This is a genomic window from Desulfitibacter sp. BRH_c19, from assembly GCA_001515945.1.
In the GTDB taxonomy this organism is placed as follows: Bacteria; Bacillota; DSM-16504; order Desulfitibacterales; family Desulfitibacteraceae; genus Desulfitibacter.
Genome location: LOER01000014.1, coordinates 1 through 53722, shown reverse-complemented (window position 1 = coordinate 53722; position 53722 = coordinate 1). Strand labels below are relative to the sequence as shown.

The following is a 53722-nucleotide window of genomic DNA, read 5'->3' as shown; positions in this document are numbered from 1 at the left end:
GTTCTTGTTCTCCACCAACAAAGGCTTGTGCCATTTCAATGAGGTATTTAACATTTTCACCTTCATATGGCTGTACCCAAATATGCTTTTTAGAGTTTTCTAAAACTACTCTTAATGTATGGATGTCTACTGTTTCTCCAGGTACTTCTTTTGGTGTTGTGGATGGTAGACATACAAAATCTATATTATCCATGCAGTTTGTAAGTCTCACCCATTCTTTTACATCTTCAAGTGTGATATTACGATAATCATGGTCTGCTGATAGGTATGTCATTCCTCCAGTATTTGTTCTTGTATAAAAACTTCCTGTTGGATGTGGATATTCCATGTCATATTTTGGGTCTATCCCTGCTAACTTAAATTCCTTAGGAACGCTTTTTAGGGCTTCATCAATTATATGCTTTGGGAAACGTACATTGGTACCATTTACTTCCGCACCTGCTTCTTTTAATAGTCCTAATACTTCCTGGTGGCTAATAATTACCCCTTTCTTTGATAATAATTCTTCAATTCTTTCCTTCATAAACTCTACTTCATTATTGCTTAGAATCTTTGTGCTTAGTTTAGTCATTTTTACCTCCTAGTTTTTTGCGAAGTGTTATGTCTGTGCACTTGAGTGCCTCTATACTTAACGATGCAAATACCATGCCATATTTATCGGTTGCAAGCATCATCGCTTCAACTGTCAGGTACTAGAAAGTCACAAAAAAGACCACCGATTAACGGGGCCTTAAAAAAAGTATCTATGTATTTCACCTATGAAATGTTTTAGTCTCTAATTTAACTAAAAGTTATAAAATGCTTACTATTCTAAAGATTTTAAAAACATTGCAAATGCGAAACCTTTCGTTTCACGCTTGCAAGTTATGTTGAGAGATCTTTCTCCATAATGTAGTAGTACTTATTCCTAATATTTTAGCAGCTTCTTTCTTTTTATATTTAACCTGTTCTAAAACAGCTTTTATGGTGTTTCTTTCTGTTTCTGTCAAAATCTCCTCTAATGTTTGACCATACATGGCTCTTTTATTAATCTGAGGCTCAATACCTTTATCACTACGACTAATGTATGGCGGCAAATGTTGAACCCTTATACGTGATTCATTAATTTTCACGATATTAATAGCATGCTCAATACAATTTTGCAATTCCCTTACATTACCGGGCCAATTATATATCTGTAGTATATCTAATACTTCTTTGTCAGCTTCTAATATATATTTTCCCAGTAATGAATTATATTTCTTAATGAAGTGATTAACTAAAAAAGGTACATCAGTAGACCTCATCCTAAGAGCAGGGACATTTAACTGTAAAACATTTAACCGAAAGTAGAGATCACTACGAAATTTTTCCTTGTCAACCATATCAGCTAAATCTTTATTGGTAGAAGCAATTACTCTCACATTTACCCGTATGGGCTTTTTTCCCCCAATTCTAGTTACTTCCCTTTCTTGTAAAACTCGTAAAAGCTTAGTTTGTAAGTTCTGCTCCATTTCACTAATTTCATCAAGAAAAATCGTACCTCCATCTGCCTGTTCAAAAGCACCTGGGGTTCCACCCTTTTTAGCACCTGTAAAAGCCCCTTCAACATAACCAAACAAGTTACTTTCTATTAAGGATGAGGGTAAAGCCCCACAATTTAGAGCTATAAAAGGATTATTCCTTCTTACACTATCATTATGAATAGACTGAGCAAATAATTCTTTTCCCGTACCTGTTTCCCCATAAATCAAAATTGTTGACGTACTATCAACTACATTCTTTGCTAGGGAGATAGCTTGTTGAATTTGAGGTGATTGCCCAATAATATCCGAAAAATTATAGCGTGCGTATTGAAATTTCTTTACTTCATCATATAACTTTTGGTTTTTTCTAACAGCAAGTTCATTATTAAATCCTATTCCATATTCTCTGGTAATAGGAATTCTTACAGCCATGGCACCTTCGTAAGAAAAAGATTCACCTATTACAGGCTCTTGCAGTTCCATAGCTTGTTTAGCGGCATTGCTGACTTTATTTAAATAATCTTTATTTATAGTGCCATCTGGATTGAAACTTGCTAATCTCTTTCCAGTTTTATCAAAAAGAACAGCTTCTCCTCCAGCAACTCTAGCAATTAATGGAAGGGATTTGTCTATTGCTTCTTTTAAAGTGTTTTCACGATAAATATTTTGACTGTTGCTTGCACAAACAACATAAGGTCCCACAGGAAGAACCCATGCCTTAGCACCTTCTTCTATTTGTGATGGACCAATAAGTGCATTTTGTTTCTCATATCCTTGTTGGGCTAAAGAATACACAGTTCCAGCAAAGTCTTTTACCTCTTTGCCTTTAGAGTTAATAGTTATCAGTCTAATCCCACTACTATTAGTAACAGTAGCATATCCACCAGTAATAGATGCAATTAGTGGCAATGCGTCTATTATTGTTGATAATAGTTTTTTCTCATCCATGTAATCTCCCCATTTCCTTATCTATCTCACAATTATTTTGCCACTCCTACCTATATAATTTACATTATCCTTCATATTTCCGTCAGAAACAACATAAAAAATCAGACTAACAACTTAAGCCTGATTTTATATATACAACTATCCTACTCCCAACCCTCCGCCGACTCTTATAGGAACGGTTGGGTTTTGATTAGATAGATATGCTGCCTGTTCAAGAATCTGCTCGCGGGACGGCGGTATCAGATCCTTTAATGTATAATCCATTTCAAGATGCCTGTAAGTCTCTATACCTAGGCGGTGATAAGCTAACAACTCTATTTCTTTAAGTTTTTTAATAGATCTACTAAATTCCACAGTTTCGGACATGTTTGAATCTGAGTCATTTACACCTGGAATCATGGGAATGCGTACGATTATTTCTAGTTGATATTTAGACTGATCTACTTTTTTAATATTATCTAGGATAAGTGAGTTATCGTACCCGATCAACTGTTTATGAAAATCCTTATCCATATGTTTAATATCAACATATAGGATATTGAGCCAGGGCAGAATTTTTTCGATATTTTCATATGGTACATGAAAGCTGGTCTCAATGGCAGTATGAATTCCAAGTTTCCTGCATTCCTGCAGGACTTTTGAGGCAAACTCGGGTTGAATTAAGGGTTCGCCTCCACTTAAAGTGACCCCACCACCTGAGTGAAAAAAGAAAATTTCATCCTTGGCGATTTCTCGTACTGCCTCCTCCACAGACATTAGGCTGCCATATTGTTTGAAGGCCCTACGAGGACATTTTGCTACACATATAAAACATTTCTTACATTTTGATGGATCAGTAATTACTTTTAGACCACCCTCCAATAATGAAAGGGCCCCCTCGGGGCACGAACGCACACATATTCCACATTCTACGCATAAATCGAAGGCATACCCTTTCTCAAGTTCGAATCGTTGGGACTCAGGAGTCGAACACCAGCGACATCTAAGGGGACACCCCTTGAGGAAGAGTACTGTTCGAAGCCCTTCCCCATCGTGAATGGATGTCCTTTCGATTCTAAGAACAGAACCCATAACCGTTGCATTATCATTCATTAAGATCACCCCACAGAAATACCATGCTGTACTGTGCGCCCGATTATTTCGTCCTGCACATCTTTCCCAAGTTCTACAAAGTAAGCTGTATATCCAGCTACTCTAACTAAAAGTCCTTTATACTCTTCAGGATTTTTTTGGGCACGAATTAATTTCTCCTGATCTATTACATTGAACTGAACATGATAAACTCCTAGGCTGCACATACCCTTTAGCAAGGCCATCATCTGAGTTATTCCGTTTTCTGTTGTCAACATGCTAGGCTCAACTTTCATATTCAAAAGGGTTCCCTGGACGAATCTAGCATGAGGTATATTTGCTACTGACTTCAATACTGAACTAGGACCGTTGAAATCAGTTCCTCCACTAGGGCTTACTCCGTCAGCTAGCGGTTTCCATGCATTACGCCCGGAAGGAAGAGCCCCAACCTCAAGACCAAATGGAGTGTTACCTGACACAGGGAGGATCCCTGGAGTCATAGTACCAAATTTACTATTATACTTTTCAATTTCATCTGCGATAAAGGTAAACATATCTCCAGCGATATCATCCACCATGTGATTGTCATTGCCGTACTTTGGTGCATCAAGACATAGTTTGTGGAGCTCTTCATATCCTTTGAAATCGTTATCTAGTGCTTCTATAAGCTGAGCCATAGTCGCCTGTTTAGTCACATAGACAATATGTCTTACTGCAGCAATACTATTTATAAGATCAGCTACACCTATTAAAATAATTCCATTTCCTGCGTTATATTTGGCACCACCCCAAGCATAGTCCTTTGCCTTTTTAATACACTCTTTAAAGGTTAATGAAAGTGCTGGAGCTGGACGTTTCAGGCCAATTTCATCAATCACATGACTTCCCTTTACAACAGCTCTGGTGGCATAAGCAATGTGCTTCTTAACTGCTGACAGAAAATCTTCATATCTTTTGAAATCAACGGGATTGCCAGTTCTTTCTGAAATATATTTTCCGCTCTTCCTATTTTTACCGTCTAAAAGGGCAAACTCAACCATACTCCCAAGATTAATATCTGCAAGGGCTGTATACTGACGTAGCCTCCCTTCCAGATTGGTTTCCACACATCCACATGGATTCCAGTTGAAGGCTTCCTTCAAAGGAATTCCTTTGTTCATAAGCATCATCATTCCCAAATCGTCATTATGAAAAGCGGGAAATCCCGTTCCGAGACTGATTAATTCTACAACTTTTCTTAAAAAAGAGTTGGGGTTTTTTGCCATGCTATATCGAACTGACAGGGAAGGTTGATATAGCTGCACATCCATTGTAGCCTGAAGGATCATATAGGATAGGTCATTAACAGCGTCTCTCCCAGTATCATCTACTCCTCCAACACAAACATTCTGAAACATAGGATAGCCTGCAGCAAATTCCGCAGTAACAGCATCCTGAAAAAGACATGGTTCGCTGAATTTCACCCAAAGACAGTTAAGAAGCTCTTGTGCTTCTTCAGGAGTGATGCGTCCTGCTTCTATGTCAGCTTTGTAATAAGGCCATAAATACTGGTCCATGCGTCCGGGATTATAACTTGCAGCATTTTGTTCCATAAAGATGCAAATCTGATAAAAATAGAAAGACTGTAAAGCTTCCCGAAAATTTCGCGCTGGATTTGCAGGAACATGACGACAAATCTCTGCTATCTCTAAAAGTTCCTTTTTCCTTTGGCTATCTGTTTCTATCCCAGCCAAACGGTCAGCTTCGGTAGCATAGCGTTCAGCCAACTTTATCATACCATCAGCTACAATCAAAAGAGCATTTAGATAGTAATCCTTTTCGTAATCTCCAGGTTTAGTAATATCAAGTTCAGCTTTTCTTTTCTCAACTACCTTTACAATTCCCGAAACTCCTTCACGAATCAGCCACTCATATCCGGCTGTAGTCTCCCCCCAACCACGAACTGCTTTACGGTCTATGTAGATGACTCCATTATCACGAAGTTCGCGGGTGTCATCAGGAATCTGGGCAAGCCACTCTTCATAGTTGGATTTGCCTTTCCAGTAAGGGCGAATCTCCTCTTCAAAAATCTTTCGGTCTTCAGGTTTCAAATAAAATGGATCGTAATGGCGTTTACTGATAGTCTCTACTTCATCATTCAGAACGGACCAACAAGAATCAGCACATAAAATACCAGCCCGAATCTTACTTCCCGAACAGCCTATGATTAGCTCATCGTCCCCTATGGTAACAGTCTTTTCTAGACACTGCTTACGAAAAGCCTTAGCTTTTCGAACTACAAGTGGCTCCCCCTCAGCTTCACGAAAACCCCCAGTAAGTAATCTTGCATTCTCAAGATCCATCTCCGGACGCGTTTCAAGCACTCTAGTTTTTAGTCTATTTACACGTTCCATGTATTTAGGTTTCTGTGCTGTTTGGGACATATTATCTACACCTCCGTTCAAATCATATAAAAAACTTCCATTGTCCTTTGTTTTTGGAAGCCAATATCTATTATGAAACACAACAACTATATAACACTCCAGCATATACTTGTCAAGTAGAATCTGTGACAGTATGATTTGTAGAATCTGTGACAGTATGATTTGTATAAATTGCAACTTTAATCGCCTAACATATTTTGCCATACCCTGATTTAAAGTTAAGCGACCATACCAATAGTATTGCACCTAAAAATTTAAATAGGATACAAATATGTTGAGTAATTATATATTTGTCTCAATAAATTTATCTATCTCATCACGATATGGCATTGCCGGTGCCGTACCAATCCTAGTTACAGAAAGTGCTGCTAGTGCATTTGCAAATTTTGCAGCCTGAATGATTGATTTTTCTTCTGACAGAGCTGTTACTAGCCCTCCATTAAAAGCATCTCCAGCACCGGTAGTATCCATTACATCCACTTTGTAAGATTCTATTATTTCCTCCATGTCGCCTTCCCTTACCAAGGCACCTTTGGACCCCATAGTTATTACCACATTTTTTACTCCCTTGTTTTGAAGAATTACTGCTGCTCTTTTAGCATCTTCAACAGAGTTTATATCTACTCCCGTCAATATGGATGCTTCTACTTCGTTTGGAGTTAATATATCAATCATTTCAAGAATAGTGTTACTAATCTCTTGAATCGGGGCAGGATTTAGGACAATCTGTACGCCACTTTCATGTGCCCATTTTACACATTGTTCTATAGCATTTACATTAGTTTCCAGTTGAGTAACAAATATATCTGCTTCTTTTATCATTTGTTTAGTCTTACCAAGATCTTCATTGGTAATATTACTGCATGCACCCAGCGTGACCAGTATCGCATTCTCACCAGTTGTATTATCGACCAGTATTAACGCTGCTCCTGTCTGATTGGAGTTGTCCACAAATATATAGTCTGTATTAAACCCTTCCTGCTTGAAGTTGTTTATTGCAGTTTCTCCAAAAGCATCTTTCCCGACCTTTGTTATGATATCTATTTCTGCACCCGCCCTTTTGGCAGCAATTGCCTGGTTTGAACCTTTCCCTCCCGGACCTATTCTAAATGTACTACCTTTTACAGTCTCCCCAGGCTCTGGCAGATGTGGTGCTCTTCCCATAAGATCTATTACAAAACTTCCCATAATAACTATCTTTTTTTTCATTCAGTCACCTCGCAGATTGTCATACTTACTCCTTAAATTGATCCTTTTCTATTCTATCTTGCAAATAAAGCTTAGCTACATATATAATACTTTTAAACCACTATCCACCATGAGCAATTCCCTCACCTAACTGTATTTTTAACTGTATACATATTGGATGAAGTACTATCTCCAGCAGGGTATCCATGTTGTTAATATCCTGCCACTTCTTCCTTGTTAATAAGCTTTATTATGGAACTTGTGCCCAGTCTTACCACTCCTGCGTCAACATAAGTAAAAGCGTCTTCCAATGTTTTGATTCCTCCGGCTGCTTTTATTTTTACATTCTTTCCTATATGTTCCTTGAAAAGAAGGACATCTTTCATTGTTGCACCGTGAGTACCAAAGCCTGTGGAAGTTTTAATAAAATCAGCTCCTGCTTTTGTTACTATACCGCACACCACTTTTTTCTCTTCATCATCAAGGAAGCATGTTTCTACGATTACTTTTAACACCTTGTTTCCTATAGCTTCTTTTATCTCGCTGATCTCCTGGTATATAAGGTCGTACTTCTTATCCTTTAAATGCCCAATATTAATTACCATGTCTATCTCTTGGGCACCATTCAATACAGCATCTTTAGTTTCATATACTTTTACTGCTTTTGTATGATAACCGCATGGAAATCCTATAACCGTACAAACCGGCACCTTATTGCCAAGGTAGTCACTAGCTTGTTTTACGAATGAAGGTGGTAGACATACCGAAGCCACCCCCAAGTCCGCTGCCTCGTCACAGACAGTTTTAATTTCCTCCCATGTGGCTGTAGGTTTTAAACATGTATGGTCAATTGATTTTATAATCTTAGTTTTATCCATTGTTGCCTCCTGATTATAGTTTAACATTAGATTTCTTATAGATTTATATAACTTCTACTCATCTGAAGAAATTGATTTATTGAGCTATATATTATCTTCAACTTTATTTTTCCGTTTGTTTACATAACTAAATACCGTGAACATGATTACTATAAATACATATGGAAATGCCTGAATAAACTGTAATGGTACTGCTGTATTTTGCAGGTAATTTGCCAGAGAGTCACTAAATCCATATATCAACGAACTAAGCAAACCACCTATAGGGTTACTGCCAGACATTGCATCAGTAGCTAATGCTACAAATCCTCTGCCCGAGGTCATGCCTGCTGTGAACATAGATAAATAACCCATTGACAGGAACATACCGCCTAATGCTGAGAGCATGCCACTTAATACCAAGGCAATTGTTTTTGTCTTGTTTATATTTATACCGACTGATTCAGCAGCAGCTTCTGATTCTCCAACCGCCCGTATCCTAGTTCCTAATGGTGTCTTGTATAACAATATGTAAATTACTGCAACCGATATTAGTGCTACATATGTCAAGAGGTTATGCCCTGAAAGTGTACTGCCGATAAAGGGTATATCGCGGATTATAGGAATATTAACAGTAGGGAAAACTGCACTTTTCAAAACCGCACTAACCGATTTATCCCCTGTAATAGTATAGAGGGCAAAAACTGTTCCTCCTGTGGCCGCCAGATTTATTGCTATTGCCGTAATTATTATGTTGGATTTCAATTTTAATGAAAAATAGCTTAGCGCCAGCGTAACCAACACGCCTGACAATAATCCAAAAAACAACCCTAAAAGTAAACTATTCGTAAACGCACTAGCTATAACTCCTACCAGAGCCGCTATTAACATTGTACCTTCAATAGCTATGTTAATTACCCCTGATTTTGAGGCAAGATTAGCTGCTAATGTTGCAAATAAAACAGGTGTTGTACTTCTTATTACCGCAAACCAAAATTCACTTTTTAATAAGATATCCACTTTATCACTCCCTTGCTATTAAAAGATACTGCCTAATTAGCTGTCATTTCTATGCTTTGTTGTGCCAATAATGCCTGTTTTTCTTCCTTTTTCTTTTTTAAGTTATACATAAATCTTTCAGCTGATACTAAGAGTATTATCACGGCTTGTATGATAGCAACTATACTGTTATCAACATGTGTCGCTCTCGACATTATATCTGCACCAACTCTTATATAGGATATAAAGAATGCCGCAAGAGGAATAAATATTGGTTTGGATGAGGCCAGTAAATAGATTAATATACCATCCCATACATATGTCACAGGACTGTTCCAGGTAAACCTTTTGTACATGCCAATCATTTCCACTGCTCCGCCTATCCCGGCTACAATACCACCAATTAGCTGTGAAACTATAATAGTACGTCCAATTTTAATGCCCGAATACCTTGCAAAATTTTTGTTGGACCCTACAAGTTTTATTTCATACCCAAGCTTCGTTTTTTCAATTACTACATAGATAACTATTAGAACTATTATCATTATCAAAAATCCATAATGAATTTGAGTGCCATTTATCATATTACCCAGAGACGCAGTTTCATTGAACCTTACAGAGGCGTATCCTGCTGTTTTATCAAGCAAATATGTGTTAACCACATATATACCCATAAAAAAGAATACAGCGTTTAACATCATTGATGTAACAAATTCATGAGCTCCTGTCTTTTCCCTGATGATCGCAGGTATACTTGTGATAAGTCCACCTATTAGAGCTGCGACGAAAATTATCACAATCTGATGAATAATGTTGGGGAGTTGAATTTTAATACCAATGAATGCAGCTATCACAGCACCGATATAGAATGAGCCATCTGCAGCTATGTTAAACAGCCCGCTTTTAAACATAATATTAATGGCAAGGCCTGTGAATATTAGAGGAATCATTGTCTGTATCACAACAAAGAAATTTCTCTTGGATTGCAATGGCCCTAAAAGCAGTTTTGAGATAGCAGCAACTGGTGTATTACTAAAGATAAAGATAATACAAGATGCTAGCGCAAATGCACATAATACTGCAACTGTTACCCTGACTAAACTATAGTAATCCAGTTTATTCCAAGCACTCTTTAACATTTATCTTAAGCCTCCTTCAACTGATCTTCTATATCCCTTTTAATTCCTAACATATAAAGACCCAGCTCCTCTTCAGTTACTTTTTTAATGTCTTTTATATGGCCAACAACTTTACCTTTATTAAGAACTATTATCCTGTCACTTAAACCTATTAATTCTGTAAGATTAGCAGATACCAGCAGGATAGATCTACCTAGACGCCGCATATTTAATATCTTATCATTTATAAATTCCATTGCTCCAACATCTACACCCCTTGTAGGCTGATTTATAATTATTACTTCCGTATCAACAGAAAACTCTCTGGCAACTACAGCTTTTTGTATGTTTCCTCCTGATAACCCTTTAATAGTTTGTTTAGGACTTGAACATCTAATATCATACTTTTTAACCAACTTCAGACAGTAATCATTTATCCTGTTAAAATCAAGTAATTTCACTTTATTCGTAAACTGTTTATAGACATTGGATATCAGGTTGTCACTTACAGTTAAACCTTCAGCACAGCCGTGCATCATCCTATCTTCCGGGACATGAGAAATACCTAGTTTTCTGCGTTTATCTATACTAATTTTAGATATGTCTTGATTCTTAAACAAAACTTCACCGAATTCTGCATTTATAAGTCCTGTTATAATAGATACAACCTCACTTTGACCATTACCCTCTATCCCTGCTATTCCCAGAACTTCACCATTTTTAAGATTAAATGATAGATTGTCAAGTTTCTTGATATTGAACTTATCTGTATAGGTCAAGTTTTTAATCTCTAATATATTTTTAGTCGGCTTTACATCTTCTTTATCAAATTTAAGTTTTACATCCCTACCTATCATAAGCTTTGATATTTCTTCCCGGCTTAATTCATCAACATTGTAACTTCCCATGCATTTGCCTGATTTCAATACTGTTAATCTGTCACATAGATGTTTGACTTCATCCAGTTTATGCGAAATGAATATGATGGTATGTCCCAACTTTTTAAGGCTTAAAAGTTGTTCAAATAATTCTTCAGTCTCCTGGGGAGTTAGTACCGCTGTTGGTTCATCAAGTATTAATAACTCTGCTCCCCTATATAATGCTTTTAAGATTTCCAGCTTTTGTTTCATACTTACGCTAACATCTCTTACTCTTTTATGTGAATCTATTTTAAGATTATATTTATTGGATATATCCTCTGCAGCCTTTATACAACCCTTTATATCTGTAAAAATTCCCTTTTTCTTTTCTATGCCTAGAGTAAGATTTTCAGCCACCGTCAAAGATGGAACCAGCATAAAGTGCTGATGTACCATACCGATGCCCAGTTTTATTGCATCCTTTGATGATTTAAACGCTGTTTTTTCTCCTTTATAATAAATCTCACCGCTTGTTATCTCCTCAATTCCAAATAACATCTTCATGAGAGTGGTTTTGCCTGATCCATTCTCTCCTACTAATGCATGAATTTCGCCTTTTTTAATACTACAATTAATGTTATAATTGGCCAGTATCCCTCCAGGGTATATTTTTGTTAAGTCCTTGACCTCCAAAATATTTGCCATTATTTCACCTCTTACGCTACATTATCGCTTACTGGTTTAACCATATGAAAAAGCTTGTACACTTCATGATATCAATACAAGCTTTTTACATAGTTACCAGTCAATAATTTTTCAATATACTGGTTATAATTTTCCCATTTCAATCTGAAAATAAATTACTGAACAGAATCAACCATCTTTTTGACTTGTTCTTGGTCTATGTCAAACGCTGATGTAATATTTATTTGACCATCCATTAATTGCTTTTCTGACTCCTCAATTTTCGATATGAAATCAGCATCTACATAGCTTTTGAAGATATCGTTTTTGACTATTCCTATAGCCTCTTCGTTTATGCCTAAAACTTCATATTTTCCAAATGCAAGAGTATCATTTAGATATTTGTTTATGCTATTAATAATTGAATTATCCACTCTTTTTAACGCTGAAGTAACTATGGCACTTTGTTCTTTTCTACCCTCATATAAAGCACTTTGATCAGAATCAACGCCAATTACATATTTACCAATTTCACTTGCTGCTTCAATAGTACCAGTCCCTGAAGCACCTGCTACGCTAAATATTATATCAACATTCATGGAATTAAACTGTGCCAATGCCAATTCTTTTGCCTTGGCAGGATCTGTGAAGCTGCCTACATAAGATACTGCTACTTTGATATCCGGTACTACTGACTGGGCTCCCTCAATATATCCAACCAAAAAATCATTGATTATCGGTGTATTGTCCATTCCACCTACAAAACCTATAGTCTTTGCTTCATTGATACCATTGTTTTTTGATGTTGTCATATAAGCTGCAACCATACCTGCCAGGTAACCTGACTCATTTGCTTTATATCCCATTGAATAAACATTTTCGCAACCATATTTTGCATAATCAACAGGTGAATCAAATAATATGTATTTCTTATCAGGATATATTGGAGCAAGTTCTTCAAGATTTTCTTCCTGATCCCAGGTTCCTGTAATTATCAAATCACTATCACCTTCAGATGCTTCTATCAAAGCATCTTTCCATTTGGTCCTATCCGGTGACATATCAACAACATTAATTTCTATTTTATCTTTAAATTTTTCACCTGCTATTTCTATACCTGTTTTAGAAGAGTCCCAGTAAGACTTATCACCAAATTGAGCACCTAATAAAGTTACTTTTATTTTTTTATCAGGATTATTACCTACAGCCTCATTATTTGACTTTCCACACCCCACAACAAAAGACAAAGTAATAACGATCACTAGCGTCAATATCAATAATCTTTTTTTCACTAATATACCCCCCTTGGATTTCTACGCCAATTCTAATGCTACTTCTATCATTTTAGTAAACGCAACCTGTCTCTCCTCTGCAGAACATGCTTGTCCACTAAACAAGCAGTCAGAGATAGTTACAAGGCACAGTGCGTTTACACCTGCCCTTGCAGCATTCATATATAGTGCTGCTGCCTCCATTTCTCCTGCTAACACCCCCATCTTTCTCCATTTTTCTAAGCTCTCTTCGTCTTCACTATAGAAAACATCTCCAGAAACTATATTACCCACTTTCACATCTATTCCCTTTTCTCTAGCTGTATTTACTGCTTTTTCCAGTAAGCTAAAGCTGGCTATAGGAGCAAATGTTCCTGGAAGTTTATATTGTGATGCATAATTAGAATCTGTACATGCCCCCATTCCGATTACTATATCATGTAGTTTTAAATCCGGCTGGAACGCACCTGCAGAACCTACTCTTATAATATTTTTAACACCATAGAAATGTATGAGCTCATATGAATAAATACCAATAGACGGCATGCCCATACCTGACCCCTGGGCTGATACTCTTTTCCCTTTATAGTATCCTGTATATCCATACATACCTCTTACTGTGTTATATAAAACGGCATCCTTCAAAAATGTTTCTGCTATAAACTTGGCCCTTAGAGGATCTCCAGGCATTAATACTGTCTCTGCTACGTCACCTAGATTAGCATTGTTATGCGGTGTAGGAGTCCTAAAATCCATATTATTTCCTCCTCTTTCCATCTTTTTAATTGCCTCATCATTCTTCCTTTTTCTTAGAATGAGTCTATGCCCTGTTACATAGCTACCGACTTTATGCACCAAGAGGAAAGTAATTTCCAATTGGCTATTAATATTTAATTGCTGCTGAACTATAATAACATTTGTGAAAAATATGTTTTTATATAATTGAATAGCGTGTAAACAAAAAATGAACCAAAATATTTTACTACATGAAAAATAATGTCATAGTTGTTAGCAGGATTTATTCGAACTTATGCTTGCCATGTATTATAAGAAAACGGAGGAACATTTCGCTCTTCAGTATTTACTTTGTTGTCTTCTTTGAGGATCTTAATTAAACGATGTTTATATTCACTATTTGTTTCTTCTTTTTCAGGACTAACTTTGCTTGCCTCCTCTAGAAAGTGTATAAAGTCTCTACCTAGTTCTCTTCCTCTCCTTGTGTGCATATCTAGTGCATAATCAGGTATTACAGGTTTTTTCCCTTGTTCGAACTCCTTTATTATTACGTTTTTTAAACAATCCCCTGAACGTTCTTTCTCACATTGACACAAGTAACGGATAGCATGTACAAAAAAAATAGGTCTATCCCCGTCATTATATGGGAAACTTTTTCGCATCTGATTTAAAGAATTTATAAGCACAGGGGCATTTATATCTCCAAATCCAATATCCTCTACAGAAATGGCCAGAAGCCTTCTCCATAGTTTTTCTTCGAATTCTGGACTTGTAATATACATCTCGTATGCAACTACGACAGCATCCTCTTCTAGGCCTCTTCTTATCGATTTTTGTAATGCTGATATAATTTCATCTCCGGGGATACCATTTCTTGTTATAATATTTCTCCACGGGTCATAGCTCATGAATTTATCCATAATCTCCCTCCATCGTATAAGCTTGTTAAAAACTTTGAATTTTTCAATTATCTCAATGCTTGTATCTAATATCTAGATTTTTGTTTTCTTACTCTAACAATGTCTATTTCTTGATATATTTTTCTGAGCCTCTTAGAATCAAGCATGGTGGCAAAATTACCTTTTTAATTGTTTTATTATCACCCCCCTTTTTATTGAGTCTTTCCATTAAAATATTCATAGCCTCTTCTCCCATTAAGGAAGTAGGCCTTGATACCGTGCTTATATTGAGATTTATTACATTAAATATATATATATCATCAAATCCAACTATAGCCATATCTTGTGGTATTCTTACATTCATTTCGAATAAAGCCTTTATACACCCTATAGTCATCATATTATTCGAAACAAAGATTGCAGAAGGTGGTTCATTCATATTCAGTATTTCTTTCGTCAGATTATATCCGCTTTCAAGCCTGAAATCTCCATAGAACATATATTTTTCATCTTCATGTATGCCATTCATCCCTAATGCCTTTTGATATCCGCTTACCCTATCTCGTCCAGGCTTAGAAGTTATTGGGCCTGCAATAATTGCTATTTTTTCATGCCCTTCTTCTATTAAGGCTTCAACTGCTTGATAAGCACCCTTAATGTTATCCAAAAAAACTGTATCAAAATGTGAGTATTTTATATCCCTATCCAACAGAACTATAGGCACACCCATATTATCCAACTGTACAAGATAATTTCGGTTAAATTCATTCTGATCTGTTGCAGGTGTTATTATAAGCCCCTTTATATTATGTTCCTTAAGCATCTCAAGATATCTTATTTCTTTATCTACATTTTCATTAGTATCACATAGTATGAAATTTAACTCTTCGTTGTCGGCAACTTTATTTATCCCCTTGATAACTTCTCCAAAAAACGGATTTGTAATATCAGGTATAACTACACCAATTATTTTATTTTTATGTTGTTTCTTTGTCTTTTTAGATACAAAATCATGCGAAAAACCTAATTCTTGTACTGCTTTGAGAACCAATTCCTTTGTTTCTGTTTTGACATATCCGGAATTATTCAATACTCTAGATACAGTTGATAGTGAAACACCAGATTTTTGTGCAATATCTCTAATTCTCAATTGTATGTCGCCCTTTCAGTTAAATATTTTCATCTTGTTCTTTACATAGTTTTTATTGAAAATATTTAAACATGTTATTTCATAATTTTCACACTTTATACATAGATAGTATATTTTTTTTTTCAGTCTGTCAATATTTTATTAAAATATTTTCTGAAAATATTTTAATAAAATACACCTGTTTTCATAATTTATTTACCAGTTTATACATCATATATTTCTAAATGGATATCGCGCACCCTTTTGTCAATAATCTTGCACTGCATCTTCCTTTATAGTATTATCAACTTCAAATGCTAAATTTCCTTTAAACTCTTCTATCGAATTCCAATCATAGTATATTTATACTAATTTTATAAATCATAATAAACAGGCAATATTTTCGAAAATATGTATGAAAATTTTCATATATTATAACATTATTTTCATACATATTTTCATATTTTAGCAAGTGGGTTCGATTGATAACAGTACTCAACTGTTTAAAATTACATAACCTGTTTTTGACTGTAGTGAAAAGAAAAAGCTTGAAGTCCCATGTAAATAAGGGGTTTCAAGCTTTTGTGAGTTTTGAAAAAGTGCGTACTTTTTATTTTTTTGTTGCTTTCAAAATTTTTTTCATTTGACGAGTATTTACAATCTGATAGTCTGTGCGAAAACCAAAAGCATCGTGCAAATCATCTGTAAAATCAGTTCTAGTGTAGGTCGGTATATACCCATCACCTTTTATTTCATAAAAATTCATATCCCTTAATTCACCCCATAATTTCATGACATGTATATTTGTTATCAAGCTTCTTTTCTAGCAACCTGTAGATCATTAAAAAAATGAAGCAGGTGGTAAAATGTGCTTTTATTCTATCGTCACGACTTAAATAGACAGGCCTTGCCTTGAACTCGCTTTTCATAATTCTAAAACATTCTTCTATTTCCCAACGCTGTTGATTGACTTTTATTATTTCCCTAGCATGATCCTCAAGGTTGGTACATCCCGCATAAAAGCCATCAAAAGCTTCTTCTTTTGAGATGAGTTCTGCATTTAATACTGTAGATCTCTTTTTCGGCGATTTCTCCATCAGAAGTACAGTTAGTTTTATCAATAAACCGTTTGTAATCATTCTGATTACATTTTTTATTTTGGTAGATTGGTATCTATTGTTTTTTGAGCACGCTCTATTCGAGTAGCGCGAATTTTACGTTGGTAATTTATGTATTTAATGGAATAGGTAACAATTAAATTTTGTTCAAGTCCATTTTCTTTAATCCAACGTTCTTAATAAAATATTTTGTCTATAGCTGTTTTTTCATCGAGTTTAGAAAGATCGTAAGTTTTTGTATCTTAGAAAGATGCCATCCACTTGGGTCAAGAGCCCATGTTTTTAAGTGCGCTTTTAATTTCTTAATGGATTGGGTTGTAATAAATGTTCGGTCACCTTTATTGTTAAATTTTCTATCTTTTTCAGAAGCCAGACCTGCATCTGTACAAACAACAAACTTTGAAAGGTCAAAATCAGATAAGATTTTTTCTTCTAATGGTTTTAAGGTCAGTTGCTCATTCATATTTCCTCTGTTGATATTAAAAGCAAGGGGAATACCATCTCCATCCATAAATAAGCCCATCTGAACAATAGGATTGGGGCGATGTTCTTTAGATGGTCCGTATTGCTTAATGCCATCTTCCTGTTCGATTTCAAAGAAATAATTGGTACAGTCATAGTAAAGAACGTCTTAATATACCATTATACATCCTTAATCCTTTGTCCTCTAACTCAGAACCTAGTACAATTGTTATTTACACTATATCCTTATTGCTGCAGTAACCTAAAAGCCTATTTTGTCCTTATTAACCAGCATACATTCATTGCACTACTGCAAGTTACCAGCCAAGGCCTTCCAAAATGATACCTATAATCTATAGCTATCACCATTAACCTCGAATATCTTATGCTTTATTCTCAGAAGGCTCTTTCTTGAAGTATACTGAGAACATCATGGAAATGGCAAGAACCCCAACGATTAACCCGAGGGAGTAAAGTACAGGAATATGGTAAAATTCAGAGACAAGCATTTTTATTCCAACAAAAACCAGAATAAAGGATAACCCATATTTCAAATATGCGAAAAGATTCATCAAGTCAGCCAACAAAAAATACATTGCCCGTAGACCAAAGATAGCAAAAACATTCGAAGAAAATACAATAAAAGGATCTCTGGTAACGGCTAAGACAGCGGGAATAGAATCCACCGCAAAAACCAGGTCAGCACTTTCAATTAATACCAGAACAAGCAATAATGGTGTGGCACATAACTTTCCGTTTTCCTTTGTAAGAAATTGATCACTACAGAAAGTTTTTGTAACATGCATACACTTTTTCAGGCCACATACCAGCAAGTTATTGTCCAGCTCTACTGGAGGAGCATCCTCATTATTTTTAAGCATTTTTATACCTGTAAATAGAAGTAATGCTCCGAAGATATAAATCATCCAATGAAAAGTATTTAATAGTTCTGCTCCAATGAAGATAATAATAAGCCGCATGATTAGAGCCCCAATAATACCCCATTTGAGAACTCTTGGTTGATATATTTGAGGAACTTTAAAATAAGAAAAAATCAAAATAAATACAAACATATTATCGAAACTTAACGCCCGTTCTATCAAATAGCCTGTAAGAAATTCCGTCCCCCTTTCGGTTCCCATGAATACATATATCAGACCATTAAAGGCAAAGGCTAGGATTGTCCAAGCAATGGTCCAAAACAAACCCTCCTTATAGCCTATAATATGAGATTTTTTATTAAGTACAAACAAATCAAGATATAGCGCCACAACAACAAATATACCAAAGCTAATCCACAGAAGATTAAATTCCACAACAAATCACTCCTTGAAAATAATAAAAACCCTTACTCGAATATACTTATTCAAGCAAAGGTCTTGCACGGACTATTTAATCCGTCAAAGCAGCGGGCCTTTCAGCCGTGTTGACGCCACATTGATTTCTGCTACTCCCCTATTGCGATTTAAATATACCATGTGGACAACCTCCCGTCAAGGGACAAGGAGGCTGTGTCCCTGTGCTTACTGCGCCAAACTTTCAGATAGCAGTTTTTTATCGACACCTATAAGTCTAGCTCAAAGGATTATGAATTTCTGCAATATTACCCTCTTACTCATGGTCCCTCTACTGGAAAAATCTTGCCTGGATTTAATATTCCATTCGGATCAAGGCTGTCTTTAATCTTTTTCATATACTCCAAACTATCCTTACCAATTTGTTGTATTATGAATGAGGATTTCATGTTACCAATTCCATGTTCACCACTTAGTGTTCCTCCTAAGCTAAGGGCTACCTTAAATATTTCTTCTATGGCCTTTTCCACTCGTTCCATTTCTTCAGAATCTCTTTGATCGGCAATAATATTCGGATGTAGATTTCCATCACCCGCGTGACCATAGATAAATAGATTTAATTTATACTTCTGCCTAATTTCTTGTAAACACTTGATCATTTCCGGTACTTGAGCACGTGGAACGGTTGCATCTTCTGAGATTTTTGTGGGCTTAATTTTTACTATTGCAGAAGAAAGACTTTTTCTAGCCTTCCAAAGCTTTTGTCTCTCTTCCTCCGAGTTAGCAATTACAACCCTTCTAGCTTTCAGGTTTGCACAAATATCGGCAATGATCTTTGCTTCTTCATCTATAACCGATTGATTACCATCAACTTCTATTAATAATACAGCGTCTGCATCTAAAGGTAATCCACTTGGAGCATATTTTTCCGCACAAGCAATTGTTAGTGAATCCATAATCTCTAGGGTCGCTGGCGTTACTCCTAATCTGGGAATTGTCACTATCGCTTCTCCCGCTTTATTAAGGTCATCAAACACAACAAGTAAAGTCTTTACAGCCTTTGGCTTAGGAATGAGACGCAAGAATGCTTTTGTAATCACACCAAGTGTACCTTCTGAACCAATCATCAGGCGCGTTAAGTCATATCCCGTTACATTTTTTAAAGTTTTGCCACCGGTAGCTATTATTTCCCCCGTTGGAGTAACCAGCTCAAGCCCTAGCACATAATCTTTTGTGACACCATATTTAAGCCCTCTTGGGCCACCAGCACATTCAGCGATATTTCCTCCTATTGTGCATGTTGATGAACTAGCTGGGTCGGGAGGATAGAAAAGCCCTAACTTTTCTACTTCTAAATGAATATTTCCAGTAGTTACTCCCGCCTCCACTACTGCTACCATGTTGTTACAATCAATTTCTAAAACCCTATTCATTTTAACTAATGACAAAGCTATTCCACCTAAAACCGGGAGGGAGCCTCCACTAAGTCCTGTAGCAGCACCTCTAGGGTAAACTGGTATTAGCTCACGGTTAGCTAACTTTAATATTTCTGCGACTTGTTCAGTTTGCATTGGTAGTACTACAACTTCAGGTAAGTAGGATTTAAATGTTACGTCATAGCTGTAAGTAGTTCTTTCTTCTAAAGTATCAAGTACATTATCTGATCCTACAATGCCTTTTAGTTCCTTAATTATTTGTGGATTCAATTCCTCACTCCCCATTTCCCGGTTCCAATAGTCTGCTTGGACATTAACTTGATATAGGCTCATTAATAAAAGTTATTCGTGAAAACCTGCCATTTTCCTACTAGGTTTTTATTCTAATTTACAAAGCTAAATGAGATGAATAGGTATTAACCGCAGATTGTGTCCTAATCAGTAACAGTTTGTGAACATTTAGTGAAGTCTATTTATTTATAGAAAATATTTAGTACAATACAATTAGTTACCCTGACTCAGTAACTAGTAAGTATTAGGCACCAAACTCAACTTCCTTTAATTCTAAAGCACCACCCTCGGGGAAACCGTAGTGGTGCTTTAGATATTATCACCCTGAGAGGAGAATTATAGTTATGAAAGAACTATTTTCCATAGGCCCATTTACAGTACATTTCTTTGGCTTAATGATTGCTGTAGCAATAATAATTGGCCTGCTAGTAGCTTTAAGAGAGGCTAGAAGAAAGAACCTCGACGAAGATAAGATATTTAACTTACTATTATATACACTTTTAGGCGGTTTTCTTGGTGCCAGACTAGTTTATGTATTCATTTATAATCCAGGATACTATTTAGCTAACCCAATTGACATATTATTTGTACATGAAGGTGGGTTATCAATTCATGGTGGTATCGCTGGAGGTATCTTAACAGGTGTTCTTTATGCAAGGATAGCAAAACTTCCATTATGGAAAACATCCGATGCTATTATTCCTGCCTTGATTCTAGGTCAAGCAATAGGAAGAGTAGGTTGCGATGTCTTTGGGGTTCCAATGGTAAACCAATATTTCTGGGGAGTTGAGGTTGAAAACACAATTCTTCACCCCGCACAAGTCTATGAATTCATACTGAACTTCTTGCTTTTCGGATACCTTTGGTTAAAGAGGTTAAATCAACAATATGATGGGCAGCTTTTAGTCCATTATTTACTGGTTTTTCCTGTGATCAGAGCCATAGTAGAATTATTTAGAACTAATCCTGAATTTTTGGGTGCTGTAAGTGTAGCCCATTTAATGAGCGTTGTTTTTATAATTTCGGGTTTAGGACTTAGAAGTATACTAATTAAAAATTCATCTCATCCTGCCAAATCTATAGGAATTAAGAATACTGACATTTTGAAGACAACATTTGTAACATTAATACTAATATCTATCTCATTGGTTATCTTCTATGTAGTTCAAGGCTAGATAAAATGTGTACAAATCATAAAAGTTTCACATTCTCATTCAAAATAATTCACAATTTTGTTATAGACTAGCAGTAAAAGAGGAGGCATATATAAATGGAATTGTTAAGTAAATATCTACCAATAATTTTTATTTTAGGAATATTATATATGATGATGCGAGGTGGAGGCTGCTGCGGAGGCCATAACAATTCTCACGATCAGTCTCAAAAAGATAATAACAACCACAACGAAAAGAAGAGCTGTCATTAGATATTATAAAAAAAATAATGAAACTATTTAATTACAACAAAAGGATTCTAAACTGGAATAGTATAGAATCCTTTTATTCTTTGCTATGATATCCTGCAACAGCCTATATTTGCGTGCCTACTGTTTATTGATCTATACTTCTAAATCTAGGGCATCTAAAGCTTCAATAAGCATCATTTTGGGGGTCAATCCTATAAAGCCTCTAACTAAATCTCCTTCTGGGCTAATTATATACGTTGCTGGATGCATTCCTTCGTCAAATGCTTCCTTAAACTTCTTTACTTTATGATCGTCTTTGTTTACTTCTACCTCAATATACTCATAGTTTAGAATATTACCATATTCTTCTTTTATTTCAGCCATCACGGGCTTCATTTCTTCACATGGCATTCATACTTTTTCTGGAGTAGGATCTGTATATATAAAAACTATAGTATACTTTCCATTATTCTCCATTAATTCAGAAAAGTTAAGCTTGTTATCTTCATCTAAGATGTTCCTATAAAAATAAGTCCCCAAAAAGCCTAATAATACTATTCCAACTAATAATAGAATAAGTGTTTGGCTTTTTTTGTCTTTTAAATTTTTTATAGCCATATAAACCTTCCTTTCTGGTTTTTGTTGGAATATCCATTTAAATGGTTCTGTTGATTTTATCAAGGAAATTATTATAATACACAAATGTGATGAGAATGTGTATTATATTTAACATCTAAGATGAGCCTAAAAATGTATGTCACATTAATAATATTCACAAAAAGTTCAAAGCTATGTCACCTGTAGTACACAAAACTTCATTATAATAAGAGCACTAACAAATCCAACCTCTTGTATCTTGGTATCCAAGATACACCCTTTATCCTCATGGGTAAAGGGTGTTTTTTTGCTCAATGTTACAAAAGCCATGGTTACTTACTCCAGAAATCAAATATAATAACAATAATCCTGTCCCGATTCCTGCAGCTTTTGAAACTCCTGCCGAAGATCTTCCAGAGAAGTAGTATCTAATTCCCTTGCTATAGCATTTCTAATTCTTGTCCATAAGTCCTTTGTGGCACATAGTCCAGCGCGCTCACATATCTCGGAATCTTCTTCAGCAACACAATTAGTGGGGGCAAGGGGTCCTTCTAAACACCTAACAACATCTCCTGCAGTAATATCTTTTGGTTCTCTGTTAAGTATGTAGCCTCCTTGAGACCCCCTCACACTCCTTACAAGACCTCCCTTGCGTAGGAATGTCATTAATTGTTCTAAGTAACCTTCTGATATGCCTTGTTTTTCAGCAATATCACTAAGGGGAACAGGCTCATTAGGATTATAATTAATCGCCAACTCAACCATGGCCCTTAAACCATATCTAGCACGCGTTGAAAATTTCATTTAGTCAACTCCCGTAACATTAAATATACACTACTTAATTCTATTTTATTTGACAAATTACATCCCTATATATTCAGAATAAATAGCCCTTGCCGCCTTCTCTTCTGTTACATTTTTAATTATTGCCCGGCCATCTGAAAATAGAGTAAATTCTATCTCGCCTTTTTTGAAGCTAAGAAAAAATTTATTAAAGGTGACATCCCCCACTTTTTTTAGTTTATCATAAAAAGTCTTAAAATCTAGCTTACCTTCAATAGCCGGAACAATTTGGATAGAGTTTTGTCCACAAAGGGAAGATGCATATGATGAAAATTTTCTGCTTAGAAATTCAAATTCCTTGTCAACACAGGCTTTACACTCTCCATTTTTATTTATTTTAAAAGTTTCTATGGTATTATTCCAGATATCAATAAAGAGTACCTCTTGGCGAATTGTTAAACTGTTTATTAATATCTTTAATGCTTCAACAGACTGATAGTTAGCAACTATTCCTGTAATCATATTAATTACCCCAGCGGTACTGCAGGTATCATGGGCACCAGCTGTAGGCATTTTATCTATAAGGCAGCGGAAGCAGGGGGTTTTTCCAGGAATTATGTTCATGGTCATTCCATAGCTTCCTAAAGCACCTCCATAAATCCAAGGAACACTATGTTTTATACTTGCATCATTAATTAAAAATCTAACTTCAAAATTATCACTACCGTCCATTACTAAATCTACATCTTTAATTAATTTAGATATGTTTCCTGCATTTACATCAACAACGACAGAGTCAATGATAACATCAGAATTAACTTTTTTTAAGTGCTGTGCTGCAGCAATGGCCTTGGGTAATCCTTGCTTAATATCATTTTCATCATATAAAACTTGTCGCTGTAGGTTGCTTATTTCTATAAAATCCCTATCGACTAGTCTAATATATCCTACTCCTGATCGAACAAGATTATTGGCAATCACCGTTCCAAGGGCTCCCATGCCAATTACCGCTACCCTTGCCTGAGATATTTTTTTTTGGCCTTCCTCTCCAATACCACTAAATCTGACTTGCCTTGAGTATCTCTCAGAAATTGACATTAATCTCCCCCCTTTTGCCTTATCCTCTTAAAGCATTTTTAAAATCCTCCAACAAATCCTCACAATCCTCTAGTCCTACTGATACTCTAATTATCCTATCATTAATCCCCAGGTTCTCCTTGGTTTCTTTAGGCATTGCACCATGGGACATTTTATAAGGATATGAAGCTATGGTCTCTACACCTCCCAAACTAACGGCAACTGCGGCAAGTAGAGTATTTTTTAAAAACCTTCTCGCTGTTTTGGTGTCAACTGTCTCAAAAGAGAACACAGCACCTGGTCCATCGGCCTGAGATAAATGAACTGCATGGCCCTGGTGATTTTCTAATCCTGGATAGTATACCTGTTTTATCTCTGGTTGCTCTCTAAACCAACGGGCTAGCTTTATTGTGCTACTTTGTTGATAATCCAGTCTAACCTTTAACGTTTTTAAACCTCTTAACAATAACCAGCTATCCAAAGGCCCAAGAACAGCTCCAAAACTGTTTTGGATAGAATAAACTCTATTTGCTAGATTTTCTCCTTTAACAGCAACTAACCCACCTAATACATCACTATGTCCACCTATAAACTTTGTTGCACTATGAACTATAATATCAATACCTAGTTCTATTGGCCGTTGTAGGTAAGGGGTCATGAACGTGTTATCTATTATAGTTATAAGATCATGCTCCTTAGCTAACTCAGCCACTTTTTTTATATCTGTTATTTTGAACAATGGATTTGAAGGGGTTTCAATAAAAATAGCCTTTGTATTGCTTTTTATTTCTTTCCTTATCGCATCTATATCTGTTGTGTCTATAAAGCTAACATCTATATTAAAACGACTAAAAATGCTCCCGCTAACCCTAAATGTTCCTCCATAAATGTCCTGACTTGCAATTATATGATCTCCGGCGGAGAAAATTGACAGCACAGAGGCTGTAGCTGCCATTCCGCTTGAAAAAGCAAACCCCCTATCGGCCCCTTCCAAATAAGCTATGGTTTCTTCGATAACTTTTCTGGTAGGATTTCCGGACCTAGAATAATCAAACTCAGAGGGGTCATCAATATCCTCTTGGTGATAGGTTGATGCTTGATAAATAGGAATACTAAGAGCTCCAGTTAACTTACATTTATCATTTCCATTATTGATTAATTTGGTTCCAAATTTCTTTTCCAATATTATCCCTCCATTGCCTGCTTTAGGTCATTAATTAGATCTTCAGGATTTTCTATGCCCACAGAAAGTCTTAGAAGCCTATCATTTACACCTAACCTTTCCAAGATAGGTTTAGGTATTGCTGCGTGAGTCTGTAGAATAGGATAAGTGATTAAGCTTTCTACACCCCCAAGACTTTCAGCATAGGAAATAACTTTAACCCGATCCAGGATTTTTTCGACGTACTCAACATCTTTTACCTTAAATGAAATCATTGCACCAAAACCACTTGCTTGCTTTTTAGATATTTCATATCTTTCATGTTCTGGAAGTCCAACATAATACACTTTATCAAGGTAACACTTCTGGGATTGTAACCACTTTGCAATTTGTAATGCATTTTTTTCTTGTTTATCCATTCTTATTGCCAGGGTCTTTATTCCCCTTAACATTAGCCAACTGTCAAATGGACCTAGCACAGCTCCTGTTGATTTTTGGATAAAAAATAATCTCTGCGCTAGTTCCTTATCATTAACGACCAGGAAACCTGCCAGGGTATCATTGTGCCCGCCAAGATACTTGGTACCGCTGTGAAGAACAATATCTGCACCTAAATTTATTGGCCTTTGAAAGTAGGGAGTCAAAAATGTATTATCAACGATTGTCATTAGTTTTTTACTTTTTGCAAAGCTACATATCTTATTAATATCTGCTACCTTCATCATTGGATTTGTAGGTGTCTCAATATAAATTGCCTTAGTATTTATTTTAAAAGCACTTTTTATATTGTCAAGATAACACGTGTCTACATAAGAAAACTCTAGCCCACGTTTAGCACATATCTCCTCAAAAAATCTATATGTACCCCCATATATATCATCAGACACGATAAGATGATCACCTGGAATAAATAATTCCATTAATGCTGTTTCTGCTGCCATTCCACTTGAAAAAGCAAAACCAGCAAAACCATTTTCTAGCTTTGCAATAGTCTTCTCTAATTCTTCTCTAGTAGGATTTAATTCTCTTGAATAATCATAACCTGTGGTTTGATTAAGTCCAGGATGCTTAAAAGTAGCACTTTGGTATATTGGAAAGCTAACAGAACCTGTATACGGATCACTTCCCTTGCTACCATGAACAACCACTGTATCTTTATGCAGATGCTTTTTCATTTTTTGCCACCTTTCGTGTAAAGTTTCTTATAAGACTTCATTCATGCTGCCTGCTCTATAACCTTGTAAATCTAGGGTAACATAGTTAAATCCAATCCTTCTAAATTCTTCATTGACTTTGTCCATTGTGCCGCTTTCAAAAAACTTAAAACGTTCATCATATGAAACCTCAATACGAGCTATATCTTCATGATGACGAACACGCACAGTTTTAAAGCCCTTATTTAATAAGTACACTTCTGCTTTTTCCACCATATTTAATTTTTGTATGTTTATTTCATGTCCATAGGGGAATCTGGAAGACAAACAAGCGAAAGCAGGTTTATCCCAGGTAGGCAAATTGTATTCTTTTGACAATTGTCTAATTTCTCTCTTAGTTAATCCAACTTCTTTTAAAGGACTTACAATTCCCAATTCTTCTAATGCTTGCATTCCCGGTCTATAATCTCCTGTATCATCCAAATTAGAACCATCCAGAATATAGTTGCATTGATATTCTTGTCCAACCAACTTTATTTTGGAAAATAATTCTTTTTTACATAAATAGCATCTATTAACAGGATTAGTTGAAAATCCATCTATCTCTAATTCCTCACAGGTGATGATAAGCTGTTTTACGCCTAGTTGTGCTGCAAACTCAGATGCCAATTTAAACTCTCTTTCTGGAAAAGTAACGGAACGAGCAGTAACAGCTAATACGTCATCCTGTAGTACATCATGGGCTACCTTTATCAGGAAGGAACTGTCAACTCCACCTGAAAAAGCTACCATAATCCTTTGCATGTTTTGCAGCATATTTTTTAATTCTTCTAGTTTATCCTTAATCTCCAACATAATTCCTCCTTCAAGTCATATACACACAGTAAACCTATAGGCTTAATAAGTTATTACATATTATAATAGCAAGCTCTTTCTATTGCAATGCAAATTTAAAAAATTGTTCTACGCAAAATTTATGCTTATAACTTGACATATAGTTGATTTACACTTAATATTAGAACATAGACTATTAAACCTAGCGATATACTAGGTATTTGGAGGGATTTAAGAAATGGAAAAAATAGCAAAAAATTTAACGGATTTAATAGGTAATACTCCACTGCTCGAAGTTACAAACTATAGCTCAGCCAAAAACTTAGATGCTAGAGTAATTGCTAAACTAGAATATTTTAATCCGGCTGGAAGTGTCAAAGACAGAATTGGATATGCAATGATTAAAGATGCTGAGGATAATGGTTTGTTAAACAAAGATTCTATTATTATTGAGCCAACTAGTGGTAATACAGGAATCGCTCTCGCCTTTGTAGCTGCAGCAAAGGGGTATAGACTTATCCTGACAATGCCTGAAACAATGAGCATTGAAAGAAGGAATCTACTTAAAGCTCTAGGAGCTGAATTAGTACTCACCCCTGGTCCAGAAGGTATGAAGGGAGCCATATCTAAAGCAGAAGAATTAGCTAAATCTACTACAAATTCTTATTTGCCTCAGCAATTTACAAATTTGGCAAATTCGGAAGCACACAGAAAGACAACTGCTGAAGAAATCTTAAGAGATACAAATGGTGAGGTGGATATATTTGTAGCTGGTATAGGTACAGGTGGAACTATAACAGGTGTTGGTGAAGTATTAAAGTCTAAAAATCAAGCCATAAAAATAATAGCTGTGGAACCAGCAGACTCTCCGGTACTTTCTGGAGGAAAACCAGGACCTCATAAAATACAAGGTATTGGCGCAGGTTTTACGCCTGATATTTTAAATACAAAAATTATAGATGAAATAATTACTGTGAAAAATCAGGAAGCCTTTGAAACAGCCAGAGAACTAGCAAAATATGAAGGTTTATTAGTAGGAATATCCTCTGGTGCTGCTGCCTTTGCTGCAACACAAATGGCCAAAAGGCCAGAAAACGCAGGTAAAAATATAGTAGTCATCTTACCTGACACAGGAGAAAGGTATTTGTCTACTGTGCTCTATCAGGCAGAGTAGAGTGTGAAATATGAGGGCAATACATCAATTCATGATGAATTGCCCTCATCATCCTATTCTTTGTATCTCTATGGAAGCCCTGTTCTTTAGAGTACTTGATGCACTGGTCGAATTTTCAGATCTTAATACATAATTTTTCATCGTTTGCTATCTCTCTAAAAAAATCGCACTTTAAACAATCTTTAAACTTTTTAGCAAATGTTCCTTGAACTTCTCCCTCACAAAATGTTCCAGCTACTTTCCAGCAATATCTTCCTGCATTATGTCCATCATTCATTCCATTAGAGGTATTATCTATGGCTGCTGGACAAACACCTTGCTCAACCTTTTTACCTCCTGGTTCCCTTCCGCACCTTTTATATTCCCAACAATTCTTCTTCATGAATTTATCCTCCGTTTCCATATTTGACTAAAATTTTTACTACCTTTAATGAAATCATCAAAAAACACTGATCAACATCTTTAGAGCAGTAGCACTTATAAGAATAGCTAAGAAGCCTTTTAATACTTTTACAGGTATGTACTTACTTACACTTCCTCCTAAATATGCCCCTGGCACAGTACCTATAATAATTGCAATGGCAAGACTCCACACAATTTGGTTTGTATATGCTTTGGCTAAAAAACCAGATAAGGCTGAAAAGAAAACTATTGCCAATGAGCTTCCAACTGTTATTCTCAATGGAATATTTAAGACAAAAAGCATAACTGGTACAAGGAGAAAGGCCCCGCCTGCTCCGATAATTCCTGCTAGTACGCCAATAATGGAAGTACAAACCACAGCTAGTACCTTATTAAAACTTAATTTAGTGCCTCCAATTCTTTCATCTTTAGGAATAAACATCATTAGTGCTGCTATAAGTGCAAGCACAGCAAATATTTGTTGCATTACGGTCTCTGAGACGTACTTTGAAGCAAATCCTCCAATAAATGACGCTATTATAATTGTAGTTCCCATCCATTTCACTAGCCGTTTGTTAATATAATTGTCAGCTCTATGCACGAGGGCAGCTGTTCCTGTAGCGATTAAAACCTGTACAATTGTAATACCTGCCACAGTCTGCATACTTAATTGTTTAAATCCTAAAATAGAAGGAACAAAATATAATAGAGGAATCATTATTATTGCACCGCCGATACCCACCATTCCTGCAATAAAGGCACCTATAAAGCCTAATATTGCTACTATTACCGCTACTTCCATGTAAATATCACCTCTCCAAACTACACTTCTCACCTTCTAGAAAATCGCCTATATCCATGTACCCATCCAGTCCTTCCTTCAATGTCCATGTGCTATATCCACAGGCATTTAGAAGCGAGCAAATTTGAGCGGCTATTATACCTCTTTTACTTATTATTATTACTTTTTGTTCTAATGGGATATCCATTACCTGTGAAGAGAATTTATAATATGGAATATTTACTGACCCAGGTATTCTTTCCTGTGAGAATTCTTCCTTTTTCCTCACATCTACTAAAAAATATTCTTTAATATCTCCTGATACTATTAATTCTTCAAATTTCGTTAATTCAAATCCGTACTTATCATTTGGTATATTTTCAAAAAAACTTTCTGTAATCTTAGTTAAATTTTTTTTCATTTTGTTATACCCTCCTACAATTTTCATTTTTATAAAAAAGCCATCAGTTCAGCCTATTTACTTAAAAGGAAATAGATGTACCATGGCTTCTTTTTACTCATGCAACCCTTAAAATGTTATTCAGAGCATTTTTTCCTTCTTCTATATATCCATTTATTCCATTTTCGAGTATATGTGCTTTGAATCCGATTAAATTTAGTAGTGATAACGATTGTGCTGCAGTAAAACCAGTATTACAGATTATTAATATCTTTGTATCTAAAGGTAAAGATTTTATATTTCTTCCCAGCTCTTTAAATGGAATGTTTGAAGAGTTTGGAAAACAAAACTTTTGATATAAATTCCTTTCTCTAATGTCAAGAACTTTAAAATCCTTTATTTCTCCCGTAGCTATCATCCTATCCATCTCTTCATTATTAATAACATATTTTGAGGCAGATATTTTGGTCAATTGGTTTACTATTTCCTTTGGAATTTGCATTTTATTCCTCCTTTTTTTATGTTTTGTTCTAGCTTTATAATACAAGATGCCTATGTTTGTTCTTTATCCTTTGTTTGAGTGTTTCGTGAATTATTATTGATGAAATTATGAAGCTATAAATATCAAATTATAATCACAGTAATTACACATTTTTTTGATAAATTAGAACGAAAACCTATTCTGGAATAATTGTAAGGATGTGATTAAGTGTTAGTTAACAATATTACTGAACTTATAGGTAATACACCTATAGTTAGACTCAACAGACTTCCAGAAGCTAATTCTGCTGAGGTATATTTAAAGCTTGAAAGCTTCAATCCTAGTAATTCAGTAAAGGATCGAGCGGCTTTAAACATGATAAATGAAGCAGAGAAACAAGGTCTATTAAAACCTGGGGGAACAATTATTGAGCCTACATCCGGTAATACTGGTATTGGATTAGCAATGGTAGCTGCAGCCAAGGGCTATAAAACTATTATTATTATGCCAGCATCTGCAACTGAAGAAAGAGTAAGTTTACTAAAAGCTTATGGTGCAGAAGTAATTTTACAACCTGCTGAAAAGTTAATGGCTGGATGTATAGAGAAGGCTAAAGAATTATTGAGCGAAATACCTAATAGTTTCATGCCTAATCAGTTTATTAACATGGCAAATCCTGATGTACACAAAACCACAACTGCTTTGGAAATATTGAAGGATATGGATGGAAAGCTTGATGTATTTGTTTCTACTGCTGGTACAGGTGGAACAATAAGTGGAACGGGAGAAGTACTAAGACAATATTTAGCTGATTTAAAAATCTATGTCGTTGAATCTAAAAATTCCCCTGTTATAGCAGGAGGAATTCCTGGTAAGCATAAAATTGTTGGTACTGGTCCGGGGTTTATACCTGATACGTTGAATATGAACATTTTTGATGAAATTGTTCATATTACCGATGAAGAAGCTCTTTATACAACAAAGGAATTAGCACAACAGGAAGGTATTTTGTGTGGTCCTTCAACGGGAGCTTCTACTTTTGTAGCTCTAAAAATTGCTAAAAAACTAGGACCAGGCAAAAAAGTACTAGCTGTCGCTCCTGATACAGGAGAAAGATATATGAGCATGGAAATATTTTAAAAGCTATTTTTATATGTAGCATACTGTGTCCTAAGTAGTAACAGTTTGTGAACAATTGGTGAACACTATTTATTTATGCAACTTGTTTATGTAGAATAAAGCTAGTTACTAAGCGCCAGTAACTTTGAGTTTTCAAAGCCAAAAACTCAACTTCCTTTTTTATTCTAAAGCATCACTACGCGAGTGGTGCTTTAGATTTGTATACTCTATTAAGGAAAATTTTATTGACAAAATCTATTTCTACAACTTTATTATTAACTTAGGAGGAAATATAAAAATGCAGGTTAAAAAATTGATCCTGTCGGTATTTCTGATTTCTCTTTCCTTATTCACATATGAAATTAGTCTAATTAGATTATTTTCTACACTTATGTGGTATCAGTTCGTATATTTAGCCATATCCATTGCTATCCTCGCTTTAGGACTTGGAGGCATACTTGTCTATAAAATTAAGAATGACAATCAATTGTATTATGATTTTACTGCGGAAAATATTTTAGAACGAAGTTCTCTTTTATTAGCCTTATCAATTACTGCTGTAATCTTTATCATTTATAAAGCACCCTTTTTCACCCTCGCATCCTATTTTTATATTCTCCTTGGAAGCTTCCCCTTTATCTTTGGAGGAATGTTTTTAGCTGAAAGCTTCCATCGCTTCACAAGAAAAAGTTCATATATATATTTTGCTGATTTAGTAGGATCTGGAGTTGGTAGCATTTTGATTATTATGCTTTTAGATAACTACAGCATAGCTGTGGTTTCACTATTCATTTCTTTATTTGCTCTAGTGGCATACTTTTTACTCAAGCCTATACCAAAATCTCTCACAGGGGTATTGAGTGTACTAATTTTAGGGTTAATACTCTTATTATCAGGAAGTACGTTAGACAGAATTATTGGCAACTTTAGTGCATACTCTGGAAATGCTAAGATGTTAGGCCAAATCAACGGAAATTCCAAATCAGTCTTTACTACTTGGAATTCTTTTGCACGTACCGATGTAATTGAGACAGATAGCACGGAAGACAAAATTGTATTGATAGATGGTAGTGCTGCTTCCAGAATGATACCCTTTGATGGTGATCTAAATAAGGTAGCTTATTTAAAAGAAGAGATAGGATACTTGCCCTTTGCCGTAGGAGACAACTCCAATTCACTAGTTATTGGTTCTGGAGGAGGCATGGACCTGGTATTAGCCAAATTAGCTGGTATTGAAGACATTACAGCTGTAGAAATAAACAAAGGGTCAATTGAAGCGGTTCGTGAATTTGCTGATTTTAATGGTAGAATATATGATTTGCCAGGGACCAGGGTGTTTAACCAAGATGGGAGAACATTTGTAACCCAGAATAATGGAAGCTATGATGTAATCTACCTATCAATGGTTATGACCCAAGCGGCAGAAACTATTGGGTATGCTCTATCAGAAAACTACATCTATACAGTAGAAGCTTTTAGTAGGTATCTTAATCTTTTAAATACGAATGGAAAATTAGGCTTGGTTCTTCACGTGGAAAGTGAATTACAAAAGGCAATAGCTACATCGGTCAAGGCTCTAGAAGATCGTGGTTTAAGCAGAGAAGAGGCTGTAAATTCTATTGCTTATCTTAATAATAATCATGGGATGGATTCTCATTCTCGAATATCTTATCCACTGCTTATTGTTAAAAAGGAACCTTTTACGAAAGCCGAGGCTGAACAATTACAATTACTGGCAGACGAAACTGGGAAAGAAATACTGCATCTACCCTATCTTCAGCCTGACAAAACACTAGTTTCACAGAACATGAGCAGTTGGGTGGTAACTGATAACTCCCCGTTTTTTTATAATTCCGGAGGCAATACAATTCCTGTGACTATTTTGCTTATATTAGCAACTATCTTTTTCATTGGCAGGAAGGCCTTAAGGCCATATAAGGAACAGTTCAGAGAACCAACAGTTAAGCCCTTTTATAATTACTTCATTTTACTTGGTGTTGGCTTTATGCTTATTGAAATACCCTTAATTCAGGTATTTATATTATTTTTAGGCAACCCCATTTTAACCTTTACATTAGTTATCGCTGCCATCTTAACAAGTGGTGGACTAGGAAGTTTATTGGGAGCTTATCTTAAAAAACTTCCTGTTACCGTCCCAGCAGCTTTTATAGTGATTTACACCTTATTTCTAACCTTTGCCTTATCAAATATTTTTGTGTATTTTCAGGGAGGAACTCTACAGTTTAAAGTATTACTTACAATATTGATCATCCTGCCTTTAGGCTTAGCCCTAGGTATACCCTTTCCTAAAGGGCTAATAATAATGGCAGATAGAAAAAATAAAGACTTAATACCTCTAATGTGGGGAGTAAATGGCTGGACTTCTGTGCTAGGTTCAATATTGGCTTTAATCATAGCTATGATGTTAGGGATTAATTGGACATTAGGAATTGGAGCCCTGCTCTATCTTATATTTATTATCAATTACCAAAAACTAATCAACACGCAGGTTTCAGAGTAATAATTATTATCTTAGAAAAAGATAATATACTGGAAATACAACTAGTAGTCACAAAAAGTTCAAATATATGACCTATATACTACACAAAGATTTGTTATACTAAAAATGACTCATAGGTCTGAATTTCTTTTATCTTGGGATACCAAGATAACCCTTTATCTTTATAGATAAAGGGTCTTTTTTTTTGCAACTCAACCCACTTTTAAATATGATATAAAAAATGCCCGGCTTAATTACATCGGACATTTTGTATATAAAGGGCTTATCTGCCCATCATGTATTGCCGCTATCTTATGTTAATGTTAATAGTCTTTTACTTCTTTTTTTTAAGATTTTAATACGTCCCTTTTGTGTTTATATTCTTCTTCAGTAATTTCGCCAGAGGCAAACTTTTCATCTAGGATATTAAGAGCTGATTTTTTATTATCACCTTTATTTATGATTTTGGTTACTAACAATATCACTCCCAGAAATAGAAACACCCAAACTAGCATGCTCAAGAACATTCCAAGCCACCCATATTCAAATCCATATCCAAACATATGCATAATATAGTCCTCCCTACTTGTAAAATTTTTTCCAATTTATTGGTGAAGTATTCTCTTTCATTATAAAGATAGTTTTTGATGAATTTGTGAATATAACAAGTAGATTTTGTTAACTATTTATAAACCAACAACCTTTATTAAAAAAAACTATGGAAATCACCGTGCACATTTATCACAGATTTTAGCACATAATTCATAATGATCTTTCGAAAACTGCCCACTCATTGACATTATTGCTACTGACATTTGACACATCATAGCACATTCAACTAGTATACTTAGGCAATTTTTCCTAGCATTAAGATCAGGTTCATTCAAACATGCATTAAAACATTCATAACAAGCCTGGCAAGTACAATACAATTTAATAAAAATGCCCGATGTTATTTCCCCATCGGACATTTTATATTAAAGGGCTTATCTGCCCATCATATTACCCATTCCATGACCCATTGAGCCGTTCATCATCCCAGACATACTACCCATACCCGTTGTTTCCATCGCCTTGTTCATATCTTCAAAATCAATGCCTTCCATCATTTCAGACATATAACCCACGTCAACTGAATCCATCATTCTATTCATGTCTTCAAAATCAAATGAACCCATCATCTGATTCATAATACCTATACCCATACCTTGATAAGCAGTACTTTCTATCATATTTTTCTTTATGTACTCAAGTACTTCATCTTCTTTAACAGTATCTACTACCTCTACCTTCGTTTCTGATGCTTCTCCTTTAATAGCCTCTGTTGCATAAGCAATTCCACCCATTGCACCAACTGCCAAAAAAGCTGAAAGTGTTACCGCCATAAATTTCTTTTTCATTTTGCAAAAACCCCTCTCTTGTTTTAAATTATAGTAGTCATTTTTTAAAATTGTTATTAAGTTAGTTTTATTATAGAAGAAATATTTGACCAAATTATGACCATTTTTAGATGCATTTTTGTTTTTTTCCATATTATTCCTAGTTCTAATCATAAAGAGAATACATAAAAGCAACAGATATTATAACCTGTTGCTTTTATCATATGTCTATCTTTCATCCTAATATTTTTCCATATTAATCGGTTAGTTCTGGAGCAGCCTTAAAAGTTTTTAACCTCATTGTATTTAGCACTACGGAAATTGAACTAAAGGCCATGGCTGCAGCAGCAATCATTGGATTTAGGATAATGCCATAGACTGGCCATAACAAACCCGCTGCTACTGGAATTAGTACAACGTTATAAGCAAAAGCCCAAAACAGATTCTGCCATATCATAACCATGGTTGCCTTTGATAGTCTAATTGCTGTCGGAACCCCTCTCAAATCACCTCGAATAAGTGTTATATCAGATGCCTCCATGGCTACGTCAGTACCCGTTCCAATGGCTATTCCTACATTTGCCTGAGCTAGTGCTGGTGCATCATTAATGCCATCACCAACCATTGCAACTACTTTGCCTTCCTCCTGCAGCTTCTTCACCTCTTGTGCCTTGTGTTCTGGTAATACCTCTGCCAGCACACGGTCAATTCCAACTTGACGGCCCACAGCATCAGCTGTACGCCTATTGTCTCCTGTTAGCATAATAACCTCAATTCCCATCTTCTTAAGTTCTTTGATAGCCTTTAATGAGGTTTCTTTTACAGTATCAGCAACAGCAACTATACCCGCTGCATTTCCATCTATTGCAATAAACATCGGCGTTTTTCCTTCATCGGCTACTTCATCTGAAGCATCTAACATCCTATCAGAAACCTCAATATTCTTAGATTTCATTAAACGTAGGTTTCCTATGATAATAATCTTATTTGATACCCTAGCCAATATTCCATGTCCAGGAATTGCTTCAAAGTCTTCAGGTTCATCCAAATCAAGTCCCTTTTCTTTTGCATCTTTAACAATGGCTTCACCTAACGGGTGTTCTGATCCCTTTTCTACAGAGGCTATTAGACGCAAAACTTCGTCTTTCTGATAACCGTCATTTACTATTAAGTCGGTAAGAGAAGGTTCCCCAAAGGTAATGGTACCTGTTTTATCAAATACTATGGTCTTTATTCTGTGAGCGGTTTCCAGACTTTCAGCACCTTTTATCAGAATGCCGTTTTCAGCGCCTTTACCTGTACCTACCATTATAGCTGTGGGAGTTGCCAACCCCAACGCGCAGGGGCAGGCAACAATAAGTACTGCGATAAAGGTAGTTAAACCAAAGATTAAAGATGGTTCTGGTCCAAAAGCCCACCATAGGACAAAGCTTAATGTTGCTGTAATTACTACAGCTGGAACGAAGTATGAGGAAATAACATCCACAAGCTTTTGAATTGGAGCTTTTGAACCCTGTGCTTCCTCAACTAGCCGTATAATCTGGGCTAACATGGTGTCTTTTCCCACTTTGGTAGTTTTGAATTTAAAAGTACCAGTCTTATTGATTGTAGCACCAATCACCTCATCGCCTACAGACTTTCCAACTGGCATACTTTCTCCTGTTAGCATGGACTCATCTAAGGTTGAACGACCATTTACAACTTCACCATCTACAGGTACTTTTTCACCAGGACGAACAATTACTATATCACCTATCACTACATCCTCAATAGGAATATCCTTCTCCTGATCGTTTCTAACCACTCTGGCTGTCTTAGCCTGCATACCCATTAAGTGCCGAATAGCTTCTGATGTTTTACCCTTGGCTTTTGCTTCTAATAATCTTCCAAGAAGAATTAAAGTAGTAATTACTGTTGCCACATCATAGTAAAGTTGATATGGAAAACCTAGACCTGTCAGAAAAGTAGGGAACAATGTCATAGCTGCACTATAAAGCCAAGCGGAAGAGGTCCCCATTGCAACCAAAACGTTCATATCACTAGTGCCATGAGATAAGGCTGCATAAGCTCCTCTGTAGAACCTCCATCCTGATATAAACTGAACAGGAGTGGTTAGTATAAATTTTGTCATTGGCAATACTAAAAATGCTGGTACCCATTGACCCCAGCCCTCCACCATATCCGGTAGTGAACCAATTAACACTATGGTTGTCAAGACTGCCGCCAAAAGAAAATCAAGTCTTAGCTTTTTCATTTCCCTTTCTCTTTCTAGCTTCTCCCGGTCTTCGCTTGTCTCCTTTGTCCCCTCAAAAACCTGATAACCAAGGTCAACTATTGCACTCTTAATATCAGCTAGGGAGATGACATCATTATCGTACTCTACTGTAACCTTTTCTGTTGCCAGATTAACTGAAACAGAACTTACTCCTGCTATCTTTTTAATGCCTATCTCAATACGCCGTACACAAGAGGCACACGTCATACCGCCAATAGGTAGTGTAGCTTTCTCAACATTAGCTTGGTAGGCACTATAACCCATTTCATCTATAGAATTAATAATTTCATTTACCTTAATAATTGTTTCATCATAATTAATAGTAACCTTCTCAGTACTAAGATTTACATTAGCCTCAATAACACCATCTATCTTCTTAAGACCTGTTTCTACTCTGCGAACGCAGGATGCGCAGGTCATACCTTTAACTTTTAATGTTACTTGGGTCACAATAAACATCTCCTATCTCGTCAATAATCTCTAGCTTCAAATAGTATTTCAAACTATGTCTATTTCGACCTTATCCAATGAGCGTGACTTTATATCCAGCATCTTCTATTGCTAACTTCAATTTTTCATCATCTACTTCATGTGTCAGTTCCACTATTGCAGACTTTCCTGCAATATCCACTTTTACTGACTTAACACCGCATACACCTTTAATTGCCTCTTCAACATTCATTGCACAATGTCCACATGTCATACCTTCAATAAAGATTTTCTTTGTCATATTAAACATCCTTTCTTTAGTAGATTGTTTATCTTTAACTCCAACTACTTTGCATATTTACCAATTAGTTCAATAATCTCATCTACCTTTTCATCGCCATGTCCTTCTGAAAAGGCTTGTTTCACACAGTGCTTAATATGCTGGTCAATTATTTTCAAATTTGCTTTCTTAATTAGTGCCTGTACTGAGAGTATTTGTTTTGAAATATCTACACAGTATCTGTCATCTTCAACCATTCTAATAATCCCATCTATTTGTCCCTTAGAAGTTTTTAAAAGATTCAAAACTTGCACTTTATCCGAGCATTCCATGTAAACACACCTCCATCTTTATAATCTCCAATAATCAAGTTCTTATTTTTTAAAAAGGCTACCCCTCCCCATATTGGGTGGGCTTGATATTATTATACTATCTTATTCTTATCTGTCAAGTAAATATTTACATTAAAATGAGCAGCAATTGCATGCTGCCCATTTCAGATATTTTCTTCACTTTGGTAATATGTTTATTACATTCCAACAGGAAGCTTAAACGGTATTAATTTCGATGTATACATAGTCAATATATCAAAATTTCCCGTCAGAATTAGTATTCCTAGTATAATAATAATACCTCCTGCAACTATACTCAGTCCTTTTGCAAAACTATGGGTTTTGTGAATTACCTTTATAATCTTATCCATATAAAGACCTGCTATCAAATAGGGGATAGCTAATCCTATAGAAAATACAAACATTACTAGCATGCCGCTTGTTGCTGATCCTAATGATCCTGCCATGATTAAAATGGAGAATAAAACTGGTCCAATACAGTGGGAGCAAGCAACGGCGAATAGCAATCCCACTACAAAGGATGAAAAATATCCTGACCCTTTCTTAGCATCAGCTTCCCCAGGCATTCTACATTTATCTAAAAATTTAATCTTGATTAGCCCTAACATGCTCAAACCAAGTACAATTATTAGGGTTCCACCAAACACTTCAAAATATCTACCATACTTTGCTAGAAAGCTGGCTAGTACACCCGCTGCTCCGCCAGCTAGTGTAAAAACAATGGTAAAAGCTAAAACAAACATAAGGGTATTACCTAAAACATATTTTCTTAAAGAGCCACCACTAGGCAGGCTCCTTAATTCCTTTAATGAAAGTCCAGTTATCATGGAAAAGTATACTGACAGCATGGGAATTATACATGGTGAGATAAAGGATACTATTCCAGCTAAAAAGGCAATTAAAAATATTGACATTATAGGTTATTCCTTTATGCCTAAGAATTCTTTTTCCCATACAAATTCTCGTACTGGAATGTCTATAAAGTCATTGATTACTAATTTTATATACTTAGTATCAGCTGTAATAAATCCGTCATCAGGAAATAATAGATAGTTAATCACATGATGTCCCCCACCACTAAATAACTCCCATTTTGGTTTGCCTTCTGGACTTTCTCCCTTATCATTTACTAAAGTGGCATAATCACTTAGATCATACTCGTTTAAATCGTAACTATGATTGTCTATAGCCACTACAAAGGAAAGGTATCCGTCTTTACCTTCTCCCAGGGGATCTGCAAAAATAATACCCATAGTTAACTCACCATCACTATTGTAACGTTCATAATCCTTAGGACTTAGATTTATAAACTCCCCACTAGCTTCACCTTGGTCATCATTATTTATTAAACTATTATTTGTCGTATCATTGCAAGCTACTAAAAATATTAGCGAAATCATTATAATTAAAAAAATATATATCTTATACCTCACTTTTTTGCCTCCCATGTTCTGAATTTAATTACTACCTGAATCTTTAACAGGCTTCTCTTTAGAATCTTCACAGTCCTCATTATTATGCATTGATTTCATCATAAAGATATGCATTAAAGGGCATAAAAGTAGGATCAACCAAGTCCAGTTAAAACCTTCTACCCTGCCAAAGAAAAATACAACTGCAATCATAGGTATTAAACATAGTATCATCATCCAACCGTGTTTTTTAAGCATATTATGTTACCCCCTCTTAAATTTACTTACTGAATAATACACACCTTAAGAATTGCTTTAAGAATAGGATACTAGAGAAATATGTTTAATTTTTGAACTAACTATGTCTCTACTATGAAATTGCAGAGAATAATAGTAAATTTATAAGTGCAGAGTAGATAATTAACATTAAATAAGTACAAATAATCATCATATGCTTGTTATTTTTAGGAATAATAAGTTTATAAGCAAAGACTACAATATTTTTCTAGGTGGAGGCAATCTAAATGTCTAAGTATCTAAAAGTTATAATTGGTATTTTAATCCTTATAGGCTTGCTTTCTGTACCCTTTTGGTATAATGCTGGTCAAGAAGTAGAGAGTCCTGAAATTAGTTTAGATACTCCAGAAATTCAAGCATTAGAGGTAAAGGAATGCATAGAGGACACAGATTATATGAGGGAAAATCACATGAAGCTACTTGCTGATTGGAGAACTTCAGTAGTTAGAGAAGGAGATAGGGTTTATGTTGCAAGTGATGGACAAGAATATCAAAAGTGTATACAAGAGACGTGCTTGTATTGTCATTCTAATAGAGATGAGTTTTGTGATGCTTGTCATGATTATGCAGGAATAGAACCTAATTGTTGGGATTGCCACGATAACTTATAATTTCAGCTGTTCTTAAAATTTTTTGCGCGTTACAATAGTATTTCTACACATTGTAAAAATTACAATTGCACATACTGAACACTAATGAACAAGTTCATTAGTGTTACTAGCGTGGACAACGGTTTCTTTTGCAGGTAAGATACTTATACAATATTTCCTATTGCTATAGAATCAATGCATTTCCTATTAAGTCGGTTAAACCCTTAACTTCTATCTTTATATTATAATGCTTCATAACATGAGGTAGCTGAGCCTTACATATGGCACAAGGAGCACAGAGAATCTCTGCTCCTGTCTTCATCACAGAATCTGCCTTGGCCTTGCCAAGCTTCATGCGGAGCTCATAATCTTCGTCCATGAGAAGCCCGGAACCCCCACCACAACAATAACTCTCATATCCCCTCGGAGCCATTTCAATAAAGTTTGAAACACATTCCCGTAAAATCTCTCTTGGTTCCTCCACAATACCCGTAGCACGGCTCATGTTACATGGATCATGGAATGTAACGGTTTTTATATTCTTGTTTTTATTAAACTTAATTCTTTTCTGCCTATAATAATTTAAAGCCTCCTCAAACACATGAACTACAGGAAAGGGCAAAGGACCGTTAATAGTTTTAGTAAACATACGCCACGTTCTCCACCCATGTCCACATTCACCCGCAACAATTCTCTTAACTTTTAACTGTTTACCAACTCTAATTAACTTTTTATTGTGTGCTATTAAAGTAGGTTCATGAAAAAAAAGGCCAAAATTAGCCGTTTCAATGATTTGACTACTAAGAGTCCAACTAACCCCTGCAGCATAAAACATCTTTGCAACACCCATGAGTCCGTCAGTATTTGAAAATAAATCCGCAGAAGATGGATTATACAAAACCTCTGCCCCTACCATATCAAGGGGAATAGCAATGTCCTTTCCTGTTTCCTCCTTGAGCTCATCTTCTAAGAAATCTATTGAATCCTCTAGTGCAGCAAGAGGAATACCCATATTGTTGCCTGTTCTAGTCAGATTTCTAGTGACATCCATAATAAACTTGGGAACCATGCCCAGATGTGCAAGGACTTCTCTCATTGCTATAGTTACCTCCGCTGTATCAATACCCTTAGGGCAAAATACTGCGCATCGACGGCATTGATTACATTGATAAAAATACTTGTACCATGAATCTATAGTATTGTTATCCAGATTAGATTGACCATCAAGTTTTCGCAGAAATGCGGGACCTGCTGCAAGGTGTTTCTTATATACTCTACGAACCAGGTCAGTCCTCATAACTGGTATATTATTTTTATCTTGAGTACCAAGGTATGAGTGACACTGATTTATACACGCTCCACAGCGGGTACAGTTTTCCATATAAAGAGCTAGTGCTCTTTTATTTTTAATAAATCTTTCAAGCAATTCGAGTCCATAAGCAGGCTTTGCACTATCAGGTATCACCAAAGCATCAATTGGAGATAAGTCTTTTGCCAGATATGGAATCAGCTGTTTGTTGGGTTGTAATGTCATCTTCTTTCACCTGTCTTTCAATCTGATTTTTAACTAAACTCTGGGTAAAAAAGTAGCCACATGAATGGACCAGCTTTGAAAAAGGAAAATACAGTAAAAACATTTGCACTAAAGTAAAATGGATCAAAAACCAAGCGTTTTTTGGTAACGGTTCCATACTATAGATTGCAAGTCCCCAAATATAATTTCTAACTTCTATCAACTCTACTCCGTTGAAAAATCTCATAGCATTTCCTGTTAAAATAATTCCAATAAGCAAATATAATATTAAATAATCGCTTCTTACTGAAATAATTCTTATAAGATGAATAAAATAACGCCGTAGCAACAGATACAGAACTGAAATCATAAGCAGAATTCCTGCAAGATTACCAAAAAAATTTGAAAGAAGCTTACTTTCATCTCCAGATAATCCAAGGTATGTAAAATGCTCTCCAGTAAAATATATCCCAAGTATATGACCTACCAATACAACAATTAAGGAAAAATGAAACACAACTGAGAAAAACCAAAATATTTTATTGTTACCATAGAGAAGTGTACGGAAAGTAAATGTTTCTTTTAGTAGAATTTTTATTTTTCCACTCTTGGTTAAAGGTGATGGAAATACAGTTAATTCGTAGGGTACTGGTACCTTAACCCAGTTTTTAATTTTAATAGCCATATTTATCATAAAAAATAATGCAGTTATATATGGAAGAATATAGAACAAAAAAAAGAGGATTGCTGATAATCCCATTTATTTAATCTCCTTTCTCGTTTTAAATTTATCCGATGGCTTTTTAGAAAGTTTTTATATGTATTGCCAGGCTTATTATAAAAGTAATATTTGATGAAAATATGACCATTATTTGATTTATTTTAGTCTTTTTCCATATAACTCTAGTTTTACCCTTTTGAGCAACTTCATCTATTGCTTCATGGATTTGACGGAAAATTAGTTCCAGCTTCTTTTCAGTCCGACAGCGATGTAGAATTATTTTTTTGCTGTGATAAGCTTTACAATATCGGATAGTAGATTTTTAACTTCAACTATTGAAAGCCCTGCCTCTAGCATATTAGCCTCAGTTATTCTATTAATATTAACACCATGATATTTAACGGTTAAGGGGTTCAAAAAGTCCATTACGGTTCCTACTACACTCTTTTTACTTCTTACATGTTCTAAAAGATAAATCTCGCCTTCTGGTTTGAGCACACGGCCTAGTTCTTTAAAACCCTTTATAGGATATGGAACAGAGCAAAAGACGCAAGCAGCTATTATAGTATCAAAGGTGTTGTCAGCAAAGGGTAACTCCTGTATATCCGCTAACATCAATTCAACGGGAATATTAGTTTGTGAGACTTTAGACTCTGCAATTTCTAACATCCTCTGGCTGAAATCTACTCCGATTACTTTTATTCCTTGAGGATAGTATGGAAAGTTTGCTCCCGTACCAACACCTGCTTCTAATACAAGTCCCTTTGCGTTCTTACAAAGTATTTCTCTCCACTTTCCCATCATCATCCTATCCATGGGTCCCATCATCTTATCATAACTCTTTGCTTTTTCATCGTACTTATCTCTAACCCTTTGCGTAATCTCCTTTTCCATAAAACCACCATCTTTTCGTTGTTATTAAAATACTTTAAATTTAGTGTTAGTTTAATCCCATAAATTATGAAAACAAAAAATGCCCGACGTTATATTTTCCCATCGGACATTTATATAAAGGACTTATTTGCCCATCATGCCACCTATTCCTTGACCCATCATACCGTTAATCATTGAGTTATGCATGTCATCCATACCCGTTGACTCCATTATCTTGTTCATCTCTTCTATATCCATACTTTCCATCATCCTTTGCATGTCCTCGAAATCAACCCCTTCCATCATTCTTGACATGTCGCCAATACCCATTGATTCCATTATCCTGTTCATTTCTTCAATATCCATACTTTCCATCGTTCTTTGCATATCTTCAAAATCAATATTATCCATAATTTCCGTCATAGATTCTATATCCATGTTTTCATAGTTTCTGCTCTCAACCTTATTTTTCTTTATTTCCCTAAGAACTTCTTCTTCCTTGAGATTGCTCTCCACTTCTAGCTTAGCTTCTGTTACTTCGTCATTTAGATTTGTATCCTTTGCATAAGCAATTCCTCCAATTATACCCACAACTAACAAAGCCGATAGTGTTACCGCCATTAACTTCTTTTTCATATTTAAAACTCCTCTCTTGTTTAAATTATAGTAGCCCTTTTTTGTTATTTAAGTTAGTTGTATTATAAAAGAAACATTTGATGAAACTATGACCATTTTTAGATGCATCTTAGTATTTTTCCACTAACTATGACAATAATTAAACCCTGGGAGCCCCAGGGTTAATTATTTCTATTTACTTGGGATACTAAAGCCGAATGTACTTCCTTCTCCTTCTTTACTTCTGACCCAGACATTCCCTCCATGTGCTTCAATAATACTCTTAACAATAGCCAATCCAAGTCCCGTACCACTTTTGTTGCCCCTGTTTCTCGATTTGTCTGCTTTATGAAACCTCTCCCATACTAGATCTAAGTCTGTTTTAGGAATTCCACAACCAGTATCAGAAACTTCTACATGAATCTGTTTTATATCATCTGTATATGCCTTAATTGATATTTCTCCTTCTACCGTATGGTTAAGGGCATTCTCAACTAGATTAATCAGGACTTGCTGTAATCTATCATAATCTCCATCTACTTCAGGCAGATCTTTTTCAATGCTTATATTAAGTTCTAAATCTGTCTTTAAAATAGAGGGTTTATACTTTTCTTGAATAGCCTTTAAAAGATAGGTGATATTGACTTTTGTTTTTGAAAGTGTAAAGTTTCCTGTTTGCAATCTAGAAAGATCAAAGAGTTCATTAACCATTCTTTTTAGCCTTAATGTTTCCTGAAATATGACCTTAGCATACCTATCTTGTTCTTGTGAATTCTCAGCTACTCCATCAATTATGGCCTCGGAATATCCTTGCAGTAAGCTTAATGGGGTTCTCAATTCGTGAGATACATTGGCAATAAAGTCCCGACGCATCTGCTCAATTGCCCTTTCCTTTGCTAAGACCTTTTCCAACTTGGACTTTTCATGGGATAGTTCTGATATTTTATTTTTTAACTGGTTCGAAAGGTTATTTAAACTAGCACCTAACAACCCTACTTCGTCTTTACTATTAACCTTCACCTTGTTGCTAAAATCACCTTTTGCCATTTCATTTGCAACCTTATTCATTTGTACCAAGGGTTTAGCTAAGGTTTTAGATAAAAAGAAACTTACTGTACTTGCTAATATAATTGCAGCTATTGCACTATATATAATCAACTCTCTCATGGAGTTAATGGTATTAGTAATTGGTGCAATTGGCTTAAACATCATTATTATTCTTTCTACACTATCACCCTGATAAACTGGAATAGCTACTGAAAGCATGGGCCCGTCAAAATGATGGTGATGGTAACCCCTTTTTACAATAATTTCACCAGCAAAGACTTCTGCCAACTCTCCTGGGCTAAGAAGAAGTCCAGCAGGAGGCTCCATCATTGAATCACATGCTTGAGTGGTTCCATCTCTTCCCACTATAACTATATGGGAATCAAGAACATCGCCTAAAAGCGTCAACTCATAGATCAGATATTGTGGATCATCTTCTTCATTTATTATTTCTGTTAACTTCTGACCACTATTGATAAGATCAGTAGATATTTGGGAGTAATAAAAGTCTTCTAATAGACTAAATAGACCAAAACTAAGAAACATCAAGACAACCATAATAAGCAAAACAATTGCCAGCCATTGTTTTAAGATAATACTTCTATTAATCATTGAGTCACCTCAAATTTATATCCTACTCCCCAAACAGTACTAATATAATCAGGACCACTATCTCTTCCCAGTTTTTCTCTTAACTTTTTTACATGGGTATCTACCGTTCTTAAATCTCCAAAAAAGTCATAGCCCCAGATATTTTCAAGAAGCTGGTCACGGGTAAACACCCTGCCAGGTGAACTGGCCAAATAATATAGTAAATTAAATTCTTTCGGAGTTAGACTTAATTCCTTATCATCTAGTAGTACTTTCCGCGCTACAGGATCCATTTCCAGTCGAGGAAACTTAAGTGTTTTTTCTTGCTTATTATTAGGCAGAGTCCTTTTTAGCATAGCCTTCACTCTATGAGCTAACTCTCTTGGGCTAAAGGGTTTCACTACATAATCATCGCACCCTAATTCAAACCCAAGTATTCTTTCATACTCTTCTCCTCGTGCTGTAAGCATAATAATTGGTTTATCACTAAAACTCCTTATTTCCTTCACCAAACCAAAACCATCAAGGCCAGGCATCATTACATCAACTATAAACAACTCATAATCCTTCACTTCTATTTTTTTAAGTGCTTCCTGAGAGTTGGCAGCTGTTTCTGCAATCAAACCTTCTTTTTTTAAATATATTTCAACCAAATCTCTAATACCTTCTTCATCATCAACTACTAAAACTACTGGTTTATCCATAATTTCACCTCCAAACATACACATTTAAGATATTTCTATCATTATATCACTGGTGTAGTTAAAAATACACTTAGCCCTTTTGTGCACCTTTTAAGATGTCCCTTTTATGTTTATATTCTGCTTCGGTAATTTCTCCGCTCGCTAGCTTTTCATCTAATATTTTAAAAGCTATGTTCTCATCATCTTTGTTTGTTATTCTGTTTGCCAGGAATATAAGTCCTACAAATAGAAACACCCAGAATAACATGTTTAACAACATCCCAACCCAACCGTATCCAAAGCCATATCCAAACATATGCACAGTAGGTTCCTCCTTTTTTATGATTCTTACTAGTTCACTTCCAATCTGATTATATTATATAGTTAAGATTTGATGAAATTGTGATTATTATCAGTAGTTTATGTTATTTAAAAAGCTCACCTTTTATATAGATGAGCTCTCTTCGTTAAAACCTGTTCTTTTTGTTTATATCTTATTTTGGGTTCCCCTCAATCCATCCTCTTCATCAAAATACTGGTTCATCATTCCATTTTCACCGTGACAAAATTCCCACATATTTTCATAAAACTCTTGATCAGATCTCTCAGGAACCGGAATTTGTTCACTTTGTGTTGCTTTTACTTCTGCAAAGGATACTGCCGCAACTCCCAAAATCAATAATACTGTTACTGCTAAGATCATAAGTTTTTTCATATTATTTCATCCTCCTAACTTTAGAATTTTAATACGATTAAGCGGTTGAGCTAAGTATAGGAGACAAGTTTGATAGTTCTTGGACGAAAATGTGTATATTATGTGAAATTTACCTAATCTTAAATGGAGCAATAGAAAAGCCCTCCCGAAATTCAGGAGAGCTTAATACTAATAATTGTTTATAATAGTGCTTTGAGTCGTATCTTATAGAGATTGCGACGTAGATACTGATTAATTTTTACTTATAAGTTAAGTTTCTTTTCTAGTTTGATTCCATTATAATTACCTTCTTGAACCATTCCAACATACTCAAATCCAAGTCCACTATAATATTCATTTAACTTATGATTTGAAGCCTGACAATCTAATCTAATTTTACTTTTACCATGTTTAATTGCAATTTGTTCACAGAATTTAATTATAGTCGCTCCAATGCCAGAAAACCCTATATCGGTAACCAAATTATGAATATAGTAACTTTGTGAACTGTCATTCCAACACCTATCTTGTTCTAATAATGCAAATGCTCCTATAACACTGTTTAAATCCCCATATTTAACAACATAAAGTTGACCCTTTGATACTAATTCTTCATAATAGTTTTTGGGATAGTATTTGAGATAATTCGTTTTATTCCATTGACTTATGTTATTTTCATCCATCCATTTTATACGTTTTTGTATAAGTATCAAAATTTCATCAATATCTTCATTCATTGCCTTTTGAAAAATATATCTATCCACGACATAGTTCTCCCTTCTTTTCTAATCTATAGTTTAACTCTATAATAAATCAAAATAAAATTTACTCAATTATGTAAATGATTTTTGCCGCACATTATTCAACTAATATTCATTATACCTTATTCTTCTGTTGAGACGCATTATCAAATGTTCACCTGCTTTTGCTTTTAACTTTCTGACAAACAAAAAAGCAGCTCCTGGGCCTACTAAAAAACTCGCAGCTAATATGGACCAGGTGCTGCTCTTTTGACCTAGCGTTACTTTACCGACCGACCTTAGAAACTAACACCAAATTTATGGGCGGTAAGGTATAAGCGTTTGAGGTAGACATTCAAAATGAGCTCGAAAGAATCCGTTAAAAAGCAAAAATAATTTAGTCCTGTATATCCATATTCTTCAGGAGCTCATACAACCCTTTAAGGCTATTTGGTTCGGTTATTCTATAAGTGTCTTCTGAGTGCAGTCTGAGGTAAAGCTTGCCATTAGTACCCATGTGAAGATGTATGGTTTGTGCCTGATAAATACCTAAATCATTGGGGTCAGTTTTTACATGAAGAGTATAGTTCTCTCCCACAATAGGTTTTGCACTAAATGATGTGCTATCTGACACTAAAACCTTGCGAAGCCTTAGATCACTAAGATACACCATTAATACTTCTAAATCTTCTCCAACTAACTCATACATTTTATAATAATCATCCAATACAACGATTTCGGCACTATGCGGTGTTGCCCCCAATTTATCTATAACAAGTTCATCGGTACTGAAAGTTTCCAGAAAAGTATTACCGATAATTAAAACAAATGCTAATATAATAAAGCTGTTAAAAATTTGTCTTTTAGAGAACATTTTAATCTTTTCTTTGTGACCAGATGAGTCTGAGCTCATATCTTTTGGATTATTATGATTATCCATAGGAAATATACTTCAGCTCCTTCTTATGCGTATTTAATAGATGATACGTCTCAAGCGGGCGGTCGGAGACCGCCTCTTCTTTGGATTGAAAAATTAAGCTGTTTCATTGGTTATTTTTTACTGACTAAATTCCACATTTATAAATATCATATTACCAGTAGATTCATCTATATAATACTTTATCTTTAACGTGCCCCTTTTTTCAAAATGGTCTGTATCTCCTATAACTATTAAGGACTCAATTGCATCTATAGTAGACATGGGTCCTTCTTTTATTTCGTCCCCCTTCTTCTCTAAAACATACATCATAGGTTTAGAGTAGGTTTCGTTAAAATCAGGCAAAAATCCATTCGATGCGTATTGGTACTCTAAAAAAGAATATTCATCTAGTATTGCATCAATCATTGTCTTGCCATCTTCAAGATATGTTCTTTCTTCTTTTAATTCATAGAAACAGGCACTAGAATAACTCCATCCTGTTGCAATATATGTATTACCTTCTAGGTCCCATTCTTTAGTAGATTCATGGAGGACATCTTCCATATCAAAATTATCAAGTGCTACTTGATTCACATGTTCAATTGACATAGGATCATATTCATAATAGTATTGATAATATTTCTGATTAAAATAGGCATACATAAGCAAACTTCTAAGATCTGGTTGCTCGCCTTCCAAAAAAGTTGGAAGGTGATCAAATCTTTTTTCTAAAGCTAAATTAAAATAAATTGATTTTTTTATTGCTTGTTCTTTCCTAGATATGGGATTAATAAATACACTACCATTTATGTAATCAACCTTAGCATCTAAGGTTTCAGCAACAAATCGCAATGGAACCATTGTCCTATCGTTTTTTAAAAAGGGAGCTATGTCTAGGTTGCCTATAGCTTTGCCATCTTTATATACCGCTTTTGAATCTAAGGCTAATTTTAGTTCAAAACCATCTGTGTCAAGATTAATTGTAGGACTTAACCTGAGCTTAAAGCCATCTTGATTTATAATAATATTGGGATCTTGCCAAATAACATCAGCACCTAGATTCTCAGCAATAAAGCGTATAGGTACCATTATCCGGTTATTGACCAAAGTTGGCTGCACATTAACACAATCAATCTTCTCATCATTAATATAAATAGAAGATTCAGCTAAAGCTGATACAGATGTAAACAGCATAATTAACGCAACTAATACACCAATTAATTTTCTTTTAAAAATCATCATTACCTCCTCGAAAAAATTTTTTCAATCTACTTTTTTATTTCTGAAAATGTATTTATTCTCTTTTATCTTTAATTGATATTCTATGTTGTAGAGGAGACCTTTGGTCTCCGCTTTTTTCACATTATCCATCAGATGTGTCATTGGTGCATAAAATTCCTTAAAGTCAGTTTAGAATCATTTCTAGAGCTTGATGTAAGCCCTTAAGGATCAATAATATGGAATTTCAATAACCCATTCTTTATCTGATACAAATATAGCTTCTTTAAAAGATAAATATAAGGTGTCTAAATTTTCTGGTAGAGCTTCAAAATACAAGGTCTGATATCTTTTAAGATTATGAAATATTGTAGCAGCTTCTTCCATTTCAAGCTGCTTATCATATATTTCCTCCATCTTTGAATCTAGTTCTGGAATCTCTCCACTCATCTCTTTAAATTCGTATAGTGTACCTTGGTTATCTTTCAATATGGGTGAACTCATTTCAATCAAGCGCCCAGATTGATAAGAAAGAACAATTTCTCCTTTATTTAGATCAATATTTTCTACCTTCACCATAGTACCTTCTATTTCTCTAGCGAATTCTTTCCATTTGTCATTAGATTTTTTTATATCTAGCTTTACAGGGTTAGTTTTTTGCATGACTATGTTTTTTAGAATCACTTTCAATTCTGAGGGTTCTTTAACTGGCAGGTGATATTCGGTAGATGATATACTGCTTTTACTACTACCTCCCCCAGAAATCTCATAGCTATCAATTATTTCTTTGTTGTTCATCAAAACCAACGTGTCTTCTAGTATTATTCTACTAAAAAATGGGGAGTCCCATATTTCACCTATATCCCACTGTCTTTTTTTTACTAAACAATAACCTCTCTTTTCTGTTTCATCGGCTATTGTATCTTGTAGTCCCCAGTTTATACTAGTTGCAGTACTGCCTAGTATTAATTCATATACATAAAATTCAAAACCATCGCTTTCAGATATTAGTCCACGTATTATTTCATGGTCATTACCAGTTCTGAAAACCGGCACTTCCATACTCCAATCCCCACGCACACCGTCTATTTCTTCAAACTCCACCATAACTGTTTCTTTCTCAAGATCCAAAGATGTGTAGAATAAAAAAATACCACTTGCTTTACCATCATCAGTTCTACTAACACGCCATGTTGAACTAGAGGTAAACAGTTGACTAGAAGCTTGTTTTATCGATGGGTTAGTTCCACCCGTAGTCTCTGAATGTCCTTCTTCATCCTCCCAGGAGGCAATTAATATGACTCTGACTGAATCAGCAATAAGCTGATGAACTGTAAAGGTTATACCCTGGTCTTTAGCAGTAAGCTCTAATACAGGAGCTTTTTCACTTGCCCATACCAAGCCTTGGTCCCGATCATTTGAGTTAATAATGCTATCTAGCACTTCACGATTACTCTCTTTTTCAGTTTCTTTTAAACCCATGCCATACTCTTGGGCTATATTATTACATCCAGTTACTGAAATAGCTACAAGGATTGCTAACAATATTAGTATGTTTGTCAAATATCTAAGCATTACTTACACCTCACTTATTGTAAAACCTGCACTTTAAATCTTAGTTTCCTGTATTTTACTTCACATTTTCCATCTGATACGCCTAATATAATATCAAATGCTGTTAGAATCTATTAATGGAATATTAAGCAAAAGCTTAGCTAAATGATTCCAAGTAAAATAGTTTGCTGAAACTATTTAATGCTTAACCCTAAATAAATAAACCCTAGAGCTACTAAATATGCAATAAAGAATAAAATTCTGTTTTGTTTAGACGAATTTTTCATCCAGCCCCATCTTTTTTTATCCACATCCAACCAATAAAAATCAGCTATAACTGCAAGTGCAATTATTCTTTTGTGAGTCAGAGATGCCTTCAGGAAAGCCAACGCGTACTACTGCCCTAACTGAACCTCCGGCAGTAGCCGTAGCAGTGGCACACTCAGAGTGGACAACAACATCCTTTCTCCTTCGTAACCAGAACATCACCTGACTTATAATTTTCTTGACCATCCTAAGTGAATGGAGTATCCATGGAAATAGAGGACCACGCCCATAGGAGCGTTGTATTTTAAAAAGCACACGTGCGGCGCAAATAATACCGGCGACATTTAGTATAGTGCCCGTACTAACATAAAAAACTGTCCAGCCTGTAGACATCATCATACCCCTCTCTCTAATACATCACTGCAGGCGTATTCTACAGGCATTTTGAAACTCCTGCCGGATGTTTATCTATTTCCTCAAAAATTAAGGCTATCTTGGCAGATGGAAGGAATAAAAGATAGGAATTTGCTTTTTCCTGCAACAACTATAGAATTTTCTGTCATGAATGTCAATCTAATACGATAGATTCATATAGTTATTACTTCTCAGCTAACTGCCAGTTATTAGCCTTATCCGAAGTTAAGTTTTCCCCCCAGTATATGGATACTGGTAAGTAATATAGCTTTAAAATTCCTTCTTAATTAATTATCCTTCGAGACCGAATCAAGTGTTCACGAAGGTAGTACGCCTCGGAAGAAGCCATTTCAATGAGTGCATTCAGTAAAACACAACAGGCTTCATGTAAGTCCCTTGGTAATGGTTCAGTATTATCAAGCAGTAAGTATCTCTGAATAGCCCTCTCCAAATAAAACACGGTATTTACACCAGAGAATAAATGCAATCCCCCGGTTTCCTTTTGGTGTTTGGAAAGAATGTGCAATCCAGGTTCCTTGAAAATACTCGGGAAATGGTACATCAGGGAAGTCATCGCTTCAAAAACGTCCGGATTGATACCGGCATTAGTAACAAATTCGAGAATTAGGTCTTTTCCTAGAGCAATATCCTGATTTTCATGGTCTATTTTTTGCCAAGGGGTATCAGAATGTAACATTCC

51 protein-coding genes and 3 pseudogenes are annotated in these 53722 nt (G+C 35.3%); 5 read left to right on the top strand and 49 right to left on the bottom strand.

Features of this window, described 5'->3' with window-relative positions; translation table 11 throughout:
- From APF76_14505 to APF76_14430, 16 genes and pseudogenes are all read right to left on the bottom strand, one after another.
- A pseudogene (locus APF76_14505) lies at window positions 1–571 on the bottom strand.
- A 280-nt stretch (window positions 572–851) separates the two neighbouring features.
- Window positions 852–2453, bottom strand: coding sequence for a Fis family transcriptional regulator (locus APF76_14500; GenBank protein KUO52696.1), 1602 nt, complete (start codon window positions 2451–2453; stop codon window positions 852–854).
- A 138-nt stretch (window positions 2454–2591) separates the two neighbouring features.
- The gene (locus APF76_14495) at window positions 2592–3545 is read right to left on the bottom strand and encodes a glycyl radical-activating protein (protein KUO52695.1); all 954 of its coding nucleotides are present in this window, start codon (window positions 3543–3545) and stop codon (window positions 2592–2594) included.
- Between the two features lie 5 nt (window positions 3546–3550).
- The gene (locus APF76_14490; protein KUO52698.1) at window positions 3551–5947 is read right to left on the bottom strand and encodes a pyruvate formate-lyase; all 2397 of its coding nucleotides are present in this window, start codon (window positions 5945–5947) and stop codon (window positions 3551–3553) included.
- Window positions 5948–6229: 282 nt separating this feature from the next.
- Window positions 6230–7156, bottom strand: a complete 927-nt coding sequence (locus tag APF76_14485) for a ribokinase (GenBank protein KUO52694.1) — start codon at window positions 7154–7156, stop codon at window positions 6230–6232.
- A gap of 191 nt (window positions 7157–7347) precedes the next feature.
- Window positions 7348–8013: a 2-deoxyribose-5-phosphate aldolase gene (locus APF76_14480; protein KUO52693.1), complete on the bottom strand. Its 666-nt coding sequence runs from the start codon at window positions 8011–8013 to the stop codon at window positions 7348–7350.
- Between the two features lie 84 nt (window positions 8014–8097).
- Window positions 8098–9012 (bottom strand): ABC transporter permease, encoded by a 915-nt coding sequence (locus tag APF76_14475; GenBank protein ID KUO52692.1) that lies wholly within the window; start codon window positions 9010–9012, stop codon window positions 8098–8100.
- 32 nt (window positions 9013–9044) lie between these two features.
- Window positions 9045–10130 (bottom strand): ABC transporter permease, encoded by a 1086-nt coding sequence (locus tag APF76_14470; GenBank protein ID KUO52691.1) that lies wholly within the window; start codon window positions 10128–10130, stop codon window positions 9045–9047.
- Window positions 10131–10135: 5 nt separating this feature from the next.
- Complete coding sequence (locus APF76_14465) at window positions 10136–11674, bottom strand: ABC transporter ATP-binding protein (protein ID KUO52690.1); 1539 nt, start codon at window positions 11672–11674, stop codon at window positions 10136–10138.
- 155 nt (window positions 11675–11829) lie between these two features.
- Complete coding sequence (locus APF76_14460; protein ID KUO52689.1) at window positions 11830–12945, bottom strand: hypothetical protein; 1116 nt, start codon at window positions 12943–12945, stop codon at window positions 11830–11832.
- 21 nt (window positions 12946–12966) lie between these two features.
- Entirely contained in the window at window positions 12967–13680 is a 714-nt protein-coding gene (locus tag APF76_14455; protein KUO52688.1) for a purine-nucleoside phosphorylase, read from the bottom strand.
- A 272-nt stretch (window positions 13681–13952) separates the two neighbouring features.
- On the bottom strand, window positions 13953–14579 hold the full coding sequence (locus APF76_14450) for a hypothetical protein (protein KUO52687.1): 627 nt from the start codon (window positions 14577–14579) through the stop codon (window positions 13953–13955).
- A gap of 103 nt (window positions 14580–14682) precedes the next feature.
- Entirely contained in the window at window positions 14683–15714 is a 1032-nt protein-coding gene (locus APF76_14445; GenBank protein ID KUO52686.1) for a LacI family transcriptional regulator, read from the bottom strand.
- 583 nt (window positions 15715–16297) lie between these two features.
- Window positions 16298–17433: pseudogene (locus APF76_14440) on the bottom strand (transposase).
- A gap of 217 nt (window positions 17434–17650) precedes the next feature.
- On the bottom strand, window positions 17651–18583 hold the full coding sequence (locus APF76_14435; GenBank protein ID KUO52685.1) for a tellurium resistance protein TerC: 933 nt from the start codon (window positions 18581–18583) through the stop codon (window positions 17651–17653).
- A gap of 299 nt (window positions 18584–18882) precedes the next feature.
- Window positions 18883–20268: a glycolate oxidase subunit GlcD gene (locus APF76_14430; protein ID KUO52684.1), complete on the bottom strand. Its 1386-nt coding sequence runs from the start codon at window positions 20266–20268 to the stop codon at window positions 18883–18885.
- Between the two features lie 365 nt (window positions 20269–20633).
- Here APF76_14430 and APF76_14425 point away from each other — a divergent pair, with 365 nt between their 5' ends.
- Window positions 20634–21464, top strand: coding sequence for a prolipoprotein diacylglyceryl transferase (locus tag APF76_14425; protein KUO52683.1), 831 nt, complete (start codon window positions 20634–20636; stop codon window positions 21462–21464).
- Between the two features lie 383 nt (window positions 21465–21847).
- Here APF76_14425 and APF76_14420 read toward each other — a convergent pair whose 3' ends face one another.
- The 7 genes from APF76_14420 to APF76_14390 all read right to left on the bottom strand — a co-directional run bounded on the left by APF76_14420 (window position 21848) and on the right by APF76_14390 (window position 27319).
- On the bottom strand, window positions 21848–22105 hold the full coding sequence (locus APF76_14420; GenBank protein ID KUO52682.1) for a hypothetical protein: 258 nt from the start codon (window positions 22103–22105) through the stop codon (window positions 21848–21850).
- Window positions 22106–22312, bottom strand: coding sequence for a hypothetical protein (locus APF76_14415; protein ID KUO52681.1), 207 nt, complete (start codon window positions 22310–22312; stop codon window positions 22106–22108).
- Between the two features lie 327 nt (window positions 22313–22639).
- The gene (locus APF76_14410) at window positions 22640–23095 is read right to left on the bottom strand and encodes an Rrf2 family transcriptional regulator (GenBank protein ID KUO52680.1); all 456 of its coding nucleotides are present in this window, start codon (window positions 23093–23095) and stop codon (window positions 22640–22642) included.
- A gap of 57 nt (window positions 23096–23152) precedes the next feature.
- Window positions 23153–24172: a thiamine biosynthesis protein ThiF gene (locus APF76_14405; GenBank protein ID KUO52679.1), complete on the bottom strand. Its 1020-nt coding sequence runs from the start codon at window positions 24170–24172 to the stop codon at window positions 23153–23155.
- Between the two features lie 19 nt (window positions 24173–24191).
- Window positions 24192–25334 carry a cystathionine gamma-synthase gene (locus APF76_14400; protein ID KUO52678.1) on the bottom strand — a complete coding sequence of 381 codons (1143 nt, stop codon included), beginning with the start codon at window positions 25332–25334 and terminating at the stop codon, window positions 24192–24194.
- A gap of 2 nt (window positions 25335–25336) precedes the next feature.
- Window positions 25337–26488 (bottom strand): cystathionine gamma-synthase, encoded by a 1152-nt coding sequence (locus APF76_14395; protein ID KUO52677.1) that lies wholly within the window; start codon window positions 26486–26488, stop codon window positions 25337–25339.
- A 27-nt stretch (window positions 26489–26515) separates the two neighbouring features.
- Entirely contained in the window at window positions 26516–27319 is an 804-nt protein-coding gene (locus APF76_14390; protein KUO52676.1) for an adenine nucleotide alpha hydrolase, read from the bottom strand.
- A 220-nt stretch (window positions 27320–27539) separates the two neighbouring features.
- Between APF76_14390 and APF76_14385 the strand changes: the two genes are divergently transcribed.
- Window positions 27540–28475, top strand: coding sequence for a cysteine synthase (locus APF76_14385; GenBank protein ID KUO52675.1), 936 nt, complete (start codon window positions 27540–27542; stop codon window positions 28473–28475).
- 115 nt (window positions 28476–28590) lie between these two features.
- Here the strand turns inward: APF76_14385 and APF76_14380 are convergent, their stop codons facing one another.
- From APF76_14380 to APF76_14365, 4 genes are all read right to left on the bottom strand, one after another.
- Window positions 28591–28857, bottom strand: coding sequence for a hypothetical protein (locus tag APF76_14380; GenBank protein KUO52674.1), 267 nt, complete (start codon window positions 28855–28857; stop codon window positions 28591–28593).
- Between the two features lie 57 nt (window positions 28858–28914).
- Window positions 28915–29679: a hypothetical protein gene (locus tag APF76_14375; GenBank protein ID KUO52673.1), complete on the bottom strand. Its 765-nt coding sequence runs from the start codon at window positions 29677–29679 to the stop codon at window positions 28915–28917.
- 7 nt (window positions 29680–29686) lie between these two features.
- Complete coding sequence (locus APF76_14370) at window positions 29687–30079, bottom strand: hypothetical protein (GenBank protein KUO52672.1); 393 nt, start codon at window positions 30077–30079, stop codon at window positions 29687–29689.
- 97 nt (window positions 30080–30176) lie between these two features.
- Complete coding sequence (locus tag APF76_14365) at window positions 30177–30560, bottom strand: hypothetical protein (GenBank protein KUO52671.1); 384 nt, start codon at window positions 30558–30560, stop codon at window positions 30177–30179.
- A gap of 207 nt (window positions 30561–30767) precedes the next feature.
- Here APF76_14365 and APF76_14360 point away from each other — a divergent pair, with 207 nt between their 5' ends.
- Together APF76_14360 and APF76_14355 are read left to right on the top strand one after the other, a co-directional pair.
- Window positions 30768–31679, top strand: a complete 912-nt coding sequence (locus APF76_14360) for a cysteine synthase (GenBank protein ID KUO52670.1) — start codon at window positions 30768–30770, stop codon at window positions 31677–31679.
- Window positions 31680–31956: 277 nt separating this feature from the next.
- Window positions 31957–34179: a hypothetical protein gene (locus APF76_14355; protein ID KUO52669.1), complete on the top strand. Its 2223-nt coding sequence runs from the start codon at window positions 31957–31959 to the stop codon at window positions 34177–34179.
- A gap of 326 nt (window positions 34180–34505) precedes the next feature.
- Here APF76_14355 and APF76_14350 read toward each other — a convergent pair whose 3' ends face one another.
- From APF76_14350 to APF76_14315, 8 genes are all read right to left on the bottom strand, one after another.
- Entirely contained in the window at window positions 34506–34727 is a 222-nt protein-coding gene (locus APF76_14350) for a hypothetical protein (GenBank protein KUO52668.1), read from the bottom strand.
- Window positions 34728–35144: 417 nt separating this feature from the next.
- The gene (locus APF76_14345; GenBank protein ID KUO52667.1) at window positions 35145–35690 is read right to left on the bottom strand and encodes a hypothetical protein; all 546 of its coding nucleotides are present in this window, start codon (window positions 35688–35690) and stop codon (window positions 35145–35147) included.
- A gap of 103 nt (window positions 35691–35793) precedes the next feature.
- On the bottom strand, window positions 35794–38262 hold the full coding sequence (locus tag APF76_14340) for an ATPase (protein KUO52666.1): 2469 nt from the start codon (window positions 38260–38262) through the stop codon (window positions 35794–35796).
- A gap of 70 nt (window positions 38263–38332) precedes the next feature.
- Window positions 38333–38542 carry a heavy metal transport/detoxification protein gene (locus APF76_14335; protein KUO52665.1) on the bottom strand — a complete coding sequence of 70 codons (210 nt, stop codon included), beginning with the start codon at window positions 38540–38542 and terminating at the stop codon, window positions 38333–38335.
- A gap of 44 nt (window positions 38543–38586) precedes the next feature.
- Window positions 38587–38853, bottom strand: coding sequence for a hypothetical protein (locus tag APF76_14330; GenBank protein ID KUO52664.1), 267 nt, complete (start codon window positions 38851–38853; stop codon window positions 38587–38589).
- 197 nt (window positions 38854–39050) lie between these two features.
- A complete protein-coding gene (locus APF76_14325) occupies window positions 39051–39788 on the bottom strand; it encodes a hypothetical protein (protein ID KUO52663.1) in 738 nt (245 codons plus the stop codon).
- Window positions 39789–39794: 6 nt separating this feature from the next.
- A complete protein-coding gene (locus APF76_14320; protein KUO52662.1) occupies window positions 39795–40307 on the bottom strand; it encodes a hypothetical protein in 513 nt (170 codons plus the stop codon).
- 24 nt (window positions 40308–40331) lie between these two features.
- Window positions 40332–40544, bottom strand: coding sequence for a hypothetical protein (locus tag APF76_14315; protein ID KUO52661.1), 213 nt, complete (start codon window positions 40542–40544; stop codon window positions 40332–40334).
- Between the two features lie 266 nt (window positions 40545–40810).
- Between APF76_14315 and APF76_14310 the strand changes: the two genes are divergently transcribed.
- On the top strand, window positions 40811–41194 hold the full coding sequence (locus APF76_14310) for a hypothetical protein (GenBank protein ID KUO52660.1): 384 nt from the start codon (window positions 40811–40813) through the stop codon (window positions 41192–41194).
- A 163-nt stretch (window positions 41195–41357) separates the two neighbouring features.
- Here the strand turns inward: APF76_14310 and APF76_14305 are convergent, their stop codons facing one another.
- From APF76_14305 to APF76_14240, 14 genes and pseudogenes are all read right to left on the bottom strand, one after another.
- Window positions 41358–42707 carry a hypothetical protein gene (locus APF76_14305; GenBank protein KUO52659.1) on the bottom strand — a complete coding sequence of 450 codons (1350 nt, stop codon included), beginning with the start codon at window positions 42705–42707 and terminating at the stop codon, window positions 41358–41360.
- On the bottom strand, window positions 42646–43446 hold the full coding sequence (locus APF76_14300) for a hypothetical protein (GenBank protein ID KUO52658.1): 801 nt from the start codon (window positions 43444–43446) through the stop codon (window positions 42646–42648). Before APF76_14300 ends, APF76_14305 begins: the two co-directional genes overlap by 62 nt.
- Before the next feature lie 237 nt (window positions 43447–43683).
- Entirely contained in the window at window positions 43684–44301 is a 618-nt protein-coding gene (locus tag APF76_14295; GenBank protein KUO52657.1) for a methyltransferase type 11, read from the bottom strand.
- 123 nt (window positions 44302–44424) lie between these two features.
- Window positions 44425–44916, bottom strand: coding sequence for a hypothetical protein (locus tag APF76_14290; protein ID KUO52656.1), 492 nt, complete (start codon window positions 44914–44916; stop codon window positions 44425–44427).
- 171 nt (window positions 44917–45087) lie between these two features.
- Window positions 45088–46554, bottom strand: coding sequence for a hypothetical protein (locus tag APF76_14285; protein ID KUO52655.1), 1467 nt, complete (start codon window positions 46552–46554; stop codon window positions 45088–45090).
- Window positions 46551–47237: a two-component system response regulator gene (locus APF76_14280; GenBank protein KUO52654.1), complete on the bottom strand. Its 687-nt coding sequence runs from the start codon at window positions 47235–47237 to the stop codon at window positions 46551–46553. Before APF76_14280 ends, APF76_14285 begins: the two co-directional genes overlap by 4 nt.
- A gap of 70 nt (window positions 47238–47307) precedes the next feature.
- Window positions 47308–47538 carry a hypothetical protein gene (locus tag APF76_14275; GenBank protein KUO52653.1) on the bottom strand — a complete coding sequence of 77 codons (231 nt, stop codon included), beginning with the start codon at window positions 47536–47538 and terminating at the stop codon, window positions 47308–47310.
- A 165-nt stretch (window positions 47539–47703) separates the two neighbouring features.
- On the bottom strand, window positions 47704–47931 hold the full coding sequence (locus tag APF76_14270) for a hypothetical protein (GenBank protein KUO52652.1): 228 nt from the start codon (window positions 47929–47931) through the stop codon (window positions 47704–47706).
- 242 nt (window positions 47932–48173) lie between these two features.
- Window positions 48174–48647: a GNAT family acetyltransferase gene (locus tag APF76_14265; GenBank protein ID KUO52697.1), complete on the bottom strand. Its 474-nt coding sequence runs from the start codon at window positions 48645–48647 to the stop codon at window positions 48174–48176.
- A gap of 400 nt (window positions 48648–49047) precedes the next feature.
- Window positions 49048–49590, bottom strand: a complete 543-nt coding sequence (locus APF76_14260; protein ID KUO52651.1) for a hypothetical protein — start codon at window positions 49588–49590, stop codon at window positions 49048–49050.
- Between the two features lie 117 nt (window positions 49591–49707).
- Window positions 49708–50808 (bottom strand): hypothetical protein, encoded by a 1101-nt coding sequence (locus tag APF76_14255; GenBank protein ID KUO52650.1) that lies wholly within the window; start codon window positions 50806–50808, stop codon window positions 49708–49710.
- Window positions 50809–51018: 210 nt separating this feature from the next.
- The gene (locus APF76_14250; protein KUO52649.1) at window positions 51019–52362 is read right to left on the bottom strand and encodes a hypothetical protein; all 1344 of its coding nucleotides are present in this window, start codon (window positions 52360–52362) and stop codon (window positions 51019–51021) included.
- Between the two features lie 306 nt (window positions 52363–52668).
- Window positions 52669–53001 (bottom strand): hypothetical protein, encoded by a 333-nt coding sequence (locus APF76_14245; GenBank protein ID KUO52648.1) that lies wholly within the window; start codon window positions 52999–53001, stop codon window positions 52669–52671.
- A 304-nt stretch (window positions 53002–53305) separates the two neighbouring features.
- Window positions 53306–53722 (bottom strand): annotated as a pseudogene (locus APF76_14240).

Bases quoted from the DNA above. Each gene is read 5' to 3' on its own strand.
- APF76_14500 (KUO52696.1), bottom strand. From the start codon at position 2,453: ATGGATGAGAAAAAACTATTATCAACAATAATAGACGCATTGCCACTA.
- APF76_14495 (KUO52695.1), bottom strand. From the start codon at position 3,545: ATGAATGATAATGCAACGGTTATGGGTTCTGTTCTTAGAATCGAAAGG.
- APF76_14490 (KUO52698.1), bottom strand. From the start codon at position 5,947: ATGTCCCAAACAGCACAGAAACCTAAATACATGGAACGTGTAAATAGA.
- APF76_14485 (KUO52694.1), bottom strand. From the start codon at position 7,156: ATGAAAAAAAAGATAGTTATTATGGGAAGTTTTGTAATAGATCTTATG.
- APF76_14480 (KUO52693.1), bottom strand. From the start codon at position 8,013: ATGGATAAAACTAAGATTATAAAATCAATTGACCATACATGTTTAAAA.
- APF76_14470 (KUO52691.1), bottom strand. From the start codon at position 10,130: ATGTTAAAGAGTGCTTGGAATAAACTGGATTACTATAGTTTAGTCAGG.
- APF76_14465 (KUO52690.1), bottom strand. From the start codon at position 11,674: ATGGCAAATATTTTGGAGGTCAAGGACTTAACAAAAATATACCCTGGA.
- APF76_14455 (KUO52688.1), bottom strand. From the start codon at position 13,680: ATGGATTTTAGGACTCCTACACCGCATAACAATGCTAATCTAGGTGAC.
- APF76_14450 (KUO52687.1), bottom strand. From the start codon at position 14,579: ATGGATAAATTCATGAGCTATGACCCGTGGAGAAATATTATAACAAGA.
- APF76_14425 (KUO52683.1), top strand. From the start codon at position 20,634: ATGAAAGAACTATTTTCCATAGGCCCATTTACAGTACATTTCTTTGGC.
- APF76_14420 (KUO52682.1), bottom strand. From the start codon at position 22,105: ATGCCATGTGAAGAAATGAAGCCCGTGATGGCTGAAATAAAAGAAGAA.
- APF76_14415 (KUO52681.1), bottom strand. From the start codon at position 22,312: ATGGCTATAAAAAATTTAAAAGACAAAAAAAGCCAAACACTTATTCTA.
- APF76_14410 (KUO52680.1), bottom strand. From the start codon at position 23,095: ATGAAATTTTCAACGCGTGCTAGATATGGTTTAAGGGCCATGGTTGAG.
- APF76_14405 (KUO52679.1), bottom strand. From the start codon at position 24,172: ATGTCAATTTCTGAGAGATACTCAAGGCAAGTCAGATTTAGTGGTATT.
- APF76_14395 (KUO52677.1), bottom strand. From the start codon at position 26,488: ATGAAAAAGCATCTGCATAAAGATACAGTGGTTGTTCATGGTAGCAAG.
- APF76_14385 (KUO52675.1), top strand. From the start codon at position 27,540: ATGGAAAAAATAGCAAAAAATTTAACGGATTTAATAGGTAATACTCCA.
- APF76_14380 (KUO52674.1), bottom strand. From the start codon at position 28,857: ATGAAGAAGAATTGTTGGGAATATAAAAGGTGCGGAAGGGAACCAGGA.
- APF76_14375 (KUO52673.1), bottom strand. From the start codon at position 29,679: ATGGAAGTAGCGGTAATAGTAGCAATATTAGGCTTTATAGGTGCCTTT.
- APF76_14370 (KUO52672.1), bottom strand. From the start codon at position 30,079: ATGAAAAAAAATTTAACTAAGATTACAGAAAGTTTTTTTGAAAATATA.
- APF76_14365 (KUO52671.1), bottom strand. From the start codon at position 30,560: ATGCAAATTCCAAAGGAAATAGTAAACCAATTGACCAAAATATCTGCC.
- APF76_14355 (KUO52669.1), top strand. From the start codon at position 31,957: ATGCAGGTTAAAAAATTGATCCTGTCGGTATTTCTGATTTCTCTTTCC.
- APF76_14350 (KUO52668.1), bottom strand. From the start codon at position 34,727: ATGCATATGTTTGGATATGGATTTGAATATGGGTGGCTTGGAATGTTC.
- APF76_14345 (KUO52667.1), bottom strand. From the start codon at position 35,690: ATGGAAAAAAACAAAAATGCATCTAAAAATGGTCATAATTTGGTCAAA.
- APF76_14335 (KUO52665.1), bottom strand. From the start codon at position 38,542: ATGACAAAGAAAATCTTTATTGAAGGTATGACATGTGGACATTGTGCA.
- APF76_14330 (KUO52664.1), bottom strand. From the start codon at position 38,853: ATGGAATGCTCGGATAAAGTGCAAGTTTTGAATCTTTTAAAAACTTCT.
- APF76_14325 (KUO52663.1), bottom strand. From the start codon at position 39,788: ATGTCAATATTTTTAATTGCCTTTTTAGCTGGAATAGTATCCTTTATC.
- APF76_14315 (KUO52661.1), bottom strand. From the start codon at position 40,544: ATGCTTAAAAAACACGGTTGGATGATGATACTATGTTTAATACCTATG.
- APF76_14310 (KUO52660.1), top strand. From the start codon at position 40,811: ATGTCTAAGTATCTAAAAGTTATAATTGGTATTTTAATCCTTATAGGC.
- APF76_14305 (KUO52659.1), bottom strand. From the start codon at position 42,707: ATGACATTACAACCCAACAAACAGCTGATTCCATATCTGGCAAAAGAC.
- APF76_14300 (KUO52658.1), bottom strand. From the start codon at position 43,446: ATGGGATTATCAGCAATCCTCTTTTTTTTGTTCTATATTCTTCCATAT.
- APF76_14295 (KUO52657.1), bottom strand. From the start codon at position 44,301: ATGGAAAAGGAGATTACGCAAAGGGTTAGAGATAAGTACGATGAAAAA.
- APF76_14290 (KUO52656.1), bottom strand. From the start codon at position 44,916: ATGAAAAAGAAGTTAATGGCGGTAACACTATCGGCTTTGTTAGTTGTG.
- APF76_14285 (KUO52655.1), bottom strand. From the start codon at position 46,554: ATGATTAATAGAAGTATTATCTTAAAACAATGGCTGGCAATTGTTTTG.
- APF76_14280 (KUO52654.1), bottom strand. From the start codon at position 47,237: ATGGATAAACCAGTAGTTTTAGTAGTTGATGATGAAGAAGGTATTAGA.
- APF76_14270 (KUO52652.1), bottom strand. From the start codon at position 47,931: ATGAAAAAACTTATGATCTTAGCAGTAACAGTATTATTGATTTTGGGA.
- APF76_14265 (KUO52697.1), bottom strand. From the start codon at position 48,647: ATGAATGAAGATATTGATGAAATTTTGATACTTATACAAAAACGTATA.
- APF76_14260 (KUO52651.1), bottom strand. From the start codon at position 49,590: ATGGATAATCATAATAATCCAAAAGATATGAGCTCAGACTCATCTGGT.
- APF76_14255 (KUO52650.1), bottom strand. From the start codon at position 50,808: ATGATTTTTAAAAGAAAATTAATTGGTGTATTAGTTGCGTTAATTATG.
- APF76_14250 (KUO52649.1), bottom strand. From the start codon at position 52,362: ATGCTTAGATATTTGACAAACATACTAATATTGTTAGCAATCCTTGTA.
- APF76_14245 (KUO52648.1), bottom strand. From the start codon at position 53,001: ATGTCTACAGGCTGGACAGTTTTTTATGTTAGTACGGGCACTATACTA.